This window comes from Cellulomonas sp. ICMP 17802 (assembly GCF_041295535.1).
GTDB lineage: Bacteria > Actinomycetota > Actinomycetes > Actinomycetales > Cellulomonadaceae > Cellulomonas.
On record NZ_JBGFQZ010000006.1, the window covers coordinates 1 to 57217 of the forward strand.

General features: G+C 73.8%; 55 protein-coding genes and 1 pseudogene (1 of these 56 cut by a window edge). 28 read left to right on the top strand and 28 right to left on the bottom strand.

All coding sequences use genetic code 11. The features are described 5' to 3' along the window. Window positions 1-108: 108 nt before the first annotated feature. A pseudogene (gene treZ / locus AB5970_RS07690) lies at window positions 109-1812 on the top strand (malto-oligosyltrehalose trehalohydrolase); the annotation flags it as partial. Between the two features lie 84 nt (window positions 1813-1896). On the opposite strand, the gene zapE reads toward treZ, so the two are convergent. After that, window positions 1897-2940 carry a cell division protein ZapE gene (gene zapE, locus AB5970_RS07695; protein WP_370503340.1) on the bottom strand — a complete coding sequence of 348 codons (1044 nt, stop codon included), beginning with the start codon at window positions 2938-2940 and terminating at the stop codon, window positions 1897-1899. Window positions 2941-3279: 339 nt separating this feature from the next. Between zapE and AB5970_RS07700 the strand changes: the two genes are divergently transcribed. From AB5970_RS07700 to AB5970_RS07735, 8 genes are read left to right on the top strand one after another with little or no spacing between them, the layout of a single operon-like run. Then, window positions 3280-4938: a nitrite/sulfite reductase gene (locus AB5970_RS07700; protein ID WP_370503341.1), complete on the top strand. Its 1659-nt coding sequence runs from the start codon at window positions 3280-3282 to the stop codon at window positions 4936-4938. After that, on the top strand, window positions 4935-5093 hold the full coding sequence (locus AB5970_RS07705; protein WP_370503342.1) for a hypothetical protein: 159 nt from the start codon (window positions 4935-4937) through the stop codon (window positions 5091-5093). Before AB5970_RS07700 ends, AB5970_RS07705 begins: the two co-directional genes overlap by 4 nt. Beyond that, a complete protein-coding gene (locus tag AB5970_RS07710) occupies window positions 5090-5782 on the top strand; it encodes a phosphoadenylyl-sulfate reductase (protein ID WP_370503343.1) in 693 nt (230 codons plus the stop codon). The genes AB5970_RS07705 and AB5970_RS07710 overlap by 4 nt, the downstream gene beginning before the upstream one ends. After that, the gene (gene cysD, locus AB5970_RS07715; RefSeq protein ID WP_370503344.1) at window positions 5779-6681 is read left to right on the top strand and encodes a sulfate adenylyltransferase subunit CysD; all 903 of its coding nucleotides are present in this window, start codon (window positions 5779-5781) and stop codon (window positions 6679-6681) included. The genes AB5970_RS07710 and cysD overlap by 4 nt, the downstream gene beginning before the upstream one ends. After that, window positions 6681-8111, top strand: coding sequence for a sulfate adenylyltransferase subunit 1 (locus tag AB5970_RS07720; protein WP_370503345.1), 1431 nt, complete (start codon window positions 6681-6683; stop codon window positions 8109-8111). Before cysD ends, AB5970_RS07720 begins: the two co-directional genes overlap by 1 nt. After that, window positions 8108-9304 (top strand): uroporphyrinogen-III C-methyltransferase, encoded by a 1197-nt coding sequence (gene cobA, locus AB5970_RS07725; RefSeq protein WP_370503346.1) that lies wholly within the window; start codon window positions 8108-8110, stop codon window positions 9302-9304. Before AB5970_RS07720 ends, cobA begins: the two co-directional genes overlap by 4 nt. A 10-nt stretch (window positions 9305-9314) precedes the next feature. Continuing rightward, on the top strand, window positions 9315-10106 hold the full coding sequence (locus AB5970_RS07730; RefSeq protein ID WP_370503347.1) for a dihydrofolate reductase family protein: 792 nt from the start codon (window positions 9315-9317) through the stop codon (window positions 10104-10106). Continuing rightward, the gene (locus AB5970_RS07735; RefSeq protein WP_370503348.1) at window positions 10103-10588 is read left to right on the top strand and encodes a hypothetical protein; all 486 of its coding nucleotides are present in this window, start codon (window positions 10103-10105) and stop codon (window positions 10586-10588) included. Before AB5970_RS07730 ends, AB5970_RS07735 begins: the two co-directional genes overlap by 4 nt. A gap of 48 nt (window positions 10589-10636) precedes the next feature. Here the strand turns inward: AB5970_RS07735 and AB5970_RS07740 are convergent, their stop codons facing one another. Then, window positions 10637-11872: a hypothetical protein gene (locus tag AB5970_RS07740; protein ID WP_370503349.1), complete on the bottom strand. Its 1236-nt coding sequence runs from the start codon at window positions 11870-11872 to the stop codon at window positions 10637-10639. Further along, a complete protein-coding gene (gene gndA, locus AB5970_RS07745; RefSeq protein WP_370503350.1) occupies window positions 11869-13323 on the bottom strand; it encodes an NADP-dependent phosphogluconate dehydrogenase in 1455 nt (484 codons plus the stop codon). Before gndA ends, AB5970_RS07740 begins: the two co-directional genes overlap by 4 nt. Before the next feature lie 228 nt (window positions 13324-13551). Between gndA and AB5970_RS07750 the strand changes: the two genes are divergently transcribed. The 5 genes from AB5970_RS07750 to AB5970_RS07770 all read left to right on the top strand — a co-directional run bounded on the left by AB5970_RS07750 (window position 13552) and on the right by AB5970_RS07770 (window position 19585). Further along, a complete protein-coding gene (locus tag AB5970_RS07750) occupies window positions 13552-14136 on the top strand; it encodes a DUF3000 domain-containing protein (RefSeq protein ID WP_370503351.1) in 585 nt (194 codons plus the stop codon). A 71-nt stretch (window positions 14137-14207) separates the two neighbouring features. Continuing rightward, the gene (locus AB5970_RS07755; RefSeq protein WP_370503352.1) at window positions 14208-14726 is read left to right on the top strand and encodes a helix-turn-helix transcriptional regulator; all 519 of its coding nucleotides are present in this window, start codon (window positions 14208-14210) and stop codon (window positions 14724-14726) included. A 92-nt stretch (window positions 14727-14818) separates the two neighbouring features. Next, a complete protein-coding gene (locus tag AB5970_RS07760) occupies window positions 14819-16108 on the top strand; it encodes an HRDC domain-containing protein (RefSeq protein ID WP_370503353.1) in 1290 nt (429 codons plus the stop codon). A gap of 127 nt (window positions 16109-16235) precedes the next feature. After that, a complete protein-coding gene (locus AB5970_RS07765; protein ID WP_370503354.1) occupies window positions 16236-17480 on the top strand; it encodes a thiolase family protein in 1245 nt (414 codons plus the stop codon). Further along, window positions 17477-19585 carry a 3-hydroxyacyl-CoA dehydrogenase NAD-binding domain-containing protein gene (locus AB5970_RS07770; protein ID WP_370503355.1) on the top strand — a complete coding sequence of 703 codons (2109 nt, stop codon included), beginning with the start codon at window positions 17477-17479 and terminating at the stop codon, window positions 19583-19585. Before AB5970_RS07765 ends, AB5970_RS07770 begins: the two co-directional genes overlap by 4 nt. Before the next feature lie 4 nt (window positions 19586-19589). Here AB5970_RS07770 and pflA read toward each other — a convergent pair whose 3' ends face one another. The 4 genes from pflA to AB5970_RS07790 all read right to left on the bottom strand — a co-directional run bounded on the left by pflA (window position 19590) and on the right by AB5970_RS07790 (window position 26923). Further along, window positions 19590-20459: a pyruvate formate-lyase-activating protein gene (pflA, locus tag AB5970_RS07775; RefSeq protein ID WP_370503356.1), complete on the bottom strand. Its 870-nt coding sequence runs from the start codon at window positions 20457-20459 to the stop codon at window positions 19590-19592. Window positions 20460-20469: 10 nt separating this feature from the next. Beyond that, window positions 20470-22743 carry a formate C-acetyltransferase gene (gene pflB / locus AB5970_RS07780; protein ID WP_370503357.1) on the bottom strand — a complete coding sequence of 758 codons (2274 nt, stop codon included), beginning with the start codon at window positions 22741-22743 and terminating at the stop codon, window positions 20470-20472. 81 nt (window positions 22744-22824) lie between these two features. After that, window positions 22825-24708 carry a 1-deoxy-D-xylulose-5-phosphate synthase gene (gene dxs / locus AB5970_RS07785; protein WP_370503358.1) on the bottom strand — a complete coding sequence of 628 codons (1884 nt, stop codon included), beginning with the start codon at window positions 24706-24708 and terminating at the stop codon, window positions 22825-22827. 130 nt (window positions 24709-24838) lie between these two features. After that, window positions 24839-26923 (bottom strand): glycogen debranching N-terminal domain-containing protein, encoded by a 2085-nt coding sequence (locus AB5970_RS07790; protein WP_370503359.1) that lies wholly within the window; start codon window positions 26921-26923, stop codon window positions 24839-24841. A gap of 204 nt (window positions 26924-27127) precedes the next feature. Here AB5970_RS07790 and AB5970_RS07795 point away from each other — a divergent pair, with 204 nt between their 5' ends. From AB5970_RS07795 to AB5970_RS07840, 10 genes are read left to right on the top strand one after another with little or no spacing between them, the layout of a single operon-like run. Further along, window positions 27128-28168 carry a LacI family DNA-binding transcriptional regulator gene (locus AB5970_RS07795; RefSeq protein ID WP_370503360.1) on the top strand — a complete coding sequence of 347 codons (1041 nt, stop codon included), beginning with the start codon at window positions 27128-27130 and terminating at the stop codon, window positions 28166-28168. Window positions 28169-28219: 51 nt separating this feature from the next. After that, window positions 28220-29491: a sugar ABC transporter substrate-binding protein gene (locus tag AB5970_RS07800; protein ID WP_370503361.1), complete on the top strand. Its 1272-nt coding sequence runs from the start codon at window positions 28220-28222 to the stop codon at window positions 29489-29491. 36 nt (window positions 29492-29527) lie between these two features. After that, entirely contained in the window at window positions 29528-30655 is a 1128-nt protein-coding gene (locus tag AB5970_RS07805; protein WP_370503362.1) for a carbohydrate ABC transporter permease, read from the top strand. Continuing rightward, window positions 30652-31521: a carbohydrate ABC transporter permease gene (locus tag AB5970_RS07810; RefSeq protein ID WP_370503363.1), complete on the top strand. Its 870-nt coding sequence runs from the start codon at window positions 30652-30654 to the stop codon at window positions 31519-31521. Before AB5970_RS07805 ends, AB5970_RS07810 begins: the two co-directional genes overlap by 4 nt. Before the next feature lie 57 nt (window positions 31522-31578). Further along, window positions 31579-33033, top strand: a complete 1455-nt coding sequence (locus AB5970_RS07815) for a GuaB1 family IMP dehydrogenase-related protein (protein WP_370503364.1) — start codon at window positions 31579-31581, stop codon at window positions 33031-33033. A 5-nt stretch (window positions 33034-33038) separates the two neighbouring features. Then, entirely contained in the window at window positions 33039-33731 is a 693-nt protein-coding gene (locus AB5970_RS07820) for a type 1 glutamine amidotransferase (protein WP_370503365.1), read from the top strand. Continuing rightward, the gene (locus AB5970_RS07825; protein ID WP_370503366.1) at window positions 33728-34414 is read left to right on the top strand and encodes an NUDIX hydrolase; all 687 of its coding nucleotides are present in this window, start codon (window positions 33728-33730) and stop codon (window positions 34412-34414) included. Before AB5970_RS07820 ends, AB5970_RS07825 begins: the two co-directional genes overlap by 4 nt. A gap of 1 nt (window position 34415) precedes the next feature. Then, window positions 34416-35288, top strand: a complete 873-nt coding sequence (locus AB5970_RS07830; protein WP_370503367.1) for an aminoglycoside phosphotransferase family protein — start codon at window positions 34416-34418, stop codon at window positions 35286-35288. A gap of 38 nt (window positions 35289-35326) precedes the next feature. After that, window positions 35327-35935, top strand: a complete 609-nt coding sequence (locus tag AB5970_RS07835; protein WP_370503368.1) for an isochorismatase family protein — start codon at window positions 35327-35329, stop codon at window positions 35933-35935. Between the two features lie 4 nt (window positions 35936-35939). Next, window positions 35940-36413 carry a DUF1801 domain-containing protein gene (locus tag AB5970_RS07840; RefSeq protein ID WP_370503369.1) on the top strand — a complete coding sequence of 158 codons (474 nt, stop codon included), beginning with the start codon at window positions 35940-35942 and terminating at the stop codon, window positions 36411-36413. On the opposite strand, the gene AB5970_RS07845 is transcribed toward AB5970_RS07840, so the two are convergent. The 14 genes from AB5970_RS07845 to AB5970_RS07910 all read right to left on the bottom strand — a co-directional run bounded on the left by AB5970_RS07845 (window position 36372) and on the right by AB5970_RS07910 (window position 49844). Continuing rightward, window positions 36372-37196, bottom strand: coding sequence for a class I SAM-dependent methyltransferase (locus AB5970_RS07845; protein WP_370503370.1), 825 nt, complete (start codon window positions 37194-37196; stop codon window positions 36372-36374). The two genes, AB5970_RS07840 and AB5970_RS07845, sit on opposite strands and share 42 nt — an antisense overlap. Then, the gene (locus tag AB5970_RS07850; protein ID WP_370503371.1) at window positions 37193-37729 is read right to left on the bottom strand and encodes a hypothetical protein; all 537 of its coding nucleotides are present in this window, start codon (window positions 37727-37729) and stop codon (window positions 37193-37195) included. The genes AB5970_RS07845 and AB5970_RS07850 overlap by 4 nt, the downstream gene beginning before the upstream one ends. Further along, entirely contained in the window at window positions 37722-38384 is a 663-nt protein-coding gene (locus AB5970_RS07855; RefSeq protein ID WP_370503372.1) for a hypothetical protein, read from the bottom strand. Before AB5970_RS07855 ends, AB5970_RS07850 begins: the two co-directional genes overlap by 8 nt. Further along, a complete protein-coding gene (locus AB5970_RS07860) occupies window positions 38381-39145 on the bottom strand; it encodes a hypothetical protein (RefSeq protein WP_370503373.1) in 765 nt (254 codons plus the stop codon). The genes AB5970_RS07855 and AB5970_RS07860 overlap by 4 nt, the downstream gene beginning before the upstream one ends. A 4-nt stretch (window positions 39146-39149) precedes the next feature. Then, window positions 39150-39596 carry a hypothetical protein gene (locus tag AB5970_RS07865; protein WP_370503374.1) on the bottom strand — a complete coding sequence of 149 codons (447 nt, stop codon included), beginning with the start codon at window positions 39594-39596 and terminating at the stop codon, window positions 39150-39152. 64 nt (window positions 39597-39660) lie between these two features. Continuing rightward, window positions 39661-40191: a hypothetical protein gene (locus AB5970_RS07870; protein ID WP_370503375.1), complete on the bottom strand. Its 531-nt coding sequence runs from the start codon at window positions 40189-40191 to the stop codon at window positions 39661-39663. Continuing rightward, on the bottom strand, window positions 40181-41170 hold the full coding sequence (locus AB5970_RS07875) for a hypothetical protein (RefSeq protein ID WP_370503376.1): 990 nt from the start codon (window positions 41168-41170) through the stop codon (window positions 40181-40183). The genes AB5970_RS07870 and AB5970_RS07875 overlap by 11 nt, the downstream gene beginning before the upstream one ends. Window positions 41171-41172: 2 nt before the next feature. Beyond that, a complete protein-coding gene (locus tag AB5970_RS07880) occupies window positions 41173-41748 on the bottom strand; it encodes a hypothetical protein (RefSeq protein WP_370503377.1) in 576 nt (191 codons plus the stop codon). Next, the gene (locus AB5970_RS07885; protein WP_370503378.1) at window positions 41745-42227 is read right to left on the bottom strand and encodes a hypothetical protein; all 483 of its coding nucleotides are present in this window, start codon (window positions 42225-42227) and stop codon (window positions 41745-41747) included. The genes AB5970_RS07880 and AB5970_RS07885 overlap by 4 nt, the downstream gene beginning before the upstream one ends. 12 nt (window positions 42228-42239) lie before the next feature. After that, a complete protein-coding gene (locus AB5970_RS07890; RefSeq protein WP_370503379.1) occupies window positions 42240-43307 on the bottom strand; it encodes a polyprenyl synthetase family protein in 1068 nt (355 codons plus the stop codon). A 72-nt stretch (window positions 43308-43379) separates the two neighbouring features. Continuing rightward, a complete protein-coding gene (acnA, locus tag AB5970_RS07895; protein ID WP_370503380.1) occupies window positions 43380-46124 on the bottom strand; it encodes an aconitate hydratase AcnA in 2745 nt (914 codons plus the stop codon). A gap of 207 nt (window positions 46125-46331) precedes the next feature. After that, a complete protein-coding gene (locus AB5970_RS07900; RefSeq protein ID WP_370503381.1) occupies window positions 46332-46502 on the bottom strand; it encodes a translation initiation factor 2 in 171 nt (56 codons plus the stop codon). Between the two features lie 80 nt (window positions 46503-46582). Continuing rightward, entirely contained in the window at window positions 46583-47851 is a 1269-nt protein-coding gene (locus AB5970_RS07905; protein ID WP_370503382.1) for a class I SAM-dependent RNA methyltransferase, read from the bottom strand. Further along, on the bottom strand, window positions 47841-49844 hold the full coding sequence (locus AB5970_RS07910; protein ID WP_370503383.1) for an APC family permease: 2004 nt from the start codon (window positions 49842-49844) through the stop codon (window positions 47841-47843). Before AB5970_RS07910 ends, AB5970_RS07905 begins: the two co-directional genes overlap by 11 nt. A gap of 107 nt (window positions 49845-49951) precedes the next feature. Between AB5970_RS07910 and AB5970_RS07915 the strand changes: the two genes are divergently transcribed. Next, on the top strand, window positions 49952-50602 hold the full coding sequence (locus AB5970_RS07915; protein WP_370503458.1) for a potassium channel family protein: 651 nt from the start codon (window positions 49952-49954) through the stop codon (window positions 50600-50602). Further along, window positions 50599-51273, top strand: a complete 675-nt coding sequence (locus AB5970_RS07920; protein ID WP_370503384.1) for a potassium channel family protein — start codon at window positions 50599-50601, stop codon at window positions 51271-51273. Before AB5970_RS07915 ends, AB5970_RS07920 begins: the two co-directional genes overlap by 4 nt. Here the strand turns inward: AB5970_RS07920 and AB5970_RS07925 are convergent. The 4 genes from AB5970_RS07925 to dut form a co-directional block, all read right to left on the bottom strand. After that, on the bottom strand, window positions 51206-51973 hold the full coding sequence (locus AB5970_RS07925; RefSeq protein WP_370503385.1) for a DUF3159 domain-containing protein: 768 nt from the start codon (window positions 51971-51973) through the stop codon (window positions 51206-51208). The two genes, AB5970_RS07920 and AB5970_RS07925, sit on opposite strands and share 68 nt — an antisense overlap. Window positions 51974-51977: 4 nt before the next feature. Beyond that, complete coding sequence (locus AB5970_RS07930; RefSeq protein WP_370503386.1) at window positions 51978-52346, bottom strand: OB-fold nucleic acid binding domain-containing protein; 369 nt, start codon at window positions 52344-52346, stop codon at window positions 51978-51980. After that, window positions 52343-53104, bottom strand: a complete 762-nt coding sequence (locus AB5970_RS07935; RefSeq protein WP_370503387.1) for a DUF3710 domain-containing protein — start codon at window positions 53102-53104, stop codon at window positions 52343-52345. Before AB5970_RS07935 ends, AB5970_RS07930 begins: the two co-directional genes overlap by 4 nt. A 65-nt stretch (window positions 53105-53169) precedes the next feature. Continuing rightward, window positions 53170-53640 (bottom strand): dUTP diphosphatase, encoded by a 471-nt coding sequence (gene dut / locus AB5970_RS07940; RefSeq protein WP_370503388.1) that lies wholly within the window; start codon window positions 53638-53640, stop codon window positions 53170-53172. A gap of 38 nt (window positions 53641-53678) precedes the next feature. Between dut and AB5970_RS07945 the strand changes: the two genes are divergently transcribed. Then, entirely contained in the window at window positions 53679-54131 is a 453-nt protein-coding gene (locus tag AB5970_RS07945; RefSeq protein ID WP_370503389.1) for a DUF3093 domain-containing protein, read from the top strand. 64 nt (window positions 54132-54195) lie between these two features. Here AB5970_RS07945 and AB5970_RS07950 read toward each other — a convergent pair whose 3' ends face one another. The 3 genes from AB5970_RS07950 to AB5970_RS07960 form a co-directional block, all read right to left on the bottom strand. Next, window positions 54196-54495 carry a DUF4193 domain-containing protein gene (locus AB5970_RS07950; RefSeq protein ID WP_056090713.1) on the bottom strand — a complete coding sequence of 100 codons (300 nt, stop codon included), beginning with the start codon at window positions 54493-54495 and terminating at the stop codon, window positions 54196-54198. A gap of 161 nt (window positions 54496-54656) precedes the next feature. Further along, entirely contained in the window at window positions 54657-55502 is an 846-nt protein-coding gene (locus tag AB5970_RS07955) for an inositol monophosphatase family protein (RefSeq protein WP_370503390.1), read from the bottom strand. Between the two features lie 4 nt (window positions 55503-55506). Continuing rightward, entirely contained in the window at window positions 55507-56139 is a 633-nt protein-coding gene (locus tag AB5970_RS07960) for a trimeric intracellular cation channel family protein (protein ID WP_404990616.1), read from the bottom strand. 133 nt (window positions 56140-56272) lie between these two features. Here AB5970_RS07960 and sepH point away from each other — a divergent pair, with 133 nt between their 5' ends. Next, on the top strand, window positions 56273-57217 hold the 5' portion of the coding sequence (gene sepH, locus AB5970_RS07965) for a septation protein SepH (protein WP_370503392.1). The gene runs 99 nt beyond the window's last position; 945 of the gene's 1044 nt are visible here — the first part of the coding sequence; it begins with the start codon at window positions 56273-56275; its stop codon lies off the right edge, out of view.

The window sequence follows — 57217 nt, forward strand, 5'->3', positions numbered from 1 at the left end:
CCCCCCCCCCCCCCCCCCCCCCCCCCCCCCCCCCCCCCCCCCCCCCCCCCCCCCCCCCCCCCCCCCCCCCCCCCCCCCCCCCCCCCCACGCCGCTGTCCGTCGAGGACGGGTGGTGGTCCACCGACCGCGACCTGCCCCACGGCACCGACTACGCGTTCGCGGTCGACGGCGGCGAGCCGCGGCCGGACCCGCGCAGCGCCTGGCAGCCGTCCGGCGTGCACGGCCCGAGCCGCGTGTTCGACGCGTCCGCCTTCCGCTGGACCGACGACGGCTGGGCCGGGGTCGACGCCCGCGGGCACGTGACGTACGAGCTGCACGTCGGGACGTACTCGCACGAGGGCACGCTGCTCTCCGCGATCGACCACCTCGACGAGCTGGTCTCGCTCGGCGTCGACCTGGTCGAGCTGCTGCCGATCGCCCCGTTCAGCGGCGAGCACGGGTGGGGCTACGACGGCGTCGGCACGTTCGCGGTGCACGAGCCGTACGGCGGCCCGGCGGCGCTGCAGGCGTTCGTCGACGCCGCGCACGCCCGCGGCCTCGGCGTCTGCCTCGACGTGGTGCACAACCACATGGGCCCGTCGGGCAACTACCTCGGGGAGTTCGGGCCGTACTTCACCGACGCCCACCAGACCCCGTGGGGCTCCGCGATCAACCTGGACGGCCCCGGCTCGGCCGAGGTCCGCCGCTGGGTCTGCGACAGCGCCCTGCGCTGGTTCCGCGACTTCCACGTGGACGCCCTGCGCCTCGACGCCGTGCACGCGCTCCTCGACTTCTCCGACCGCCACCTGCTCGCGCAGCTCTCCGACGAGGTCGCCGCGCTCTCGGCCGACCTGGGTCGACCGCTGTCGCTCGTGGCCGAGTCCGACCTCAACGACGCCGTCTCGGTCACCCCGACGAGCGAGGGGGGCTGGGGCATGACCGCGCAGTGGGACGACGACGTGCACCACGCGATCCACGCCCTGGTCACCGGCGAGCGCCACGGCTACTACGGGGACTTCGGGTCGCCCGAGGTCCTGCGCAAGGCGTTGACCAGCGTGTTCGTGCACGACGGCGGCTTCTCGACGTTCCGCGGGCTCGACTGGGGCCGGCCCGTGCCGCCCGGCACTGACGGCCACCGATTCGTCGTCGCCGCGTCGACCCACGACCAGGTGGGCAACCGTGCCCTCGGCGACCGGCCGTCCGCCCGCCTCGACCCGGGCCGGCTCGCGGTCGAGGCGGCCCTGGTGCTGCTGTCCCCCTTCAGCCCGATGCTGTTCATGGGCGAGGAGTGGGGCACCCGCACCCCGTGGCAGTTCTTCACCGACCACCCCGAGCCCGACCTGGGCGCCGCCGTGCGCGACGGCCGGCGCCGCGAGTTCGGGGGCCACGGCTGGGACGTGCTCTACGGCGGCGACATCGAGGTGCCGGACCCCCAGGCGCCGTACCCGTTCCGCGACAGCATCCTCACGCGCGAGGAGCTGGACGACCCCGCGCACCCCGAGCACCGTCGCCTGCTCGACTGGTACCGCGAGCTGATCGCGGTCCGGCGCACCGTCCCCGACCTCGCGTCCGGGGACCGGGCCGCCACCGACCTCGTCTGGGGCGGCGCCTCCGAGGGCGGGCCGGAGGACGTCCCGTGGGACGGGTGGATGGTGCTGCACCGCGGGGCGGCGCGCGTGGTGCTCAACCTGTCGGGCGAGGAGGTCGCCGTGCCCGTGCACACCGACGGTCCGGTCGACGTCGTCGCCGCATGGGACCCCGCCTCGGTCGAGCCGACCCCCGGCGGCGCGCTCGTCCGGACGGCGCCGCGGTCGGTCGTGGTGCTCGCCTGACTGCAGCCGGCACGAGCTCGGTGATCGGGGTCGACCTCGGTGGTCGGAACCACCGAGGTCGACGCGGAGCACCGAGCTCGACGGTCAGCCGACGAGCGCGGCGCCGTCCGCAGCGAGCGAGCCCAGGCGGGACAGGGCCCGGTAGTACTTCTTGCGGTAGCCGCCGGCCAGCATCTCGGGCGAGAACAGGTCCTTCTCCCCCGCGCCGCCGAGCAGCACAGGCACGTCGCGGTCGTAGAGCCGGTCCACCAGCACGACGAGCCGCAGCGCGACGTCCTGGGTGGGCACCGGCCGGACGCCGGTCAGGGCCACGAGCCCCACGCCGTCCAGCAGCGCGCCGTACCGGCTGGGGTGCACGGTCGCCAGGTGGGTCAGCAGGTCGCCGAAGTCGTCGAGCGTGGCGTCGGTCCGCGCGCCGGCGGCCGCCCGGACGGCGTCCTCCGACAGGCCCTCGGCGTCGGTGACGATCGACCGGTGGCGGTAGTCGTCGCCATCCACCCGCAGGACCTCGAACCGGGCCGCGAGCGCCTGGATCTCGCGCAGGAAGTCCTCGGCGGCGAACCGGCCCTCGCCCAGCGAGCCCGGCAGGGTGTTCGACGTGGCGGCCAGGGCCACGCCGCGGTCCGCCAGCTCGCGCAGCAGGCGGGACATGAGGACGGTGTCGCCGGGGTCGTCCAGCTCGAACTCGTCGATGCAGACCAGCCGGCGCGTGGCCAGCGCCTCGACGGTAGGCAGGAAGCCCAGGGCGCCCACCAGGTTCGTGTACTCGACGAACGTGCCGTAGGCGGCGTCGCCGACCCCGACGGCGTGCGCGAGCGACGTGAGCAGGTGCGTCTTGCCGACGCCGAAGCCGCCGTCGAGGTAGACCGCGACGGGGGTCGACCTGCCCCGCTTGAGCCACGACCGGGTGGGACCCTGCCGGATCTGGTCGGCCGCGGCCCGCAGCCGCGTCACGGCGGCAGCCTGCGACGGGTGGGACGGGTCCGGGCGGTAGGTGTCGAAGGACTCGCCGACGAAGTGGCGCGGCGGGACGAGCTCGGCCAGCAGGCGGTCCGGCGGCACGACCGGGCGCCGCTCCGTGAGGCTGGGGGTGCCCGTGGAGGCCAGCACGGGGTCCGGGGAGGTCACGATCGAGCAGCCTACGTCGGGCGCGCGGGCCGCCCGAATCCGGGCGCTTATCGCGTTCTGGACGCCTGTCCCACATGTCGGCCGAGGAATCTCACGATCCGGACGCCCTCTCCCGCGTTCTCTCCTGCCGTGACAACCTCGTCCGGTGATCGCCCCCGGGTTCCGCCTCTCGTGTCGGTGCATGTGCACCGTCGCCGCGGACCTGTGCGTGTGCTGCTGTCCGCGGAGCAACTGACCCCGCCCCTCGTCCCCCTCGGGCGCGCGGTCTGCGTCCCGAGAACCGCTCCCTGAGCGGTGGGTGCAGGCGCACGTCCATGTTCTCCCGGAGATATCGCCCCTATGGCGCACACCAGGATCGCCCCGCCCGCTGCTCGTGCCGAGGGCCAGTGGGCCTTCGGCCAGCGTGAACCCCTCAACGGGAACGAGCAGTTCAAGCAGGACGACGACGGCCTGAACGTCCGCGCGCGCATCGAGAACGTCTACTCGCGCGAGGGCTTCGCCAGCATCGCCCCCGAGGACCTGCGGGGACGGATGCGCTGGTGGGGGCTCTACACGCAGCGCAAGCCCGGCATCGACGGCGGCAAGACGGCCACGCTCGAGCCGCACGAGCTGGACGACGAGTACTTCATGCTGCGCGTGCGCTGCGACGGCGGCGCGCTGACCCTGCAGCAGCTGCGCGTGATCTCGGAGATCTCGGTCGAGTTCGGCCGGGGCACCGCGGACATCACCGACCGGCAGAACATCCAGCTGCACTGGATCCGCATCGAGGACGTCCCGGAGATCTGGCGCCGGCTCGAGGCCACGGGCCTGAGCACCCAGGAGGCGTGCGGCGACACGCCCCGCGTCATCCTCGGCTCCCCCGTGGCGGGCGTCGCGGCCGACGAGATCATCGACGGCACCCCGGCCGTCCGCGTGATCGCCGACCGCTACATCGGCGACCCGGCGTTCTCCAACCTGCCGCGCAAGTTCAAGACCGCGATCAGCGGCTCGCCCCACCAGGACGTCGCGCACGAGATCAACGACGTCGCGTTCGTCGGCGTGGTGCACCCCGAGCTGGGCCCCGGCTTCGACGTCTGGGTGGGCGGCGCGCTGTCGACCAACCCGAAGCTGGGCGTGCGGCTCGGCGCGTTCGTCACGCTCGAGCAGGTCCCCGAGGTGTGGACCGGCGTCGTCGGCATCTTCCGCGACTACGGCTACCGCCGCCTGCGCACCCGCGCCCGCCTGAAGTTCCTCGTCGCCGACTGGGGCGCCGAGCTGTTCCGGCAGGTGCTGGAGGCCGAGTACCTGGGCTGGACGATGACCGACGGCCCGGCCCCACCGCCGCCGCCCACGGGGCGCCGCGACCACGTCGGCGTGCACCCGCAGAAGGACGGCCGGTTCTACGTCGGGGTCGCGCCGACCGTCGGGCGCATCTCGGGCGAGCTGCTGGGCACCGTGGCCGACCTGGTCGAGGCCGCCGGCTCCGGCCGGCTGCGCCTCACGGTCGAGCAGAAGCTCGTGATCCTCGACGTCGAGGCCGACCAGGTCGAGGCCCTCGTCGACGGCCTGGAGGCCGCCGGGCTGTACGTGCGGACCGCGAGCACGTTCCGCCGCGGCACGATGGCCTGCACCGGGATCGAGTTCTGCAAGCTCGCGATCGTCGAGACCAAGGCGCGCGCGACGCACCTGATCGGCGAGCTGGAGAACCGGCTGCCCACCTTCGACCAGCCGATCACCATCAACCTCAACGGCTGCCCCAACTCGTGCGCCCGCATCCAGACGGCCGACATCGGGCTCAAGGGCGCGCTGGCGAACGGCGAGGACGGCTACCAGGTGCACCTCGGCGGCGGGCTCGGGCTGACCAGCGGGCTCGGCAAGACCCTGCGCGGCCTGCGGGTCCCGGCCGAGGAGCTCCCCGACTACATCGAGCGCGTGACGCGCAAGTTCGACGAGCAGCGCACCGAGGGCGAGCTGTTCTCGCAGTGGGCGCACCGGGCGGACGAGGAGGACCTGCGATGAGCACGACGTCGGGCGAGCGGGCTGTCCCCTACTACTGCCCCTTCTGCGCCAGCGAGGACCTCTGGCCGGCCGGCGAGACCCACGGCCAGTGGGAGTGCCGCTCGTGCACGCGGGCGTTCGGGCTGAGGTTCGTCGGGCTGGTGGCGCGCTCATGACCACCACCACCGACCTGCAGGAGCTCGCGGAGCAGGCCGGTCGCGACCTCGAGGGCAAGCACCCCGCCGAGATCCTGCGCTGGGCTGCCGAGACGTTCGGCTCCGACCTGGTGCTCGCGTCCTCGATGGGCGACGAGGTGCTCGTGCACCTCGCCGCGGAGGCCGTGCCGGGGATCGACGTGATCTTCCTCGACACCGGCTACCACTTCGCCGAGACGCTCGGGACCCGCGACTACTACGCCGACTTCACGAACATCTCGCTGCGCACGATCCTGCCGCTGCGCACGGTCGCGGAGCAGGACGCGGAGCACGGCGAGAAGCTGCACGACCGCGACCCCAACCTCTGCTGCGCCCTGCGCAAGGTCGAGCCGCTCGAGCGCGGCCTGGCGCCGTACACCGCGTGGGTCACCGGCATGCGCCGCGAGGACGCCCCCACCCGCACCGACATCACGGTGGTCGGCTGGGACGCCAAGCGCGGCAAGGTCAAGCTCAACCCGCTCGCCGCGTGGACGCAGGCCGACGTGGACGCCTACGTCGAGGAGCACCACGTGGTGCTCAACCCGCTGCGCCAGGTGGGCTACGCCTCGATCGGCTGCGCGCCGTGCACCCGGGCGGTCGCGCCCGGCGAGGACCCGCGCGCGGGTCGCTGGTCCGGTACCTCCAAGATCGAATGCGGGTTGCACACATGAGCACGGTGACGCTGACGCAGCTGGACGCCTTGGAGTCCGAGGCCGTCCACGTCATGCGCGAGGTCGCCGGCGAGTTCGAGCGCCCGGTGCTGCTGTTCAGCGGCGGCAAGGACTCGATCGTCATGCTGCACCTGGCCCGCAAGGCGTTCTGGCCGGCGCCGGTGCCGTTCGCGCTCATGCACGTGGACACCGGGCACAACTTCCCCGAGGTCATCGAGTACCGGGACCGCGTCGTCGCCGAGCACGGCCTGCGGCTGGTCGTCGCGAGCGTGCAGGACGCCATCGACGACGGCCGTGTGGCCGAGCGCGCCGACGGCTCGCGCAACCCGCTGCAGACCGTCCCCCTGCTGGACGGCATCACGGCGCACCGGTTCGACGCGGTGTTCGGCGGTGGGCGTCGCGACGAGGAGAAGGCCCGGGCCAAGGAGCGGGTGTTCTCGCTGCGCGACGAGTTCGGCCAGTGGGACCCGCGCCGCCAGCGCCCCGAGCTCTGGGACCTCTACAACGGTCGCCACAAGCCCGGCGAGCACGTGCGCGTCTTCCCCCTGTCCAACTGGACCGAGCTCGACGTCTGGCGCTACATCGAGCGCGAGCAGATCGAGCTCCCGTCCATCTACTACTCGCACGAGCGCCAGGTGTTCCTGCGCGACGGCATGTGGCTGGCGCCCGGCGAGTGGGGCGGCCCGCGCCCCACCGAGACGCTCCAGGTCCGCACGGTCCGGTACCGGACGGTCGGCGACATGAGCTGCACGGGCGCGGTCGAGTCGACCGCGGCCACGGTCCCGCAGGTCATCGCCGAGGTCGGCGCCAGCCGGCTCACCGAGCGCGGCGCCACCCGCGCCGACGACCGCGCGTCGGAGGCAGCCATGGAGGACCGCAAGCGCGAGGGGTACTTCTGATGGGCACGGCTTCAGCGACGATCGAGGAGACCTCCACGGTGACCGAGCACGCGACGCGGGACCTGCTGCGCCTGGCCACGGCCGGCTCCGTCGACGACGGCAAGAGCACCCTGATCGGCCGCCTGCTCTACGACACCAAGTCGGTGCTGGCCGACCAGCTCAGCGCCGTCGAGGCCGCGACGCTGGCCCGCGGCGGCGGCGACGTCGACCTGGCGCTGCTCACGGACGGCCTGCGCGCCGAGCGCGAGCAGGGCATCACGATCGACGTGGCGTACCGCTACTTCTCGACGGCGACCCGGGCGTTCGTGCTGGCCGACACCCCCGGGCACGTCCAGTACACGCGCAACATGGTCACCGGCGCCTCCACGGCCGAGCTGGCGATCGTGCTGGTCGATGCCCGCAAGGGCGTGCTCGAGCAGACGCGCCGGCACGCCACGATCACGGCCCTGCTGCGCGTGCCGCACGTCGTGCTCGCGGTGAACAAGATGGACCTGGTCGACTTCGACGAGGCCACGTTCCGCGCGATCGCCGACGAGTTCACGGCGTACGCGCTCAGCCTCGGCATCGAGGACGTCACGGCCGTGCCGCTGTCGGCGCTCGCGGGCGACAACGTGGTGGACCGCTCGGCCCGGACGCCCTGGTACTCCGGGCCGACGCTGCTGGAGCACCTCGAGTCGGTGCCGGTGGGCCGCGACGCGCTCTCCGAGCCGTTCCGGTTCCCCGTGCAGGTGGTCATCCGCCCGCGCACCGCGGAGCACCCCGACTACCGCGGCTACGCGGGCCGGGTCGCCTCCGGGGTGGTCTCGGTCGGCGACGAGGTCACGGTCCTGCCCTCGGGCAAGCGCAGCACGGTCGTCGGGATCGACACCTTCGACGGGTCGCTGACCGAGGCGCACGCGCCCCAGTCGGTGACGCTGCGGCTGGCCGACGACGTCGACGTGGCCCGCGGCGACGTCCTCGTGCCGACCGCGGCCACCGTCGAGGTCGGCACGGACCTCGTCGGCACCGTCTGCTGGCTCGCCGAGAAGCGCAGCGTACTGGGCGCCCGGCTGCTGGTCCGGGTGGGCACCCGCACGGTCCGCGCGCTCCTGCGCGAGGTGAACGCGCGGCTCGACGTGGACACCCTGACGGTCGAGGCCTGGGACGGGGTCGACACCCTGCACCTGGTCGACGCCACCGATACGTCCTCCGACATCCCCCCGCGCGCGCTGACCCTCAACGCGATCGGGCGGGTCAAGATCCGGCTGGCGGAGCCGATCGTGCTCGACGAGTACGCCACGCACCGGCGCACCGGCGGGTTCCTGCTGGTCGACCCGGCCGACGGCACCACGCTCGCGGCAGGCATGATCGGCGCGACCCTGCTCGACCGCCTCACCCCGGCGCCGTCCGCGCAGGACGACGACGACTGGTTCGCGGGAGCGGGCATATGACCGGCCCGCAGCACGCCCTGCTGCTCGACCTCACCGGCCGGCGCGTCGTGGTCGTCGGCGGCGGCCCGGTCGCGGCCCGGCGCGCGGCACGGCTGGTCGAGGACGGCGCCGACGTGCTGGTCGTCGCCCCGGCGCTGTGCGAGGACCTGGCCGAGCACGCCGCGGCGGGCCGCGTGACGTGGCGCGCCCGCGAGTACCTGGCCACCGACCTCGACGACGCCTGGCTGGTCCACACCGCCACGGGCGAGCGCGCGGTCGACGACGCCGTCGCGGCCGACGCGCAGGCCGTGCGGCTCTGGTGCGTCCGGGCCGACGACGCGAGCGCGTCGAGCGCCTGGACGCCCGCGGTGGCGCGGTCGGGAGACGTCACGGTCGCCGTGGGCGCCGGCGGCGACCCGCGCCGGGCCGTGGCGCTGCGCAACGCGGTCGCCCTCCTGCTCGACACGGGTGGCCTCCCGCTGCGCCACCACCGTCCGGCCACCGGCCGCGTCACGCTGGTCGGCGGCGGGCCGGGCGACCCGGGACTCATCACGACGCGCGGCCGCCGGGCGCTCGCCGAGGCCGACGTCGTCGTGGTCGACCGGCTCGCGCCGCGCGCGCTGCTGGCCGAGCTGGACCCCGCGGTCGAGATCATCGAGGCCGGCAAGTCGCCGCACGCGCACACCCTGACCCAGACCGAGATCAACGCCGTGCTGGTCGAGCGCGCGCGGGCCGGCCACCGGGTGGTGCGGCTCAAGGGCGGCGACCCGTTCGTGCTCGGCCGCGGCGGTGAGGAGGTGCTCGCGTGCCTCGAGGCAGGCGTGCAGGTCGACGTCGTCCCGGGCGTGACCAGCGCGCTGGCGGTGCCCGCAGCCGCCGGCATCCCGGTTACCCATCGCGGCCTGGCCCGGCAGCTGACCATCCTCTCGGCGCACGACACGGCGCCGGACTGGCCGACGCTCGCGCGGCTCGAGGGCACCCTCGTCCTGCTCATGGGCGTCGCGCAGCTCCCGTCGCACACGCGCGCCCTGCTGGCGCACGGCAAGGACCCCGGCACGCCCGTGGCGATCGTCGAGAACGGCACCCTGCCGGCGCAGCGGACCACGGTCGGCACCCTGGCCGACATCGCCGACCGGGCGCGCGAGCGCGGCGTCGGCAACCCGGCCGTCGTGGTGATCGGGGACGTCGCGGCGCTGGCGGACGTCCTGGCCTAGGTTGGCGGGCGTGGCCGACCTCCCCGCGCTCGACGTCCTTCTCCCCCTCGACTCCCCCGTCCGCCACCTCGCGCCGCGCGCCGACGAGGCCGAGCTGGTCGCGCTGTTCGCCGAGCACGCGAGCGGCCCGCTGGTCCGCGCCAACATGGTCACCACGCTCGACGGCGCCGCCACCGGCGCCGACCACGTCAGCGGCTCGATCAACGGCCCCGCCGACTTCCGGGTCTTCCGCGTGCTCCGCGCCCTGGCGGACGTCGTCCTCATCGGCGCGGGCACGGCCCGCGGTGAGCGGTACACCGCGCTGGACGTCCCTGCCGAGCTCCGTGCCGCCCGCGCGGCGGCGGGCCGAGCCGACGAGCTCGAGCTCGCGATCGTCACGGCCACGGGCGAGCTCCCCGACCGGCTGCTCGACTCCGACCGCCCGCCGCTGGTGCTCACCACCGGGTCGAACCCCGCGCTCGGGGCGCTGCGGGAGCGCGTCGGCGCGGACCGCGTGCTGGTGGCCGACGGCGGCACGCCGGGGGCGGTCGACCCGCGCGCGGCGGTCGCGGCCCTGACCGGGCGCGGGCTCGTGCACGTGCTCACCGAGGGCGGCCCCACGCTCCTGGCCCAGCTGACCGACGCCGACCTGCTGGACGAGCTGTGCCTGACGTGGAGCCCGCAGCTGGTCGGCGGGCCGGCCGGCCGCATCACGCGCCTGCCCACGTGGTTCGAGCCGTCCCGCGCGCTGACGCCCCTGCACCTCCTGCACGCGGACGGCGTGCTGCTGGGACGGTGGCGGGTGGCTAGGCTCGGCGCGTGACCGACACGATCATCGTCCTCACGGAGGACACCCTCGCCAGCGCCGACGTCGAGAAGCTGCTCGCCCTGCACGAGGGCGAGACGTACGCGTACCGCGTCCTCGTCCCGGCGGACACGGACCGGCCGCTCGTCTCGAGCATCATCGACAACCTCAGCCTCGGCGAGCTCAAGGAGGCGTGGCACCGCGCGCTCGGCAAGGAGCCGTCCCAGCACGAGGCCAAGGCCACGGCCGACGAGCAGCTGGCGGGCAGCGTGGCTGCGTTCGTCGCCGCGGGCCGGGTGGCCACCGGGACGGTCGTCGACGACGACCCCCTGCCCGCGCTGAAGGCCGCGGTCGCCGACGGCGACGTGGTCGAGGTCGCCGTGGTCACCTACCCGCACGCGGTCGAGGACACGTTCCACCGCGACTGGGCCTCCCGGGCCCGCGAGGAGCTCCAGGTCCCCGTGCTGCACCTGTACTCGGGCACCAGCGAGATCGGCTGACGGATCACGAAGGGCGGCACCCCGCGCGGGTGCCGCCCTTCGTCGTGCTCAGAACCCGGTGCCCGTGACCTCCGGGTACCACCGGCGGAACTTGCGGACCTGGTTGACCAGCGCCATCGCGACGTAGAGCCGGCGACGCGGCGAGCTGTCCTTCGCGTACCTCAACGGGTGCGCGACGGCCTTCGCCTTGACCAGCCGACGCACGCGAGCGTTCAGCCCCGGCTCGAGGACGTAGCGCAGCAGCAGCCGGTGCGGCACCACCGAGTACAGGATCTCCTTGTCGACGACCACCGGCGGGACCGACCGACCCTCGACCGCGTCCTCCACCACGAACCGCATGGGGTTGGCCCCCGCCGCGGTGACGTAGTAGTTGTTCCGGCCGATGCGCGGGTTGACCTCGAAGAACCGGAACTGCCCGGTGCGCGGGTCCACCTTGACGTCGAAGTTGGCGAAGCCGCGGTACCCGGTCGACGCGAGGAACGTCCGCGCCTGCTCGAGCATGGCGTCGTCGCGGCTGGTGATCATGGCCGCGGGGTTGCCCAGCCCCGACGGCGTGTGCTCCTCGAGCAGCACGTGCGCCGAGCAGAGCAGGGTGATCTCCCCGTGGGTGTCCACGTAGGCCGTGATGGACCGCATCTGGGTGTCGTCGCCGGGCACCAGCTCCTGCACCACGAACCGCCCGTGGAACCCGGCCGCGCGCAGGGCGCTCCACAGCCAGTCGAGCTCCTGCGGGGTGGCGATCTCGAAGACCTTCTTCTTGCCCTCGAACTCGACGTCCTGGTAGTCCGCGCTGCTCGCCGCCTTCGCGATCAGCGGGTACTCGAGGTCCACGGGCGCCGCCGCCCAGTCCGCGCCGCCCGAGAACTCCTGCACGATCGTCCGGGGCACCGAGATGCCCAGGTCGGTGCAGATCTCGGCGAACGTGGCCTTGTCGGAGATCCGGTCGAGCAGGTGCTCGGACAGGAACGGCACCACGTAGTACTGCTCGAGCAGCGCGCGGTGCTGCACCACGACCCGGACCAGCCAGTCCGAGTTCGCCATGAGCAGCAGGCGCCGGTCGGGCATCGACTGCGCGACCGTGACCAGCCGGTCGACCAGCTGGCGCGCGTCGTGGCCGTCGGCGACGATCTCGTGCCGCACGATCCGCGAGTGCGCCACGGGACCCAGCGCCGCGCCGGCGACGACCACCGACGTCACGCCGTAGGCCTCGTGGAACGAGCGGGCCAGGGCGTACACGCCGATGTCGGCGCCGAGGATGACGGGCTGCAGCGGCGTCCCGCTCACGCGGTCTGCTCGGTGCGGTCGCCCGACCACTGCGTGTGGAACGTGCCGTCCTTGTCGGTCCGCTTATAGGTGTGCGCCCCGAAGAAGTCGCGCTGCGCCTGGATCAGGGCCGCGGGCAGCCGCTCGGCGCGGACGCCGTCGTAGTAGGCCAGCGACGACGAGAACGCCGGCGTGGGCACGCCGTGCAGCGCGGCACCCGAGACGATCCGCCGCCACGCCTCGACGCCGTTGCCGACCGCCCCGGTGAAGTACTCGTCGGCCAGCAGCAGCGGCAGGTGGGCGTCGCGCTCGTACGCCTCGGTGATGCGGTTGAGGAAGCGCGCGCGGATGATGCAGCCGCCGCGCCAGATGCGGGCCATGGCGCCGCGGTCGATGTCCCAGCCGAGCTCGGCGCTCGCGGCGGCGATCTGGTCGAAGCCCTGCGAGTACGCGACGACCTTGGAGGCGTACAGGGCAAGCCGCACGTCCTCGATGAACGCGTCGCGGTCGGTGACGTCCCACGCCGTCGTGTGCGCCTGCAGGACCCCGGCGGCGGCGGACCGCTGCGGCACGGAGCCGGACAGGGCGCGGGCGAACGTCGCCTCTGCGATGCCCGTGATCGGCACGCCCAGGTCGAGCGCGTTCTGGACGGTCCAGCGGCCGGTGCCCTTCTGCTCCGCCTGGTCCAGCACGATGTCGACGAACGCCGACCCGGTCTCGGCGTCGACGTGCTGCAGGACGTCCGCGGTGATCTCGATGAGGAACGACTCGAGGTCGCCCGTGTTCCAGTCGGCGAAGATCTGCCCGATCTCCGCGGCCGAGGCACCCAGCCCCTGGCGCAGGAGGTCGTATGCCTCGGCGATGAGCTGCATGTCGGCGTACTCGATGCCGTTGTGCACCATCTTGACGAAGTGGCCGGCGCCGTCGGGCCCGACGTAGGTGCAGCAGGGCACGCCGTCGACCTTGGCCGAGATCTTCTCGAGGATCGGGCCGAGCGACTCGTAGGACTCCTTGGTGCCGCCGGGCATGATCGACGGTCCGAGCAGCGCGCCCTCCTCGCCGCCCGAGACGCCGGAGCCGACGAAGTGCAGGCCCTTCTCGCGCAGCGCGGCCTCGCGCCGGATGGTGTCGGGGAAGTGCGCGTTGCCGGCGTCGACGACGATGTCGCCCTCCTCCAGGAACGGCACGAGCTCGTCGATGACCGCGTCCGTCGGGCCGCCAGCCTTCACCATGACGACGATCTTGCGGGGCTTGGCCAGCGACGCGACGAAGTCCTCGACCGACTCGGACGGCACGAACGCGCCCTCGTCGCCGTGGTCCGCCACGAGCGACTCGGTCTTGGCGTAGGAGCGGTTGTGGATGGCCACCGTGTAGCCGTTGCGCGCGAAGTTGCGGGCGAGGTTGCGGCCCATGACCGCCAGCCCTGTGACGCCGATCTGCGCGGTTCCGGTGGCGGTTCCTGAGGCGACCATGCGGGGAGTGCTCCTTCGATCGACGGCCGGCACGGGCCGCGTCCGCGACGGCGGCGAGCAGGTGCGGGGCACGTGCAGGCGCAGGTCGGGTCAGGCGACGTCCGGGGGTGCTGGGTGCGCGGGCCAGCCTAGTCCGGTGCGGCAGGCGCGGCCTCGGCGGGCCGGACCGTAAGACGGGGGCGGCGTGCCGGACGCCGAGAAGGACACCCCGTGCGTACGCTCCACTGCGTGACACCCGCCGGTCCTGAGGACGTCCCCGTGGAGTTCGTCAGCGCGCTGCGCTCGCTGCGCCGGGTGACCGTCCGCCCCGAGGTGATCCTCGACGAGGTGCCCGGGCCCGCGCGCATCGCCCCCTTCTCCGCGGCCCTCACGGCCGAGGTGCGCACGGCTCGTCGCTCGGTCGCCGCCGAGGAGCTGGCCTCGGGCCGGTTCGTCGTGCTGTTCGACCCGGCCGGCCAGGAGGCCTGGGACGGGCACTTCCGCCTGGTCACGCTCGTCCGGGCGACGCTCGAGGCCGAGGTGGGCGCTGACCCGATGCTCGCCGAGGTGGCCTGGACGTGGTTCACCGACGCCCTCGAGGAGTCCGGACTGGACGCGCACGCGGCGGGCGGTACGGTGACGCGCGTGCTGTCCCAGAGCTTCGGCGCCCTCGAGCGCCGCTCCGAGCAGACCGAGCTCGAGATCCGCGCGTCCTGGACCGCGGCCGACGAGGATCTCGGTCCCCACCTGCAGGCCTGGGGCACGCTCCTGTGCACCGCGGCGGGCCTCGAACCACTGCCCGACGGCGTCATCGCCCTCGGGCCGAGGCGCTGATCCGGGGCCCGGGGGGGCCGCATCACAAGAACCGCCTCAAGTCAACGGGTCGCGTTGCCGATGACAGCCACGTGACCATCGAGCCCCTGCGACGAGACCTGGCCCCGGCCCGACGGCCCGAGCTCAGGCCCGGCGTGTCCAGCTCACGCAGCGCTGCGCCCCCGGCCACCCAGCAGATGTGCGTCGTCGTCACCGAGGTGGCCGACGGCGACGGCGCTCCCCTGGTCCGCAACCTGCGGCGTCGCGGCGCGCCGCGCGTGGTCGTGCTCACCCGTCGGGCCAGCCGGCCCGAGCTCGGCGTGCTCCTGCAGGGCGGCCTGCGCGGTGCCGTCGCCGGCGCGACCGCGCAGAGCCTGCCCCGCACGGCCGTCGCCTCCGCCCCGCCGCCCCCGCTGCCCGACCTCACGGCGCGGGAGATCAGCGTCCTGCGCCTCGTGGCCGACGGCCGGACCAACCGCCTCATCGGCGACGAGCTCGGCCTGTCCGCGCTCACCGTCAAGAGCCACCTGGCCCGCATCTCGCGCAAGCTCGGCACGGGCGACCGCGCCGAGCTGGTCGCCATCTCGATCCGCGGTGGCGTCCTGTCCTGAGCCGGTCACGTACGGACGCCCCCGGGGCTGAAGTACGCGCCGCCCGCGCGGCCTGCGCAGATGCGTCCGCGTCGTCGCTTACCGTGGTCCTCATGCGACCCGAGGCGACCGCCGGCGCCCCCGCAGGGGGAACCGTGCCGCCACCGACCCCCGATCTCGAGCCCGCGGTCGAGGTCGCGCCCGAGGTCGTCATGCTCACCGAGCCGGCCGAGGGCATCCCGCCGGTCGTCGAGACGCCCGAGGCACTCGCGGCCGTCGTCGCGGCGTTCGGGGCGGGCACCGGCCCGGTCGCGGTCGACGCCGAGCGGGCGTCCGGCTACCGCTACGGCCAGCGCACCTACCTGGTCCAGCTGCGCCGCGAGGGCGCCGGCACGGCCCTGATCGACCCCATCGCCGTCCCCGACCTGTCGTCGCTGTCGGACGCGCTGGTCGGCGTCGAGTGGGTGCTGCACGCCGCGTCCCAGGACCTGCCCGGGCTCGCCGAGCAGGGCATGCGGCCCAGCCGGGTGTTCGACACCGAGCTCGGTGCCCGGCTGCTCGGCCTCGAGCGCGTCGGGCTGGCCGCGGTCGTGGCGGACGCCCTCGGGCTCGGGCTGGCCAAGGAGCACTCGGCGGTCGACTGGTCCACGCGCCCCCTGCCGACGGAGTGGCTGCGGTACGCCGCGCTCGACGTCGAGGTGCTGGTCGAGCTCCGGGAGGTGCTGGCCGAGCGGCTGGCCGTCGCGGGCAAGGCCGAGTGGGCCGCCCAGGAGTTCGAGGCCGTCCGGACGGCTCCCCTGCCGGCGCCCCGCGTCGAGCCCTGGCGCCGGGTCTCCGGCCTGCACGCGATCCGCGACGCCCGGCGCCTCGCGGTGGTCCGCGAGCTGTGGCTCGCCCGCGACCAGAACGCCCGCACCCGCGACATCTCGCCCGGCCGCGTGCTGCCCGACCACGCGATCGTCGCGGCAGCCCAGGCGCTGCCGCGGTCCGTCGCCGCCCTGACCGCCCTGCCGGCGTTCGCCGGCAAGGGCACGCGGCGCCGCGCGGCTCTCTGGCAGCAGGCGGTCGACCGCGGCCTGGCGACGCCCGACGACGAGCTCCCCTCGGTACGCGGACCCAAGAGCGACGCGCCGCCGCCCCCGCGCGCGTGGGCCGAGAAGGACCCGGTCGCCGCCGCGCGGCTCGCCGCCGCCCGCGAGGTGGTCGCCGCGCTGTCGAGCGCCCACGACGTGCCCGCCGAGAACCTGCTGCAGCCCGACCTCCTGCGGCGGCTGTGCTGGACGCCCCCCGAGACGCTCGACGCCGCCGGGCTCGCCGCGTTCCTGCAGGCCGGGGGCGCGCGGCCGTGGCAGATCGGGCTCGTCGCGGACCGGCTGGCCGAGGCGTTCGCGGCCCTCCCGTAGGACTGAGGTCCCTGTTACTCTTGAGTAACTTATGGCTGGCCATGCCCGGGACACCCGGGTAGCGTCGGCCGTCACGGGCCCGCCCTCGCGGGCTCGTCGGACACCGCCGTCCCGCCCTGGAGGCCCGATGCCCACCGCATCTTCCCGCCCCGCAGCACTCGTCCGCCGCGTCGTGTTCGTCGACGGGGTCCGCACCCCGTTCGGCCGCGCGCGCAAGGACGGGCTGTACGCCCACACCCGCGCCGACGACCTCTCGGTCAAGACCGTCCGCGAGCTGCTGCGCCGCCACCCCGAGCTGCCGCCCGAGCGCATCGACGAGGTCGCCATCGCCGCGACCACGCAGCAGGGCGACCAGGGCCTGACCCTCGGCCGCACGGTCGGCGTGCTGGCCGGGCTCCCCCGGTCCGTCCCGGGCTACGCGATCGACCGCATGTGCGCCGGCGCGATGACGGCCGTGACCAACACGGCCGCCGCGATCGGCGTCGGCGCGCAGGACGTGGCGCTGGCCGGCGGCGTCGAGCACATGGGCCACCACCCGATGGGCTTCGACGCCGACCCGAACCCGCGGTTCCTGTCCGAGCGCCTGGTGGCCAACGACGCCCTCAACATGGGCGTCACGGCCGAGAACCTGCACGACACGTTCCCGGCGCTCACGCGCGAGCGGGCCGACGCGTACGGCGTCGCCAGCCAGGACAAGTACGCCGCGGCGCTGGCCGCGGGCAAGATCGAGCCGGACCTCGTGCCGGTCGCGCTGCGCGACCCCGAGAACGGCTGGGGCCTGGCCACGGCCGACGAGCCCCCGCGCCCGGGCACCACGGTCGACGCGATTCGCAAGCTGCCGACGCCGTTCCGCGCCGGCGGCCGCGTCACCGCCGGCACCGCCGCGCCCCTGACCGACGGCGCCGCATCCTGCCTGCTCGCCGCGGAGGAGACCGCCGCCGAGCTGGGCCTGCCCACGCGCATGCGGATGGTCTCGTTCGCGTACGCCGGCGTGGAGCCCGAGATCATGGGCATCGGCCCGGTCCCGGCCACGGTCAAGGCGCTCGACCGCGCCGGGCTGACCATCGAGGACATCGGGCTGTTCGAGATCAACGAGGCGTTCGCCGTCCAGGTGCTCTCGTTCCTCGACGCGTTCGGCATCGCCGACGACGACCCCCGCGTCAACCAGTACGGCGGCGCGATCGCCGTCGGGCACCCGCTCGCCTCGTCGGGCGTCCGCCTGATGACGCAGCTGGCCCGCCAGTTCGAGGAGAACCCGGACGTCCGCTACGGCCTGACCACCATGTGCGTCGGTCTCGGCCAGGGCGGGACCGTCATCTGGGAGAACCCGCACCACGCCGACTACGAGCCTCTCGAGGGGACCGACAAGTGAGCAACTCCACGGACACGCGCCCCGAGCGGGTCTCCCACGCGATCGCCCGCGACGTCACGCTGCCCGGCGGCGCCGGCACGCTGGCCCTCGTGACGATCGACAACGGCCTGGACCACACCAAGCCGACGACGATCGGCCCGCTGGGCATCGCCGAGCTCACCGCGACCCTCACGGCCGTCAAGGCCCGCGTCGCGGCGGGCGAGATCGTCGCGGTCGCCGTCACGGGCAAGCCGTACTACCTCGCGGCGGGCGCCGACCTCACGCAGATCGGCACCGTGCCCGGGCGCGAGGGCGCGCTCAGCCTCGGCCGGGGCGGGCACCAGGCCTACGAGCTGCTGCACACGATGGGCGTCCCGACGTTCGCGTTCGTCAACGGGGTCGCCCTCGGCGGCGGCCTCGAGCTGGCGCTCAACTGCGACTACCGCACCGTCGCGTCCGACGTCCGCGCGCTCGCGCTGCCCGAGACCGGCCTCGGCCTGGTCCCCGGCTGGGGCGGCGCGTACATCGTGCCGCGGCTGATCGGCGTCGAGAAGGCGCTCGACGTCATCCTCACGCGCCCCGCGGCCAACAAGCCGTTCGCGGCGAAGGAGGCCGCGCAGCTCGGCCTCATGGACGTGGTGCTCGACCCGTCCGACTTCCTCGAGGAGTCCATCCGCTGGGCCGCGCGCGTGGTCACGGGCGACGTCGTGGTCGAGCGCCGGGAGCTCGACTCCCCCGAGGTCTGGGACGGCGTCGTCGCCGCCGCGCGCCAGCGCCTCGACGCCGTGATCAACCGCTCGCGTCCGGCCCCGTACCGGGCGCTCGACCTGGTCGCCGCGGCGCGCACCGCCACGCGCACCGAGGCGTTCGAGGCCGAGGACGAGGCGCTCGCCGACCTCATCATGAGCGACGAGATGCGCGCCTCGGTGTACGCGTTCGGGCTCGTCTCCGGCGGCAAGAAGCCCGTCGGCGCACCGGACCGCTCGCTCGCCCAGCCGGTCACCCGCGTGGGCATCGTCGGCGCGGGCCTCATGGCCGCGCAGATCGCGATGCTGTTCGCCCAGCGGCTCGGCGTGCCCGTCGTCATGCGGGACCTGGACCAGGAGCGCGTCGACAAGGGGCTCGCCGCGGTGCGGGCCTCGGTGGACCGCCTCACGTCGACCGGGCGCCTGAGCGAGTCGGCGGCGTCCCGCCTGCTCGGGTCGATCCACGGCACCACCGACCTGGCGGAGTTCGCGTCCTGCGACCTCGTCATCGAGGCCGTCACCGAGATCCTCGACCTCAAGAAGAAGGTCTTCGCCGAGCTCGAGACGGTGATCGCCCCGACCGCGATCCTGGCGACGAACACCTCCGCGCTCTCGGTCACCGCCATGGCGGCCGACCTGCAGCACCCCGAGCGCGTGGTCGGGCTGCACTTCTTCAACCCCGTGGCCGCGATGCCGCTGGTCGAGGTCGTGCAGGCCGAGCGCACCTCGCTCGAGGCGCTGGCCACGGGGTTCGCCGTGGCGGCCAAGCTGCGCAAGACGGCCGTGCTCGTCGCGGACCGGCCGGGCTTTGTGGTCAACCGCCTGCTGGTCCTGCTGCTCGGCGTCATCGTCGACGCCGTGGAGAAGGGCACGCCGGTCGAGGTGGCGGACCGCGCGCTGCGGCCGCTCGGCCTGCCGATGCCCCCGTTCGAGCTGTTCGACCTGGTGGGGCCGGCCGTGGGCCTGCACGTGCTCACCTCGCTGCGCGAGGAGCTGGGCGACCGGTTCCCCCGCTCCCCCGGGCTCGAGAAGCTCGTGGCCGACGGCACGACCGTCGTGCTCCCCGCGAAGGCCAAGGGGCTCCCCAAGCCCGTGGACCCGGCCATCCAGTCGGTGTTCACCGAGGCGAGCGGCACCGGCCTCGACGAGGCCGGCGTGCTCGACAGCGTGCTCACGGCCCTCACGGTCGAGGTCGGGCACATGCTGGAGGAGGGCGTCGTCGCCACGCCGCAGCAGATCGACCTCTGCATGATCCTGGGCGCCGGATGGGGCTTCCACCTGGGCGGGCTCACGCCCTACCTGGACCGCACCGGCTACTCCGAGCGCGTGCTGGGCCGCCGGATCCTGCCCGACGGCGTCGCGAACGTGCCGGCCGTCTAGCCGGTCAGTAGACGCTGAGCCCCCGGGCCCGGAACGTCGCGCGCACGCGCTCGACGAGCTCCGGGGTCGGGGGCTTGGTGTCCTCCAGCTGGTAGCGCATCCCGAGCTCGTCCCACTTGTCGCGGCCCATCTGGTGGAAGGGCAGCACCTCGACCCGCTCGACCACGGGGCCCAGCCCCACGATGTGGTCGGCCACCGCCTCGACGTTCTCCGGGGCGTCGGTCAGCCCGGGCACCAGCACGAACCGCACCCAGGTGCGCTTCCCGGCGTCCCGGAGCCGGGCGCCGAAGTCCAGCGTGGGCTGCAGCGCGCGCCCCGTGACCTTGCGGTAGGTGTCCGGCAGGCCGGACTTGATGTCGAGGAGCACCAGGTCGATGTCCTCGAGCATCGCGTCCGTGCACTGGGTGCCGAGGAAGCCGGACGTGTCGACGGTGGTGTGCACGCCCATCGCCTTGGCGCCCCGCAGCAGCCGGGCCAGGAAGGCGGGCTGCATCAGGGGCTCGCCGCCCGAGATCGTCAGGCCGCCGCCGGTGGCCGTGAAGACCGGGCGGTACCGGGCGACGCGCGCGAGGATCTCGTCCGCCGTCACGTCCGTGCCGCGACGCATCTGCATCGTGTCGGGGTTGTGGCAGTACAGGCACTGCAGCGGGCAGCCGGCCAGGAAGACGGTCAGGCGCGTGCCCGGCCCGTCGACCGCGGTGACCAGCTCCCAGGAGTGCACGGAGCCGAGCGACCCCGAGCGGACCGCCGCCATGCGGGCGGAGTGGTCCAGCTCGACGGTCGACAGGCCCGACGTGCCGGACCGCGTCCTGGGCAGACCCAGGTGCACGGCCGGCCACGGCGCCGCCTCGTGCACCTGGGTGGTCTGTGTCATCGAGGGACCCTCAGACCGAGCCGTGGAACGTCCGCGACAGCACGTCGAGCTGCTGCTCGCGGGTGAGCCGCACGAAGTTGACCGCGTACCCGGACACCCGGATGGTCAGCTGCGGGTACTCCTCGGGGTGCTCCATGGCGTCCTCGAGCGTCTCGCGGTTGAGCACGTTGATGTTCAGGTGGTAGCCCGACGACATCATGTAGGCGTCCAGCAGGCCGACCAGGTTGGACACCTGCTCGTCGCGCGTGCGCCCCAGGCCCGTCGGGATGACGGACGAGGTCAGCGAGATCCCGTCCTGCGCCTCGGCGTACGGCAGCTTGGCCACCGACAGCGCGGAGGCAAGCATCCCGTGCGCGTCCCGCCCGTTCATGGGGTTGGCGCCCGGCGCGAACGGCTGGCCGGCGCGGCGGCCGTCCGGCGTGGAGCCGGTCGACTTCCCGTAGACGACGTTCGACGTGATGGTCAGCACGGACTGCGTGTGCACGGCGTCGCGGTAGGTGGGCGTCCGGCGGAGCTTGGCCATGAAGGACTCGACCAGCCACACCGCGATGTCGTCGGCGCGGTCGTCGTCGTTCCCGTACGCCGGGTAGTCGCCGTCGATCTCGTACTCGGTGACCAGGCCGTCGACCGTCCGCACGGGGCGGACCGAGGCGTACTTGATGGCCGACAGCGAGTCGGCGACGACGGAGAGGCCGGCGATGCCGCACGCCATGGTCCGCAGGACCTCGCGGTCGTGCAGGGCCATCTCGAGGCGCTCGTACGCGTACTTGTCGTGCATGAAGTGCACGCAGTTCAGCGCGTCGACGTAGGTCTCGGCCAGCCAGTCGAGCATCCCGTCCAGCTTGGCGACGACGTCGTCGTAGTCGAGCACGTCGCCGACCACGGGCGCCGCCGGAGGGGCGACCTGCTTGCCGGTCATCTCGTCGCGGCCGCCGTTGATCGCGTAGAGCAGCGCCTTGGCCAGGTTGACCCGCGCGCCGAAGAACTGCATCTGGTGGCCCACCCGCATCGGAGACACGCAGCAGGCGATCGCGGCGTCGTCACCCCAGGACTCGCGGATGAGGTCGTCCGACTCGTACTGCAGCGCGGAGGTGTCGATGGAGACCTGCGTGCAGAACCGCTTGAAGCCCTCGGGCAGGCGGTCGGTCCAGAAGATCGTCAGGTTCGGCTCGGGCGCCGGGCCCAGGTTGTACAGCGTCTGCAGGTACCGGAAGGAGGTCCGGGTCACCAGCGTGCGCCCGTCCTCGCCCATGCCGCCGATCGACTCGGTGACCCACGTGGGGTCGCCGGAGAACAGCTCGTCGTACTCGGGCGTGCGCAGGAACCGGACGATGCGCAGCTTGATGACGAGGTCGTCGATCAGCTCCTGCGCCTGCTGCTCGGTGAGGCACCCGGCGGCCATGTCCCGCTGCAGGTAGACGTCGAGGAAGGTCGAGGTGCGGCCCAGCGACATCGCCGCGCCGTTCTGCTCCTTCACCGCGCCCAGGTAGGCGAAGTAGAGCCACTGCACGGCCTCGCGGGCGGTGGTCGCCGGCCCGGAGATGTCGTAGCCGTACGACGCCGCCATGACCTTGAGCTCCTGCAGCGCGCGGATCTGCTCCGCGTTCTCCTCGCGGTCGCGGATGACGCCCTCGGACGAGCGCTGCTTGTCGAGGTCGATGCGGTCCTCACGCTTGGCCGCGATCAGCGCGTCCACGCCGTAGAGCGCCACGCGGCGGTAGTCGCCGATGATCCGACCGCGCCCGTAGGCGTCCGGCAGGCCGGTGATGAGGTGCGCCGAGCGGGCCGCGCGGACGGAGGGGGGGTACACGTCGAAGACGCCGTCGTTGTGGGTCTTGCGGTACTTGGTGAAGATCTCGCCGACGATCGGGTCGGGCGCGAACCCGTAGGTCTCGAGCGACTTCTCGACCATCCGGTAGCCACCGTTGGGCATGATCGCGCGCTTCAGCGGCGCGTCGGTCTGCAGGCCGACGATCAGCTCGTGGTGCCGGTCGATGTAGCCGGGCTCGTGCGAGGTGATGGTCGACGGCGTGTGCGGGTCGATGTCGTAGACGCCGCGGGCGCGCTCCGCCGGGAACATGGCGGTCAACCGGGCCCACAGGGCGGTCGTGCGGGGGGTGGCCTCGCTCAGGAACGAGGCGTCGCCGGTGAACGGCGTGTAGTTGCGCTGGATGAAGTCCCGGACGTCGATCCGGTCCACCCACGGCCCGGTGGCGAAGCCCGTCCAGGCCGGGTGCACGGCCGAGTCGTGACGCTGGTTCGCGGACAGTGTGCTGGTGGACATCTCTGCTCCTCCGACGTAGTCGATACCTCGACGTTACGGAGGTGGGATGACTTCGTCGTGGGACCTAAGGCCTCAGGTGGGTCAGGATGTACGGCCCAGGGCGGCGAGTGTGTCGCGCGCCACGTCCGCCGGCCGCAGGCGCAGCTCGGTGACCAGCTGCTCGCGCGTGGCGTGGTCGAGGAAGGCGCGCGGGATGCCGAACGCCTGCACGGGGGTGGCGATGCCTGCCTCGCCGGCCCGCTGGGCCACGTGGGACCCCAGGCCGCCGTCCACGATCCCGTCCTCGATGGTGACCACGTGGTCGTGGTCCCCCACCAGCTTGGTGAGCGCCGCCGAGACCGGGATCGCCCAGCGCGGGTCCACCACCGTGGCCCGCACGCCGTGCGCCGCGAGCACCTCGGCCGTCTCGAGCGCCGTCGGCGCCATCGCGCCGTACCCGATGACGAGCACGTGGGGGGCGTCGGCGGGGCCCTCGTGGCGGGCGAGCACGTCGATGCCGTCCAGGTGGTCGACCGCCGGCACGGGGTCGACCAGCGCACCCTTGGGGTAGCGCACGACCGTCGGGGCGTCGTCGACGTCCACGGCCGTGCGCAGCGCGTCGCGCAGCGTCTCCTCGTCGCGCGGCGCGGCCAGCCGCAGGCCCGGCACCACGCCGAGCATCGCCATGTCCCACATGCCGTTGTGGCTCGCGCCGTCGGACCCCGTCAGGCCCGCCCGGTCCAGCACGAACGTCACGCCGGCCTTGTGCAGCGCGACGTCCATGAGCACCTGGTCGAACGCCCGGTTGAGGAACGTCGCGTAGACGGCCACGACCGGGTGCAGCCCGCCGAAGGCCATGCCCGCCGCCGAGGTCGCCGCGTGCTGCTCGGCGATCCCCACGTCGAAGACGCGCTCGGGGAACTCGGCCGCGAACGGGGCGAGCCCGACCGGCTGCAGCATGGCCGCCGTGACGGCGACGACGTCCGGGCGCCGACGCCCGATGCGCAGCAGCTCGTCCGCGAAGACGCTGGTCCACTCGAACCGCGACGGCGCCACGGGCAGACCGGTCTCGGGGTGGATCTTGCCGACGGCGTGGAACCGGTCCGCGACGTCCTGCTCCGCGGGGGTGTACCCGCGGCCCTTCTCGGTGATCACGTGCACGATCACGGGGCCGCCGAACGCCCGGGCGTTGCGCAGCGCCTTCTCGACCGCGCGCACGTCGTGCCCGTCGACGGGGCCGACGTACTTGATGCCGAGGTCCTCGAACATGCCCTGCGGCACGAGGACGTCCTTGAGGCCCTTCTTCATGCCGTGCAGGGCCTCGTAGGTGGCGCGTCCGGGCGGACCCGAGCGCCGCAGCGTCCGCTTGCCCCAGGACAGCACGTTCTCGTACCCGCGCGTCGTGCGCAGCGTGTCGAGGTGGTGGGCCAGGCCGCCGATGGTCGGGGCGTACGAGCGGCCATTGTCGTTCACGACCACCACGAGCCGCCGGTCCTGGCCGGCCGCGATGTTGTTCAGCGCCTCCCAGGCCATGCCGCCGGTGAGCGCGCCGTCGCCGATCACGGCCACGACGTGCCGGTCGCCGCGCCCGCGCAGCTCGTTGGCCTTGGCGATGCCGTCGGCCCAGCTCAGGGCCGTCGAGGCGTGCGAGTTCTCGACGACGTCGTGCTCGGACTCGGCGCGGCTGGGGTACCCGGACAGGCCGCCCTTGCTGCGCAGCTGCGAGAAGTCGCGGCGGCCGGTGAGCAGCTTGTGCACGTAGGCCTGGTGCCCGGTGTCGAACACCATGGTGTCCAGCGGCGACTCGAAGACCCGGTGCAGTGCGATCGTCAGCTCGACGACGCCGAGGTTCGGGCCGAGGTGACCCCCGGTGCGGGAGACCTGGTCGACCAGGAACGCGCGGATCTCGGAGGCGAGGTCGTCGGCCTGGCCCGGGGTGAGCCGACGGACGTCGTCCGGGGAGCTGATGCGGTCGAGCTGACCCATGCCGGGACCCCTCCTCCGGTACGCGGCGACGATGCCGCACCGTGCGGACGCCGAAAGCAGTGACCACACTCTAGGACGCCCCGCCGCCGTCGGCACGACGCCGCAGGTCAGGCCCGGTGTCCCGGACGCCTCACGACGCCGTGCGGGCCGCTCCGAGCACCGTCACGGGCGCGTCGGTGCGCACCAGTGCCACCCCGTCGGCCCCCAGCCGCACGTCGAGCGGCACGCCGGCCAGGCGCAGCCCCCGGACGTCCAGGGCACCGACCGGGCTGGGCGCGGTCGGCCGGACGCCGAGCGTGCCGCCGGGCACGTCCGGGTCGAGCCCGAGCGCCGCGACGAGGACCGTGACCGCCGACGCCGCGGACCAGGCCTGCGGTCGGCACGCCGCCGGGTACGGCACGGTGCGGGGGACGTCGCCACGGGCGTCGCCCGACCAGAGCTCCGGCAGGCGGAAGTCGAAGTCGTCGCCCGCCGCGAGCAGCCCGTCGACCAGGGAGGCTGCCTCGCGCGCGTGACCGCCCCGGGCCAGCCCCGCGACCACCACGGCGGTGTCGTGCGGCCACACCGCACCCCCGTGGTACCGCAGCGGCCAGTAGCCGGCCGACTCCGACGACATGGTGCGCAGCCCGCGCCCCGCGTCCATGTCGGGCCGACCCAGCCGGGCGGCCACCAGCCGCTCCTCGGCGGGGGTGAGCAGGCCGGTGCCCAGCACGTGCCCGATGTTGCTGGTCACGGTGTCCACCACGGCCTTGTCCGCGTCCAGCGCGATGCCGGGATAGGCCCCGTCCGGGGAGTCCACCCAGAAGGAGGCCCGGAACCTGTCGGCCAGGCGCGCCGCCCACGCGCGCCAGCGGTCGGTCCCGGGCCGCCCGAAGGCCTCGAGGACGGCGGCGCCGGACATCGCCGCCTCGTACGCGTACCCCTGCACCTCGACGAGCGCGATCGGACCCGTCGCCAGCCGCCCGTCCCGCCACTGCACCGAGTCGCCGGAGTCCTTCCAGCCCTGGTTGGCCAGCCCGCGCCCGGTCCCGTCGACGTACTCGAGGAACCCGTCGTCGTCCGCGTCGCCGTGCTCGACCATCCACGCCAGGGCGCGCTCGACCGCGGGCAGCAGCGCCTCCACCTCGTCGACCGGCATGCCCCACCGCCAGGCGTCGTGCAGGAGGCACACCCACAGCGGCGTCGCGTCGACCGTGCCGTAGTACAGCGGCGGCAGGGCGAGACCGTGCTCGGGCATGAGCAGCTCGGTGCGGCGGACCTCGTGCAGGATCTTGCCCGGCTCCTGTGCGCTGGCAGGGTCCGAGGTCCGGCCCTGCCGCGCCGCGAGCGTGCGCAGGGTGCCCGCGGCGAGCTCGGTGCCCAGCGGCAGCAGCATGCGCGCGGCCCAGAGCGAGTCGCGGCCGAACAGCGTGAAGAACCACGGCGCCCCGGCGGCCAGGAAGACGTCGTCGGGCGCGAACGCGGCGGACATCCGGAGGGTCGCGAGGTCGTCCAGCGCCTGCCCCAGCAGCGCGGGCAGGCGGCGGTCGTCGGCCACGACCTGCGGGACCGACCACTCCGGACCCGGGCGGGACGGCGCCTGCACCACGGCGGCCGCGTCGGCGACCTCGAGCCGCCACTCCAGGACGACCGGGGCTCCGGCCGCGATCTCGACGTCCCACCACAGCACCGCCTGGCCCTGGTCGCCGTCGAGCGCCACGGCGGCACCCGGCGCGGTCAGCGAGGCGGTGAGGTCCGCCCCGGACCGCCACCCGAGCCGTCCGACGGACGCGGTCGAGTCGTCGTGCACGTCCACCGCGACGGCCGGGCGGCCACCCTTCACCTGCTCCATCGGCGTGGCGTCCGCACGGACCAGCAGCTCGACGCGCGCGCGCAGGGGTTCCGGCGTCGAGCAGGACAGGACCAGCCGCTCGTCGACGGCGCCCGGGCGCACGGTGCGCACGCGGTCCAGGCGGGCCGTGGGGTCGGCCCCGGGCCCGTCCACGGCCCGGGTGAGCGCGACGACCCGCACCCGGCCCGGCCCGTCCGGCGCGGCGGCCACGGTCTCCGGCTCCACCCCGCCGACGCGCACGCAGGCCGCGGACAGCACCCGGACGTCGCCGTGGTGGACGCCCTGGGCCCCCGAGGCACGGATCTGGCCGTCGGGGCCGGACCACGCCTGCGTCGGGGCGAGGACGGCCGCGAGCAGGTCGTGGAGCAGCGGCTGGAGGTCCATCGTCGGTCTCCCTCGTCGTCGGGGGCGCGTGGGCCGGTCGGCGCCGACCGCGACGCCGCGGGCGTGACCGAACCGTGACCTCGTGCCGACCGCGAGCAGTTGACAGCCCGCGCCGTGCTGGCAACTCTAGGACCAAACATTTGAGCGTTCCAATCCCGACGTCCTCGAGTTTTGATCGTTCATATCGGCCGCGAAGGAGCAGCCATGGAGGCGAGCAGCCGCGCCACGCTGGAGCACGTCGCCCGACGCGCCCAGGTGTCCCGCCAGACCGTCTCGAACGTGCTCAACGCGCCCCACCTCGTCCGCCCCGACACCACCGAGCGCGTGCGCGCCGCGATCGAGGAGCTCGGCTACCGGCCCAGCACCGCCGCGCGCCAGCTGCGCACCGGCCGCTCCCACGTGCTCGGGCTGCGCATCGAGCCCGTGCGCGACGGCATCAACGGCGCGGTGCTCGACCGGTTCCTGCACGCGCTCACCGAGCGGGCCCAGTCGCACGGCTACCGCGTCATGCTCTTCACGGCGCCGGACGACGAGCGCGAGATCCAGCAGTACGACGAGCTCCTCGAGACGGCGGACCTCGACGCGTTCGTGCTCACCAGCACGCACCACGGCGACCGCCGGACCCAGTGGCTCGGCGAGCGCGACGTGCCGTTCGTGACGTTCGGGCGGCCGTGGGACGCGGTGCAGGGTCCGGCCGTCGACGACCACCCGTGGGTCGACGTCGACGGGGCCGCCGGCACGCGCGCCGCCGTCGAGCACCTCCAGCAGCTGGGCCACCACCGGATCGCCCTGATCGGCTGGCCCGACGGGTCGGACGTGGGCGCCGACCGTCGCCGCGGATGGCACGACGCCCTGCGGCGCGCCGGCTGGGCCGAGGACGGGTTGGCGCCGCTGGAGGCCGCGGTCCCCGACGGCGTCGCCTCCGGCGAGCACGCCGCCCGTCTGCTGCTGGAGCAGGCGGAGCCGACGGCCTTCGTGTGCGCGAGCGACTCGCTCGCCCTCGGTGCCCTCGCCGCGGTCCGCGGCCTGGCCGCCCCGCCCGCCGTCGTCGGCTTCGACGACACGCCCGTGGCCACGGCGCTCGGCCTCACCAGCGTCGCCCAGCCGCTCGCCGAGGCGGCCGACCGCGCCCTCGGCCTGCTCCTGCGCCGCCTCGACGGCGGTGCGGGCCCCGTCCCCGACCCGCACGTCCTGCTCACGCCCCACCTCGTCGTCCGCGCCTCCAGCACTCCTCCACCTGCCTGACCCCCACCGTGCGTCGCAACGATGCGCGCACCCGATCGAAGGGCCACCACCATGCGCTCAGCACCCCTGCGCCGCCGCACCCTCGCGGCGCTCACCGCCGGCACCGCCGGACTCCTCGCCCTCACCGCCTGCAGCGGCGGCGGCGGCTTCGACGAGGGCGGTGACGCGGGCGCGTCCGCCACGAGCAGCGGCGGCGGCGACCTCCGCGTGCTGATCGGGTCGAGCGGCGACGCCGAGACCGAGGCGGTGAATGCCGCGGTCGACGCCTGGGCGAGCGACTCGGGCACCAAGGCCACGGTCACGGTCGCGTCCGACCTCGCGCAGGAGCTCAGCCAGGGCTTCGCCTCGGGCGACCCGGCGGACGTCTTCTACGTCAGCGCCGACGCGTTCCAGGGCTACGCCGCGAACGGGTCCCTGCTGGCGTACGGCGACCAGCTCGCGGCCAAGGACGACTTCTACCCCTCGCTCGTCGACCAGTTCTCCTACGACGGCAAGCTCTACTGCGCCCCGAAGGACTTCTCGACGCTCGCGCTGGTCATCAACACCGACGACTGGGCGGCCGCCGGCCTCACCGACGCGGACATCCCGACCACGTGGGACCAGCTGACCAGCGCGGCCGGCAAGCTCACCGCCGACGGCCGGACGGGGCTCGGCTTCAGCGGCGAGTACGCGCGCATCGGCGTCTTCCTCGCGCAGGCCGGCGGGGCGATGGTCAGCGAGGACGGCACGACCGCCACCGTGAACAGCGACGAGAACGTCGCCGGCCTCACCTACGTCAAGGACCTGCTCACCTCGGGCAGCGGGGCGTACGCGTCGACGCTGGGCACCGGGTGGGGCGGCGAGGCGTTCGGCACCAACAAGGCCGCCATGACCATCGAGGGCAACTGGATCACGGGTGCCATGAAGAACGACTACCCGGACGTGAAGTACAAGGTCGTCCCGCTGCCCGCCGGTCCGGGCGGCCAGGGCACGCTCCAGTTCACCAACTGCTGGGGCATCGCGGCGGACTCCCCCAACCAGGAGGCGGCCATCGACCTCGTCCAGTCCCTCGTCGCCACCGACCAGCAGCTCGCGTTCTCCAAGGCCTTCGGCGTCATGCCGTCCGTGAAGTCCGCGGCCGACGGCTGGCGCGCGCTCTACCCGGACATGTCCGCCTTCATCGACAGCGCCGACTTCGCGCAGAACGTGGTCAACGCGCAGGGCGCGGGAGACGTGATCACGGACTTCAACGCACAGCTCGAGGGACTGGCGACCGGTGACCCGAAGGCCATCCTCGACTCCGTGCAGACGAGCCTGCAGGCCGCCCTCGACGACGCGTCCTGACCTCCCGCGGCACCCGCTCCCGGACGAGGAGGACACGTGACCACCGCGACCGCGGCAGCGGCACTGCGTACCGGCCGACGACCCGGCGACCCCTCGGGTCGTCGGCCGGGCGGGTCGCTGCGGCAAGGGCCGGCCGGCTGGCTGTTCGTCACCCCGATGCTGGTGATCCTCGGGCTGTTCCTCGTGGTGCCCGTGCTCATGGCGGCCTGGGTCAGCGTGTCCGACTGGAACGGGCACGGCAGCCCGTTCGGCGCGGACGTCGGGTTCGTGGGCGCCCAGAACTACACCGACCTCCTGCTGGGCACCGGGCTGGCCACCAAGGACTTCGGCACGTCGCTGCGCAACAACGCGTACTACGTGCTGCTCGTGGTCCCCCTGCAGACCGGCCTCGCGCTCTTCCTCGCCGTCATGGTCAACCGCAAGCTCTTGCGCGGCCGGGGCTTCTTCCGCACCGCGTTCTACTTCCCCTCGGTGACCAGCACCGTGGCCATCACGGTCCTGTGGCTGTTCCTGTTCTCCGCGACGGGCGCGGTCAACAGCGCCCTGGCGTGGCTCGGGATCAACGGGCCGAACTGGTTCGCCGACCCCCGGGGCGTCCTGCACCTGCTGCTCGGGGCCGTGGGGGTCGACACCGCGCCGACGGCCCTCGCCTCCCACGGCATGCTCGGGATCACCTGGTGGGAGTGGCTCGCCGGTCCGAGCGTCGCCATGAGCGCGTACATCCTCATGGGGATCTTCACCACGTCCGGCACCTTCATGCTGCTCTTCCTGGCGGCGCTCCAGGCGATCTCCGGCGACGTCGAGGAGGCGGCGGTCATGGACGGCACCAGCGGGTGGCAGCGGTTCTGGTACGTGACGCTGCCGATGCTCCGGCCGACGGTGTTCACGGTGGTCACCCTCGGGCTGATCGGGTGCTGGCAGGTCTTCGACCAGATCTACACGGGCACCCAGGGCGGCCCGGCGAAGACCACGCTGACCCCGGCATACCTGTCGTACACCGCGGCGTTCAACAACCAGGACTGGGGCCGGGGCGCCGCGATCGCCTTCATCCTGTTCGCGATCATCGTCGTCCTCACCGCCCTGCAACGGGTGGTCCTGCGGGAGCGCGACGGCGTGCCCCGCCGCCGACGAGCGCGCGCCGCCCGGGAGGTGGTGGACGCATGACCGCCGACGCCGTCCCGACCCCCGCACGTGCCCGACGCCGTCCGCGCCGGCCCGGCAGCATCGCCTTCTACGTGCTGCTCGGCCTGCTGGCCGTGCTGTACGTGTACCCGTTCCTCGTGCAGGTCTCCACGTCCTTCAAGACCGACGCCGAGGCCGCGACCAACGCCCTCTCGCTCGTCCCGCAGACCTGGACCACGGCCGCCTACGAGCGGCTGTTCCGGCACTCCGACTACCCGCTGTGGTTCCGCAACTCGGTCATCGTGACGCTCGCCGTCACGCTCGGGCGGGTGTTCATCGACGCGCTCGCCGGCTACGCGCTGGCCCGGCTCCGGTTCCGGGGTCGCGGGCTGGTGTTCGCCGGCGTCATCGGCGTCATGGCGGTGCCGGGCGTCGTGCTGCTCATCCCGAAGTTCCTGGTGATCAAGCAGCTGGGCATCTACAACACGTTCGGCGGCCTCATCATCCCGCTCCTGGCGGACGCGGCCGGCGTCTTCATCATGAAGAACTTCTTCGAGTCGATCCCGCCGAGCGTCGAGGAGGCCGCGCGGATCGACGGCGCGGGCACGTTCCGCATCTGGTGGTCGGTGGTCCTGCCGATGGCGGCTCCCGCGCTGGTGACCATCGTCATCCTGTCGTTCCAGGGCTCGTGGAACGAGCTCTCGCACTTCATCGTCGCCTCGCAGGACCCCGGCCTGGTCACCCTGACCAAGGGCGTCGCCCAGCTGGCGTCCGGGGCGCTCAGCGCGGGCACCCAGTACCCCCTGAAGCTCGCGGCGGCGGCCATCATGACCGTCCCGGTCGCCGTGCTGTTCTTCGTCTTCCAGCGGCGCCTGATGAACGTGAGCAGCGGTGCCGTGAAGGAGTAGGACGCCTGCCCGGTTCCCCACGGCACCGACTATCATGGATCGGAAAGGGGAACTCCCATGCGCTTCCTGCCCGGCCACGCGGCCACCTCCGACCTCACCTACGGCGACGTCTTCCTCGTCCCGTCGCGTTCCGAGGTCGCCTCCCGCTTCGACGTCGACCTCACGGCCGTCGACGGCACCGGCACCACCGTCCCGATCGTCGTCGCCAACATGACGGCCGTCGCCGGCCGCCGGATGGCCGAGACCGTCGCCCGTCGCGGCGGCATCACGGTCCTCCCGCAGGACGTGCCGACGGACGTGGTCGCCGAGGTCATCGCCTCGGTCAAGGCGCGGCACACCGTGATCGAGAGCGCCGTCGTCGTCAGCCCGCACGACACCGTGCACACCGCCCTGACCCTCATCGGCAAGCGCGCGCACGGCGCGGCGGTCGTGGTGCAGGACGGCCGCCCGGTCGGCGTCGTGACCGAGGCCGACTGCGGCGGCGTCGACCGCTTCACGCAGGTGTCCGAGGTGATGAGCGCGCAGCCCACCACCGTGGACCTCGCCGTGGTCGAGCAGGGCGGCCTGCGCGGCCTGGAGGCCGCGTTCGAGCAGCTGCACGCCTCGCGCCGCAAGTTCTCCCCCGTGGTCCGCGACGGCGAGCTGGTCGGCGTGCTCACGCAGGTGGGGGCGCTGCGCTCGTCCGTCTACCAGCCGGCCGTCGACGCGGGCGGGCGCCTGCGGGTGGCCGCCGCGGTCGGCATCAACGGGGACGTCAAGCAGAAGGCCCTCGAGCTGCTCGAGGCCGGCGTCGACGTGCTCGTGGTCGACACCGCGCACGGGCACCAGCGCAAGATGCTCGACGCGCTCGGCGCGGTCCGCTCGCTCGACCCGCAGGTCCCCGTGGTCGCGGGCAACGTGGTCACCGCCGAGGGCACGCGGGACCTCATCGCCGCCGGCGCGGACATCGTCAAGGTCGGCGTCGGACCCGGCGCCATGTGCACCACGCGCATGATGACCGCGGTCGGCCGTCCGCAGTTCTCGGCGGTGCTGGAGTGCGCCGCCGCGGCCCGCGCGCTCGGCAAGCACGTCTGGGCCGATGGCGGCGTCCGCCACCCGCGCGACGTCGCGCTCGCCCTGGCCGCCGGCGCCTCGCAGGTGATGGTCGGCTCGTGGTTCGCCGGCACGCACGAGTCGCCGGGCGACCTGCACGAGGACGGCAACGGCCGGCTGTACAAGGAGAGCTTCGGCATGGCGTCGGCCCGGGCCGTGGCCGCCCGGACCCGCGGCGGGTCGGCGTTCGACCGCGCGCGCAAGGGGCTGTACGAGGAGGGCATCTCGTCCTCGCGGATGTTCCTGGACCCGCGCCGCCCCGGCGTCGAGGACCTCATCGACACCATCACCGCGGGCGTCCGCTCGGCCGCGACCTACGTCGGCGCCACGACCATCGACGAGCTGCACGAGCGCGCGGTCGTCGGCATCCAGTCGGCCGCGGGCTACGAGGAGGGGCGTCCGCTGCCCGACGGGTGGTGACGGGCATGCGCCCCGTCCTGGTGATCACGCACGCCCCGCACGAGGGTCCCGGCCTGATCGCGCGCGGGCTCGACGCCCCGATCCGCGTGCGCACCGTGCTCGACCTCGAGGACGCCCGGCTGCCCGGGCTCGACGAGGTGTCCGGCGTCGTCGTCATGGGCGGGCCGATGGACGCCGACGACGTGCCCGGCCACCCGGGGCTCGCGGCCGAGCGGGCCCTGCTCGCGGCCGCGGTCGACGCCGACGTGCCCGTGCTCGGCGTGTGTCTCGGCATGCAGCTGCTGGCGCTCGCGCTCGGGGCCGGGCTGCACCTGCGCGCGGCCACCGAGATCGGGTTCGCGCCGGTCGACATCGACGCGGAGGACCCCCTGCTCGGGGCGCTCGGCACCCGCCCGACGGTGCTGCACTGGCACTCCGACGCCGTCGACCTGCCGCCGGGTGCGACGCTGCTGGCCTCCACGGACGCCACGCCGGTCCAGGCGTTCCGCGCGGGCTGCGCGCTGGGCCTGCAGTTCCACCCCGAGCTCGACGCGGGGATGCTCGACCTCTGGCTCGCGACGCCGGACATGGTCGGCGAGCTCTCGCCGGACGAGGTCGAGGAGATCCGGGCCGCCGGCGCCCGGCACCTGCCCGGCCTCGTGCCGGCGGCGGAGAAGCTGTTCGCCGGCTTCGGCGAGCTCGTGCGGGCGCGCGGATGACCGACCGGACGTCGGAGGTCGGTGGGGCGCGCGCCGAGCTGCTCGACCTCTGCGCGCGCGGCCTCGACTGGCGCGTGGACCCGGCGCGCGTGCTGGACGACCCGTCGGCGGCCCGGCCCGCGGCGGTGCTCGTGCTCTTCGGCGTGCTGGACGCGCAGCCCGCCCGCACGGGCGAGCCCGCGGTCGCGCGTGACCTCGACGTGCTGCTCCAGCGCCGCTCGGGCACCCTCGGGCACCACGCCGGGCAGATCGCGTTCCCCGGCGGACGGCTCGAGCCGGTCGACGCCGGCCCGCGCGAGGCGGCCCTGCGGGAGGCGGTCGAGGAGGTCGGGCTGGACGCGTCCGGGGTCGAGGTGCTCGGTACCCTGCCGGCCCTGCCCGTGCCGGTGAGCAACCACCTGGTCACGCCCGTGCCGGCCTGGTGGACGCACCCGTCGGAGGTCGCCGCGGTCGACCACGCCGAGACGGTCGACGTGTTCCGGGTCCCCGTCGCGGACCTGCTCGACCCTGCCCACCGGGCCAGCGTCGAGCACTCGCGCTGGGGCCGCACGGTGCGGACGCCCGCCTTCACCGTCGACGGCACCGTGATCTGGGGCTTCACGGGGATCGTGCTCGCCCGGATGTTCGACGCGCTGGGCTGGGCCGTGCCGTACGACGTCCGCCGCACCGTCTCGGTCCGCTGACGTGGTCCATCCCGTCCCCGAGGTCGAGGTCACCGAGCTCCTCGCCCGCACCCTCCTGGCCGAGCAGCACCCCGACCTGGCCGACCTGCCGCTGACCTGGGCCGGTACCGGCTGGGACAACGCGCTGTGGCGGGTGGGCGAGCACCTGGCCGCCCGCTTCCCCGTGCGGGCCGTCGCCGCGCCGCTGGTCAGCCACGAGCAGCGGTGGCTGCCGGTCCTGGCGCCGCGGCTGCCGGTCGACGTACCGGTCCCCGTGCGGGTCGGCCGGCCGTCGGCCACCTACCCGTGGACGTGGAGCGTCGTCCCGTGGTTCGACGCCGTCGCCGCCCACCACACCTCGGTGCCCGGCCGCACCGCGTGGGCCGCGGACCTGGCCGACGTGTTCGTCGCCCTGCACCGCCCGGCCCCCGACGACGCCCCGGCCAACCCGGTCCGCGGCGTCCCCCTGGCGCCGCGCGAGCCCGCGCTCCGCGAGCGCCTCGACGCCCTCGCCCTCCCGGACGGCGACCGCGTCCTCGCCCGCTGGCGCGAGCTGGCCGCCGCGCCCGGGTGGGTCGGGCCCGACCTCTGGCTGCACGGCGACCCGCACCCGGCCAACCTGCTGGTGCACGACGGACGGCTGCGGGCGGTCATCGACTTCGGCGACGTGACCTCGGGCGACCCCGCGTCCGACCTGTCGACGGCGTGGCTGACGTTCGACGCCGAGGGCCGCGCGGCCTTCCGGGACCGGCTGGCGTACGACGACGCCACGTGGCGCCGCGCGCAGGCGTGGGCGCTGCACATGGCCGTCGTGCTGCAGATGCACCCCGTCGAGCACCCGACCCTCGCGGAGATCGGCCGGCACGGGCTCGCGCAGGCCCTGGCCGACGACTGAGCCCGACTAGGCTCGGGACCGAGGGATCGGAGCCATCCATGAGCACCGCGCTGATCGTCGTGGACGTGCAGAACGACTTCTGCGAGGGCGGCTCGCTCGCCGTCGACGGCGGGGCTGCGGTCGCCGCGGAGATCACCGCGTACGTCGCCGCGCACCTCGACGCCTACCCCGTGGTCGTCGCCACGCGGGACTGGCACGCGCCCCTGCCGGACACCAACGACGGGCACTTCGCGGCGCCCGGGGAGCAGCCCGACTACGTCCGCACGTGGCCGGTGCACTGCGTCGCGCACACCCCCGGCGCCGAGTACCACCCCGACCTCCGGCTGCCGGGCGACCGGCTGGTCGAGGTGGTCAAGGGCGAGTCCCGGCAGGACTACTCGGGCTTCCAGGGCCGCATCCTCGGGGGCGCGGCGCCCGACGCCGACGACCTGGCCGCGACGCTGCGGCACGCCGGGGTCGACCGCGTCGACGTCGTCGGCCTGGCCACCGACTACTGCGTCCGTGCCACGGCGCTCGACGCCCTGCACGCCGGGTTCGGGGTGCGCGTGCTGACCGACCTCGTCGCGGGCGTCGCGCCGCAGTCGTCCGCCGGCGCGCTGGACGAGCTCGCCGCGGCCGGGATCGCCCTCTCCCCTGCGGGACGGTGAACCGATGGACCGGCCCACCACGACCAGCGCGACCGACGCCGACGTCGCCGCCTTCGTCGCGGCCGTCGAGCACCCGGTCCGGCGGCGGGACGCGGAGCGCCTGATCGCGCTGATGAGCCGGGTGACGGACCAGCCGCCGCGGATGTGGGGACCGACCATCGTCGGCTTCGGCAGCTACCACTACCGCTACCCGTCCGGGCGCGAGGGTGACATGGCGGCCGCCGCGTTCTCCCCCCGCAAGGCCGCATCGACGGTGTACCTGCCGGACGGCGTCGACGCGCACGCGGACCTGCTCGCGTCGCTGGGGCCGCACACGCTGGGCAAGGGCTGCCTGTACCTCAAGGCCCTCGACGACGTGGATCTCGGGGTGCTGGAGGAGATCGTCCGCCGCTCGTACGCCACCGTGACCGCCGGCGCGTTCGGCACCCGCCTGTCGTCACCCAGGGGCTCGGGCGAGCGCGAGCCCGAAGCCGGGTAGCAGGTCGTACCAGCGCACGTCGACGAAGCCGGCACCCTCCAGCAGCGCCCGGAACTGGTCCGGGGTGTGGAACCCGATCCACCCGGGGTCGCCCGCGAGCGAGAGGGTCGACGCCAGCCGCACGAACCACTCCGGGCCGGGGTCGATGATCGCGTAGTGCCCGCCCGGCCGCAGGCATCGCCGCACGCCCGCCGCGGCCGCTGCCGGGTCCGGGTAGTGGTGGTGCGCGAGGCAGTTGTAGACCAGGTCGAACGCTCCGTCGAGGTCCCGCGGCAGGTCGCCGACGTCGGACTGCACGAAGGCCGTGTTGTCGAGACCGGCGGCCCAGGCGGCACGGTGCGCCCCGACGACCATCCCGGCCGCGAGGTCGACGCCGACGACCTCACCGTCCGGCACGCGCCGTGCGACCGCCCGCAGCTCGCGGCCAGGTCCGCAGCCGGCGTCGAGCACGCGCGCGTCCGGCGTGAGCAAGGGCGCGAGCATGTCGAGGGCCTCGGAGAACAGCGGGACGGAGAAGGGTCGGACGTAGAAGTCGTACGCCTCGGCCAGCCGGTCGAACTCCTCGACCAGCCCGTCGTTCTTGGTCGGCGCGTCGAGCAGCCGCGGACCCCGCTGCGTCCGGCTGAGCAACGGTCCCCCACCCGGCGTCGGCGGCGCGGCGTCGACCACCAGCGCCTGCCCGCGCGCCCGGGCCGCCTGCCGGGTCGCGCGCACCGGCTCCGAGACGAGGGCTGCCCACGACCACATGGAGGCGGCGAGCAGCCCGCTCGCGGCCTCGCTCATCCGTCGGTGCGCCGCAGCACGACGGCGATCGTCCCCGCCGGGATGCCCTCGACCCGCACGGTGCTGCGATGGTCGACCCCCGCCACGACCGACTCGGGCACGGTCGCGCGCAGCGAGACGACGACGGACTCCCCCGCCCCGAGCTCGAGGTCCGACGGGGTGACGGCGACCGTCACGTCCACGGGCTGCCCGGACGGGTCGCGGAACGGGTCCACCACCACGACCCCCGTCGCGGGGCTGTCGAGCACGTTCTCGACCTCGAAGGCGCCGGCGGCCACCGCACCCGCGGAGCCCTCGAGCACGAGCATGGCGGCGGCGGGCGCGGGAACGTTCTCGTGGTGATGCTCCGGCGCGCGGGCCGGGGTCCCGAAGGTCGGCGTCTGCAGGTTGACCACGCGCGGCGCTGCCTTGGCGATCGCGCTCACCTCGGTCAGCCAGTCGGTGACCAGCGCGCCCCAGGCTTTGTAGTACGTGATGTTCGCGTCGACGATGCGCCGGACGAGGTCGTCGGCGCCGGGACCCGGCTCAGCCACGGGTGCCGACCGGGACCTGCACCTTGCCGCGCTGCGGGTGGCAGCACGGCGTCGTGTAGAAGTGGTCGTACCAGTGGTGCAGGGTGTCGGGCTTGTCCAGGACGTCGACCTCGTGCACGCAGGCGCAGCCGCCGTCCGACGACGACACCTCCCACCGCACCACGTGGTCCCGGCACCCGCGCACCCAGAGCAGGACCGACACGGCCTCCGCGCCCTCGTCCGGGAGCTTCACCGTCGCCGTGAACGTCGCCGTCTCGTACGGGCCGATCTGCTGCTGCACGGGCACGATCGTCACGGCGGCCGCCCCGCCGCCCGTGGCCCGGATCGCGACGTACCGGCTGGCCGGCCAGTCGTTGGTCACCACGAGCCGCAGCGTCATCGTCGCGCCCGGGCAGCCGTGCGCCGTGACCGTGGGCAGCTTCTCGGGCAGGAAGCAGGCGTCGGGGATCGTGCAGCCGCACGGCTGGGTGCCCAGCGAGACCTGCGGGAGCCGCAGGGCGCCCGTGTCGATCTTCCCGGCCGCCGCGACGACGTCCGACACCGGCGTGGACGACCGCAGCGCGTCCAGCACCGACCGGCCGAACGACATGCCGGCCCCGACCATCGCGTCGAGCGCCGCCGTCGTCTGGTCGGTCATGCTCTGCTGAGTGCTCACGACGACTCCTTCGCTCGCGTGCTCCGCGTCCGCGGCGCCGGCGGTGGCGCCGTGACCTGGACCTCGATCCGAACCCGCACCCCGGCCACCACCCAGGTGCCCGCGTGCTCCGCCACGCTCAGCCCCGCCGGGACGTGGACCTCGCCCACCACCCACGCGTCGGCGCCCGGGGCGAGCGACCCGGCGCCCTGCGTCACCACGACGCGGGCCGCCTCCGACTGGCGTGCCGCGACCGTGTCCGCGACCACCGCCCAGCGGTCCAGGCCGGTGGCCTTGCCCGACAGGCCCGCGACGATCGCGTGCTCCAGCGTCTCGCGCTCCTCGAAGGCCAGGACCGCGACCTTGCCGATCTCGACCGGGACATTGCCGCGGTTCACGGCGTGCACCGAGACGGGGGTGATCGATCCCGCGGGGGCGACGACCGGCACCACGAGCGGTCGCACCTCGACCGCCTGGGAGCCCAGCACCTCGATGCGGACGTCGATCGCCCCGCCGTCCCACAACAGCTGCGCGGTCCGTTCGCCCGGAGGCGCGTCGTCGGGGAGCAGGAGCCGGACCTCGGTGCGTGCCGGGCCTGCCGGCGCCGTGAGCACGCGGACCGCGGACAGGACCGCGTCCGGCTTCCGCGTCGCCGGTGGCACCAGCACGATCGACGTGCGCTGGTCCGGCGGGACGTCGACCACGCCGACCACGGCTCCGGGCGGGCCCACCAGCCGGGTGACCTGGACGTCCTTGGCGGTCGACCCGCCGGCACGCGCCACGGGCTCAGCCGTCCTGCGGGTCGAGGTCGGCGTCGCGCTCGGTGTACCCGCAGCGCTCGCACGGCCCGGGCTTGTACGCCTCGGAGATCATCTGCGCCTCGCCGCACAGCCGGATGCTCAGCAGGTCCATGCCCAGCAGGCTCAGGCCCACCGTGAAGTCGGCCGGCAGGTGCGCACGGGTCTCGGGCAGCTCGGTCACGGCCAGGTTGAGGTTGACCGGGTTGAGCGTGACGGGGTTGAGCGTCAGGGTGGCGTTCAGCGGGTTCAGCGTGACCGGGTCGATGCCCATCTGGATCTTGGGGATCGGGTCGTGGATGGTGATGCCGAACTCGTTGGGGATCCCCGCCACGGTCACGGGCCCGATGGCCCCGATGTGGTCGACCACCACCGGGTTCATGGTGACCGGCCCGATCGGGCCGAGATGACCGTCGAGATGGACGTCCGAGCCCATGGCTACCCCCAGGTTGCCGTGCGGGATGTCGTCACCTGAAGGATCGACCCGGACAAGTCGGGCGTCAACCGGCGGCGCCGCGCGGCTCGTCGGCGAGCAGGTCCAGCCGGCCGAGCAGCGCGATCTCCTCGGCACCGATCTCGGCCGGGTACCAGGCCACGCGCGGCCCTGACGAGCCGCCGGCGGGAGCCCCGGCGAGCAGCTCGTCGGCGAGCCGCTGCAGCGCGGGGAGCCGGACCGACGCGGCGAGCAGCACCTCGACCACCGCGAAGATCGCCGCGACGTCGTCCACGGTGCCGACCACCTCGATCCGCCCGGTGAGCACCGCGTCGCGCACCTCGAGCCGTGCCCCCAGCAGGTCGACCACGGTCTCGCGGTCGGTGCGACCCCAGCACGCCGGGTCGGCGCCCTCGGCGGACGTCACGCGGAGGCGACCCGCGTGGTCGAACCGGACGTCGACCGCGTCGTCGTCCAGGCCGATCCGCGCGCCGCGCGCTCCGGCCAGGCGCCGCACCCGGGAACCGGCGGCCGGGTCACCCGCGTCCAGGCCGGCCACGAGAGCCGCCACGAAGGCGGCGAGTCCCCTATCCGGCACGCTCGACCACCCCCAGCCCGACCGAGTCGACCCGCGTCCCGGCGATCGTGCCGACGCACCGGAACGCCCCGACCAGCTCGTGCAGGAAGCCGAAGCCGGGCCGGGCGGGCTCGGCCATGACCAGCTGGGCCACGTCCCGCACGTCGAACTCGAGGTCCAGACCGTCGAACCCGTTGCTCGCGTGCACGACGACGCGGGACGGCAGGCGCTCGGCCGCGCGGTCGGTGTGCAGGGCGGCCAGCGCGCCGGGCAGCCGCCGAGACGGCCCTCGCCGGCCGGACGCCTCGACCAGGACCTGGTCGCCGACGAACCGGACCACGCGCCCGCCCACCTCCACCGTGAGCAGCACCAGCCCCGTCGAGGTGTGGGCGCTGTTCGTCATCCGGGAGAACACCACCAGCAGGGCGTCAGGGGCGTGCCAGCACGCCCAGTCCCACCCGGCGTCGTCGCCCCACCACCAGCGACCCCAGTTGTGGTCCGCGTACCCGCCGACCCCCGAGAACGCCAGGCTGCCCCCGGGCAGCGCCGCCGTCCCGTCGAGCGCCAGCCGCGGGTAGACGTACCAGCCGAGGTGACCGGTGCCGAACGGCATCACCGACGCGGCACCCAGCTGTGCACCGACCGGCACGCCCTCGAGCGACAAGTCGACGCCGTCACCCGCCAGGCGCGCCCGGGCGGCCACGCGACCGCCCGACGGGTCCACGGCGATCGCGACACCCTCGGTCGCGAGGCTGAGCACCGACGCCTCGACCGACCGGGCGGACGACACCTCGGCGTTGCCGAGCCACCCGACGTCCGGCACGTGCACGAGCGCGGCACCGACCGCTCGGGACGCGGGCGCGACCGGGTCGCCGTGCACCGAGACGTTCACCAGGGCGATCACGCCGGTGCCGTGGTCGAACGCGTTGACGTGCAGCCACTCCTTGTACGCCCCGCGGGTCGGGTCGTCCGGCGCGGGCCGACGCAGGTGGTCGCGCACGGTCAGCGCAGCACGCCGCCGTCGACCCGCGCGGGTGCCGGCCGCCCGGGAACCACGGTGGGCGCCGGGACCCCCGAGCTCTCGGCCAGCGCCTGCACGAGGTCGACCGTGTCCTTGGCCAGCACCCACATGCCGACCACCAGGTCGAGCGGGTCGATGCGCTCCGGGGCCGCCGGGCGGTCGGCACCGGTGGGCTCCGCCACCAGGGGCGGCAGCTCGAACGTCTCGGCCAGGTCGTCCACCAGCAGCAGCGCGGCGTCGTTGCGCAGCTGGTCGAGCACGCGGCTGGCCGGCATGGTGGACAGCCAGCGATCGATGCCGAGCTGCTGCCAGATCAGCGCGGCGTTGGTGGCGGGACGGCCGTGGGCCAGCCCCTCGCGCAGCGTGCGCCCCTCGGCCGTCCCGGCGGCCTGCCGCCCGAGCGCGGCCACGCCGGCGGCGAGCGCCCCCACCACGTCGGCGCCCGACACGAGGGACAGCGCCGCGAGCCGACCGGACAGCGAGGCGACGAGCGCGGCGGTCGTGCGGCCGGCCCGGTCGGGCTCGTCGACCAGACGCACCTCGGCGCGCGGAGTCACGCGACGACCTCCGTCACGGTGACCTCCAGCGGCACACCGGCCGGGTGGAGGCCGCGCAGGGTGACCAGGCCGCGGTAGACCCCCGCGGGCACGTCCAGCGGCACCCGGAGGCGCACGGTCACGCGGGCCTGCTCCGCGGGCGCCAGGAGGCGGAACGCGGGCCGCGCGTCGGCGTCCACGAACCAGGTGGTCCCGTCCTCCCCGACCAGGGGCGTGAGCACCGCCGCCAGCGCCGTGTGCACCCGCTGCCGGTTCTCGACGTCGAGCTGGACAGAGGTGCGCCCACCCACCGGCGCCGACACCGCGAGCCCGTCGGGCGCGTCCGGCCGCAGCACCGTGCCCGGGGAGTGCGGCTCGAACATGCCCTGCACCCGCCGCAGGTAGCGCAGGGTCTCGTCGACCATCCGGCCCTGGAACTCCGTCTGGAGCCGCAGGATCTCGGTCAGCGCCTCGCCCGCGCCCTGTGGTGGCTCCGTCATCGACTCCCCCAGCTACAGCGTCCGGTCGATCACGTAGTGCAGCATCTCGCGCAGAAAGTGACGATAGTCCGCCGAGTCGTCGTCGCGGGAGGGCCCGAGCACCCGCGACTCCAGCTCCAGAGCCTTGCGCGAGTACCGCTGCGCCAGCTCGCGCCCGTGGTCGATCGACCCGTCGCGCTCCATCGCGCCGGCCAGCCAGGCCACCTCGGCGCCGTCCTTGGCGGGCCGCGGCACCCCGAGCAGCCGCAGGGCCCGCTCCCGGTCGGGGGCCGACGACGTGCGCAGGAAGTGCAGGAGCATCACCGTGCGCTTGCCCTCCCAGAGGTCGCCGGCCGACTCCTTGCCGTAGGCGCCCTCGTCGGCCACGAGGTTGAGCACGTCGTCGGTGATCTGGAACGCGACGCCCGCGTGGAAGCCGAGCGCGACCAGCGCCAGCAGCTCGTCCTCGGTCGGCCGCCCCTCGCCCGGCGGGCTGCCGCAGATCACGCCGATCCGCAGCGGGGCGATCACCGTGTACCAGCAGGTCTTCTTGTAGACCATGCGCACGTAGTCGCGGTCCTCCAGGTCGAACGTGCCGGCGGCGATCCAGTCGAGCTCGATCGCCTGCCCCTCGACCGACTCGCGCGCCATCCGCTCGAACTCGCGCAGCACCAGCAGCGCCTTGCGCACCCCGATGGTCGACACGTTCTCCAGCAGCACGCCGACCGACAGGATGTTCGTCGCGTCGCCCACGTTGATGGCCACGGGCACGCCGCGGTCGGCGAACAGGGTCGCCCGCCCCCGCCGGAACGTGGAGGCGTCCTCGATGTCGTCGTGCACCAGGAAGCCGTTGTGCAGCAGCTCGAGGGCCGTCGCCGAGCCCAGCGCCTGCTCGGTGCGACCGCCCGCGGCGATGGCCGCGCTCAGGCAGATCGCCGGCCGCAGCCCCTTGCCCTCGCGCAGCGGGTAGTCGGCGACCAGGTCGTACAGCGGGCCGTAGCCCGTGGCCCGGCGCCGCGTGACCAGCTCCGCGATCTCGCCGCGCACGAGGTCGCGCGCGTCGGCGAGGACGCGCGCGACCAACCGCTCGTCGTGCGCCATGGGCCCTGCCTACCGCACGACGACGGCCCCCGACCACCGCGGGGTGGTCGGGGGCCGTCGGGGTCGTGCCGGTCAGGCCTTGACGAGCGACCGGAGCACGTACTGCAGGATGCCGCCGTTGCGGTAGTAGTCCGCCTCGCCGGGGGTGTCGATGCGCAGCACCGCGTCGAACGCCACGACCGTGCCGTCGGCCTTCGTGGCCGTGACCGCCAGCGTCCGGGGCGTCGTGCCCTCGTTCAGCGCCGTGACGCCGGTGATGTCGAACGTCTCGGTGCCGTCCAGGCCGAGCGAGTCGGCCGACTCCCCCTCCGGGAACTGCAGCGGCAGCACGCCCATCCCGATGAGGTTGGAGCGGTGGATCCGCTCGAAGCTCTCGGTGATGACGGCCTTGACGCCCAGCAGGCTGGTGCCCTTGGCGGCCCAGTCGCGCGACGAGCCGGAGCCGTACTCCTTGCCGCCCAGCACGACGAGCGGGATCCCGGCCGCCTGGTAGGCCTGCGCGGCGTCGTAGATCGACGACTGCTCGCCGGTCAGCAGGTTCTGCGTGAACCCGCCCTCGACGCCGGGGACCAGCTGGTTGCGCAGCCGGATGTTGGCGAACGTGCCGCGGATCATGACCTCGTGGTTCCCGCGGCGGGAGCCGTAGGAGTTGAAGTCACGACGACCCACGCCGTGCTCGGCCAGGTAGAGGCCGGCGGGGCTGTCGGCCTTGATCGAGCCGGCCGGGCTGATGTGGTCGGTGGTCACCGAGTCGCCCAGCTTGGCCAGCACGCGGGCGCCGTGGAAGTCGACCACCGGGGCCGGCTCCGCCTGCATGCCCTCGAAGTACGGAGGCTTGCGCACGTAGGTCGACTCGGTGTCCCACTCGAACGTGTCGCCCTCGGGCGTCGGCAGCGCGCGCCACCGGTCGTCGCCGGTGAACACGTCGGCGTAGTCCTTGGTGAACATCGCGCGGTCGATCGACGCGTCGATGGTGGACTGCACCTCGTCCGGCGTGGGCCAGATGTCCGCCAGGAAGATCGGCTGACCGGCCTCGTCGCGCCCCAGCGGGTCCGACGCGAAGTCGAAGTCCATGGTGCCGGCCAGCGCGTACGCGATGACCAGCGGCGGGGACGCCAGGTAGTTCATCTTGATGTCGGGGTTGATGCGCCCCTCGAAGTTGCGGTTGCCGGACAGCACGGCGGCCACGGCGAGGTCGTGCTCCTGCACGGTCTCCGAGACCTTCTCGTCCAGCGGGCCCGAGTTGCCGATGCAGGTGGCGCAGCCGTAGCCCACCAGGTGGAAGCCCAGCTTCTCGAGGTACGGCCACAGGCCGGCCTTCTCGTAGTAGTTGGTCACCACCTGCGAGCCGGGCGCCATCGACGTCTTGACCCACGGCTTGGCGGTGAGGCCCTTCTCGACAGCCTTCTTGGCGACGAGGGCCGCGGCGATCATCACCGACGGGTTCGACGTGTTGGTGCACGACGTGATCGACGCGATGGCGACCGCCCCGTGGAACAGGTCGAACGAGCGACCCTGGCTGTCGACCGTCGGGTAGACGCGCGTCGCCGACGAGGTGATCGCGGGCGAGTCGGACGCGGGGAACGACTCGCGCTCGGCCTCGTCGACCCCGTTGGTGACCTCGGGGGCGTACGTCGGCAGGTCGCGCTGGAACTGCTCCTTGGCGCGCGACAGCTCGATGCGGTCCTGCGGGCGCTTCGGGCCGGCGATCGAGGGGACGACCGTGGACAGGTCGAGCTCGAGGTACTCGGAGAACAGCGGCTGGACGTAGCCGTCCGACGTCGGGTCGAGCCACATGCCCTGCTCCTTGGCGTACGCCTCGACGAGCGCGAGCTGCTCCTCGGAGCGCCCGGTCAGGCGCAGGTAGTCGATCGTCACGGAGTCGATGGGGAAGATCGCGGCGGTCGAGCCGAACTCGGGGCTCATGTTGCCGATCGTGGCGCGGTTGGCCAGCGGCACGGCCGCGACGCCCTCGCCGTAGAACTCGACGAACTTGCCGACGACGCCGTGCTGACGCAGCTTCTGCGTGATCGTGAGCACGATGTCGGTCGCCGTGACGCCCAGCGGGATGGTGCCCGTGAGCTTGAAGCCGACCACGCGCGGGATGAGCATCGACACGGGCTGGCCCAGCATCGCCGCCTCGGCCTCGATGCCGCCGACGCCCCAGCCCAGCACGCCCAGGCCGTTGACCATCGTGGTGTGCGAGTCGGTGCCCACACAGGTGTCGGGGTACGCCTTGCCGTCCCGGACCATCACGACGCGCGCGAGGTACTCGATGTTGACCTGGTGCACGATGCCGGTGCCCGGCGGGACCACCTTGAAGTCGTCGAACGCCGTCTGGCCCCAGCGCAGGAACTGGTAGCGCTCGCGGTTGCGCTCGTACTCGAGGGCGACGTTGCGCTCGAACGCGTCGGCGCGGCCGGCCACGTCGATCTGCACCGAGTGGTCGATGACCAGCTCGGCCGGGGCGAGCGGGTTGATGCGGCTGGCGTCGCCCCCCAGGTCGACCACGGCCTCGCGCATGGTGGCGAGGTCGACCACGCAGGGCACGCCGGTGAAGTCCTGCATGATCACGCGGGCCGGCGTGAACTGGATCTCGGTGTCCGGCTGGGCGTCCGGGTCCCACTCGGCCAGCGCGCGCACGTGGTCGGCCGTGATGTTCGCGCCGTCCTCGGTGCGCAGCAGGTTCTCCGCGAGCACCTTGAGGCTGAACGGGAGCTTCTCCACCCCCGGCACGGCCGAGAGGCGGTAGATCTCGTACGAGGCGTCACCGACCTCGAGTGTTCCCTTCGAACCGAAGCTGTCGACGCTGCTCACGGGGGCTCCTTCGCTGGCGAGTCTGCCGGTGGTGCTGCCGGGGATGGGGGTCACCCGGACCGCTGGGCGGTGCGACCTCCCAGCCTAGAGCGGCCGGGGTCGCGATTTATCTCGACATCAAGATACATGCTCGCGGGCCCCCGCGCACGCGCGTCCACGTCGGCGTGGCGCGCGCGCACGGGGGCCCGGCGGCCTGTGCCCGCGTCCTCAGCCCCGCGCGGCTCGCTCCGCGTCCACCGCGTCCTGGGCCTTGCGCTCCGCCTCGATCGCCCGCTCGTGCGAGCGCGGGTCGTACTCCGGCGTGCCCTGCTTGTGCAGCTCCTGGGTGACCAGCCGCTTCGCCTCCGCCAGCCGGCTCACCGCGTCCTTCTCGCTCACCGCGCCGCTCCCCTCTGCCGGACCGCTCCGGTCCGGCGACGCCTTCCACGCTAGTCCGGAGCCCGGCGCGGTGCACCCAGTCAGCGCGTGAGGACGGCGACGGCCTCGAGGTGGTGCGTCATGGGGAACAGGTCGTAGGCCTGCAGGTCAGCCAGGGCGTACCCGGCGTCGGCGAACAGGGCGATGTCGCGGGCGAGCGCGGCCGGGTCGCACGCGACGTAGACCACGCGCTCGGGGCGCAGCTCGGTGATCCCGGCGACGACCTTGCGCCCCGCACCGGTGCGGGGCGGGTCGAGCACGACCGCGTCGGCGTGCACCACGTCGGAGTCGGCGTCGACCCGGCCGGACAGGACCTGGGCGACGTCCCCGGCGTGCAGCTCGACGTTCGACCGGTCGTGCAGGTTGCGCCGGGCGTCCTTGACCGCCCGCGCGTCCCCCTCGACCGAGACCACCTCGCCGGTCTCGCCCACGGCGTCGGACAGCGGCGCCGTGAACAGCCCGGCGCCCGAGTACAGGTCGAGCACGGCGGCGCCGTCGACGTCGCCGAGGCCGGCGAGCACCGCGCGCACCAGCAGGTCGGGTGCCTCGCGGTGCACCTGCCAGAAGCCCGTGCCGGCCACGCGGAAGTCGTAGCCGACCTCGCCGTGCTGCACGTGCTCGCGGACCGACGTGCGGGCGTTCGGGCGCCCGTCCATGCGGCGCCGGCCCAGGTCGAACACGGCGTCGTCGACGAGCACGAGCGGGGCGTCCCCGCTGGCCGGCGCGATCGCCTCGACGCGCGAGCCCGCGGGCCAGCGCCGGCCGAACAGGTCCAGCGCGGCGATCGCCTCGCTGGCCAGCGGCATGGACTCCAGCGCGTGCACGTCGTGAGACCGGAACCCGCGCATGCCGGCGCGACCCTCGGCGTCGGCGACCAGGTCGATGCGCGTGCGCCAGCCGAGTCCGCCGCGCTCGTCGTCGCCCGGGGCCGCCTGCACGGGCACCTCGAGGTCGAGCTTGGCCAGCCGGCGCAGCTGCTCGGCCAGGACCGCGGCCTTCCACGCGCGCTGCGCCGGGAGGGCGACGTGCGCGAGCTCACCGCCGCCGACTCCCCCGGGACCCGCGGCCGGCCACGCCGACTCGACGCGGTCCGCGGAGGGCTCGAGGATCTCGACGGCGTCCGCGCGCCAGAACTTCGCGGTCCCGCCGGCGTCGGTCAGGCGGGCGCGGACGCGCTCGCCGGGCAGGGTGTGCCGGACGAAGATCACGCGCCCGTCGTACCGGGCCACGCAATGCCCGCCGTGCGCCACCGGCCCGATCTCGAGCTCGATCAGCTCGACGGGTTGGTCCGGTGAAGTCTCAGTAGCCACGCGGAACGGTACCCCGGACCGGCTCCTCGAGCCCCGTCTGCCCCTCGGACGACGCCAGCTGCCAGGGCACGGAGGCCACGACGACGCCCGGCGTGAACAGCAGGCGGCCCTTGAGCCGCAGGGCGCTCTGGTTGTGCAGCAGCTGCTCCCACCAGTGGCCCACGACGTACTCCGGGATGTACACGACCACGAGGTCGCGCGGGCTGTCCCGGCGGATCGACCGGACGTAGGTGAGCACCGGCCGGGTGATCTCCCGGAAGGGCGAGTCGAGCACGCGCAGCGGCACGGGGATGTTCAGCGCCTCCCACTGCTCGCGCAGCGCGACGACGTCCTCGGGGTCGACCCCGACGGTCACCGCCTCGAGCACCTGGGGCCGGGCCGCCCGGGCGTACGCGAGCGCCCGCATGGTGGGCCGGTGCAGGTGGGAGACCAGCACGATCGCGTGGACCCGGCTGGGCAGCGCGCGGGCCGACTCCGCGTCCGCGCCGAGCGCGAGCTCCTGGCGGACCCGGGCGTAGTGGCGGTGGATCGACTGCATGAGCGCGAACACCAGCGCCATCGCCAGGATCGCGATCCACGCGCCGTGCGTGAACTTGGTGATGAGCACGACGACGAGCACCGTCGCGGTCATCACGAGGCCGACCGAGTTGATCACCCGCGAGCGCTTCATCTGCGCGCGGGTGGCCGGGTCGGGCTCGGTGCGCAGGTGCCGGGTCCAGTGCCGCACCATGCCCAGCTGGCTCACCGTGAAGGAGACGAACACCCCGACGATGTACAGCTGGATGAGCCGGGTCACCTCGGCGTCGAACGCCACGATGAGCACGATCGCGACCAGCGCCAGGGTGACGATGCCGTTGGAGTACGCCAGCCGGTCGCCGCGCGTGTGCAGCTGCCGGGGCAGGTACCCGTCCCGGGCGAGGATCGAGCCCAGCACCGGGAAGCCGTTGAACGCCGTGTTGGCCGCCAGCACGAGGATGAGGCCCGTGACGATCGCCACGAACACGGCCATCCACGGCGCGCTCTGGAACACCGCCGAGGACAGCTGGCTGATGACGGGGTGCTGGATGTAGGACGTGCCCACCGGCACGCCGTTCTCCAGCAGCTGGGTCTGCGGGTCGTCGGCGAACGTCACGCCCGTCGCCCGCGAGAGCAGCAGGATCGACATGATCATCGTGATCGAGAGCCCGCCGAGCAGCGCGAGGGTGGTCGCGGCGTTCTTGGACTTGGGCTTCTTGAACGCGGGGACGCCGTTGCTGATGGCCTCGACGCCGGTCAGGGCGGCGCAGCCCGAGGCGAACGCCCGCAGGATGAGGAAGAAGCCGGCCAGCCCCGTGAGCCCCTGGTCGAACGCGGCGGACGGCGCCAGCTCGAACTTCGCGCTCTCGGCCATGGCCAGGTTGCCCGTGAGCAGCTGGATCGCGCCGACCAGCGCGACCGCGCCGATCGCGAACATGAACAGGTACACGGGGATCGCGAACAGGCTGCCCGACTCCTTGACCCCGCGCAGGTTGGCGATGGTCAGCAGCACCACCAGCCCGACCGCGAACGCGGCCTCGTGCCCGCGCAGCGGCGGGAACGCGGTCGCCGCGTACTGGGCGCCCGACGAGATCGACACGGCCACGGTGAGCACGTAGTCGACCAGCAGCGCGCTGGCCACCGTGACACCCGCGTTGGGCCCGAGGTTGGTGGTCGCGACCTCGTAGTCACCGCCGCCGGACGGGTAGGCGTGCACGTTCTGCCGGTACGACGCGACGACGACCACCATGACGAAGACGACCGCGAGGCCGACCCATGGCGAGATGACGAGGGCCGCGGCGCCCGCGAGCGAGAGCGTCAGCAGGATCTCGTCGGGGGCGTAGGCCACCGACGAGAGCGCGTCCGACGCGAAGACCGGCAGCGCGATGCGCTTCGGCAGGAGCGTGTGGCCGAGCAGGTCGCTGCGGACGGGTCGTCCGAGCAACAGGCGTTTGGCGGCATCCGAGAGGTCCGACACGATGCGCAATGCTAGGCCCGCTCGGGGTCCCTCACACCACCGACACCAGCGCGGGCGCCGGACAGGCGCGGCACGGTATAGCGTGCCGCACTGTGCACTTCGTGATCATGGGCTGCGGGCGGGTCGGGGCGACGCTCGCCAAGAGCCTCGAGGACAACGGGCACTCGGTGTCCGTGATCGACCAGAACCCCGAGGCGTTCCGGCGGCTCGACGCCGACTTCGGCGGCAACAAGGTCACCGGGCTCGGGTTCGACCGCGACACCCTCAAGCAGGCCGGCATCGAGGACGCGTTCGCGTTCGCCGCGGTCTCCGACGGCGACAACTCGAACATCCTCGCGGCCCGCGTGGTGCGCGAGACGTTCGGCATCGAGAACGTGGTCGCGCGCATCTACGACCCGCACCGCGCCGAGATCTACCAGCGCCTCGGCATCCCCACGGTGGCGACGGTCCGCTGGACCGCCCACCAGGTGCTGCGGCGCCTGCTGCCCATGGGCGCCACCGACGAGTACCGCGACGCGTCCGGCCAGATCCAGCTCTCGCAGATCGACATCCACGAGGGCTGGGTGGGCAAGCCGCTCCGGGTGCTCGAGGAGGCCAGCGGCGCCCGCGTCGCCTACGTGACCCGCTACGGCGACGGCATCCTGCCGACGTCGACCACCGTCCTGCAGGAGAACGACACCGTGCACGTGCTCATGCGGGCGGACGCGTCCGCCCAGGTCGAACGAGTCCTCACCACGCCGCCGGCGGTGCAGGCATGAGGGTCGTGATCGCCGGGGCCGGCTCGGTCGGCCGGTCCATCGCGCGCGAGCTGCTGGGCCACGGGCACGAGGTCACGCTCATCGACCGGCAGCCGTCGGCCATGCGGGTCTCGCAGGTGGCGGACGCGGACTGGCTGCTGGCCGACGCCTGCGAGCTGCCCACGCTGCGCCAGGTCAAGACCGACGAGTGCGACGTCGTCGTCGCCGCGACCGGCGACGACAAGGCCAACCTCGTCATCTCGCTGCTGGCCAAGACCGAGTTCGGCGTGCCCCGCACGGTGGCGCGCGTGAACAACCCGAAGAACGAGTGGATGTTCGACGAGGCCTGGGGCGTCGACGTGGCCGTGTCGACCCCGCGGATCATGACGGCGATGGTCGAGGAGGCCGTGACGGTCGGCGACCTCGTGCGGATCTTCACGTTCCACCAGTCCCGCGCGGACATCCTCGAGCTCACGCTGCCCGTGGACTCGCCGCTGGCGGGCGTCCGCGTGGGTCAGATCGAGTGGCCGGCCGACACCGTGCTCGCGTGCATCGTGCGCGACGCGCGACCGATCGCGCCCAGCCCGGACGACACGCTCGAGGGCCGGGACGAGCTGCTGTTCGTCACGGCTCGGGAAGCGGACGAGGCTGAGCTGGAGGCGTTGCTGACCCGCGGACCAGCAGCCAGCTGACCCAGAGGGCCAGGGCAGTGCCCGGCACCCCCATCACCAGCTTGGCGGTGCCCAGCCAGGTGACCTCGGAGCTGAAGTACAGCGGCAGCTGGACCAGCAGTCGCAGACCGAACAGCGCGACGAACGGCAGCGTGGCGATCGCGTAGCACCGACGCAGCGGACGGTCGCGCCGCCACGCCACGGCCCCGGCCCACGAGCCGCCCTCGTTGAGCGGACCCGCCTTGGAGAACAGCCCCACGACGAGGCCGACCAGGGGCCACCCGACCAGCACGGTCAGGAGCGTCCCGAGGAACCACGAGACGTTGATCCACAGCCCGTAGGCGAAGAAGTCCTTCGCGTCGCCGGTGCGCCACGCCCAGAACACGCCGATCGCGACCCCGAGGAAGCCGCCGAACGCCATGGTCGGCGCCTGGCGCTGCACCAGCCGGACCACCACGGTGACCACGGCGGCCGCGAGCGCCACGACGAGGGCCGGGACCAGCCGCTGCCCGGTGGCGACGAAGACGACGACGAACAGCAGCCCGGGCGCGACCGACTCGATGATCCCCCGCGTCCCACCGACGGCGTCCGAGGCCGAGAAGGTGTCCGACGCCAGCACCCGCATGCCGCGCACGGGGCCGTCCTGCGGGTCGACCACGTCGTCGACGGCCTCGAGGAGGTGCTCGGCGTCGTCGGCGCGGTCGTGCGGGTCCACGCTCACCGGGTCACTCACCGGGGCGCGGCCGCAGCTCGTACCGCGGGTTGAACACGGTCCGGCGGCCGTCGATCAGGCACACCAGACCCTCGATCTTCAGGCGGCGGCCCGGCGTCACGCCGGCGATCTCGCGCCGGCCCAGCCAGACGAGGTCGAGCGCACCGCTGCCGTCGTAGAGCTCCGCCTCGAGCGCGGGGACGCCCTCGCGCGGGCGCAGCGTGACGGACCGGATGACGCCGGAGACGCTGGCGCGCGACCGGTCGGTCAGCTGGTCGACCGGCGTGCAGCCGACCGAGCGGTGGGCGTCGGCCCGCTCCTCGTCGGCCTCGATCTCGGCCTGCGACGCGACGGCCTTCTTCAGGCGTTCCTTGAGGCTCATCGGATCTCCGTGATCTCCGGGCCGCGGGTCAGGGGGTCGAAGTCCGGTGCGACCGGCTCCTCCACCTGGGTGCCCGCGGACTCGAGGTTGGGCGTCCCCGGACCGGGGAGCCGCAGGGTGAGCAGGTCGCGGGGCGGGCGGGCGTCGGTGCCGCGCACCACGACGATGCCGGCGAAGAGCTGCTCGAGGGCGACCGCGGCCGCCGGGTCCACCGCGGCGCGGCCGGTCATCACGCCGCGCACGAACCAGCGGGGCCCGTCGGCGCCGAGGAAGCGGGCGGGTCGGTGACCCGTGCGGCCCTCGGGCGTCCGGACGGGCAGGCGGGCCAGGAGCTCGCGCCCGAACGGTCCGGGCAGGTCGTCGGCCGAGCCGCCCTGCTGCGTGACCGACTCGGCGATCTCCGCGCGGATCTCGTCCCAGATGCCCTCGGTGCGGGGCGCGGCGAACGCCTGCACCTGCAGCGACGAGCCGTCCAGCAGGATCGACGCCGCGGACACCACGTCCGTCGCCTTGTCGATCTCCATCCGCAGCTCCATGCCGGGGACGCCGGGGATCAGGATCGCGCCCAGGTCGACGCGCGGCAGGTCGTCGTCGACCTCCGAGGCGTCCCAGGGTCCGCTGGTCCGCTCGAAGGGGACCTCCGCGGGAGCGGAGGGGGCGACCTCGTCGTCGACCGTGCTGGTCTCGTCGACGGTCTCCTCGGTCTCCACCGCGTCATCGGTGGCGGGATCCTTCCCACCACGCCGGAACAGCGCCACGTGCTCACTCCTCTTCGACGCGCTCGCGCGCATCAGTTGCCTACCCACTCGACAGTAGTCCCGACCTACGCGCTCGGTGCAGCCTTCCACCCGCCGCTGGAGCCGAAGCCACCCTCGCCGCGGTGCGACCCGGGCAACACCTCGGCCTCGACGAACCGCACGCGCTCGACCCGCTGCACCACCAGCTGCGCGATGCGGTCGCCGCGGTGCAGCTCGAGCGCGTGCTCGACGTCGGTGTTGAGCAGCGTCACGGCGATCTCGCCGCGGTAGCCGGCGTCGACCGTGCCGGGGGCGTTCACGATGGTGAGCCCGTGCCGCATGGCCAGGCCCGAGCGCGGGTGCACGAACGCCGCGAACCCGTCGGGCAGCGCGATGGCCACGCCGGTGGGCACCGTCACGCGGCCCTGCGGCGGGATGACGACGTCGATCCTGGAGACCAGGTCGGCGCCGGCGTCGCCGGGGTGCGCGTAGGCGGGCGCGGGCAGGTCGGGGTCGAGACGCAGCAGGAGCACCTCGGTGCTGGGGTCGGCCGTCACGGGGCCAGACCCTACCCGCCGGATGGGATGCTGGGTGCATGCCCGACGCACCCCCCACCACGGTCCCCTACGTCGAGCGGCTCTGGCTCGGTCCCGTCGGCTGGGTGCTGCTCGTCGTCTTCGCGCTGATGATGTCCGTCGCGTTCGTCCCGGTCGACCTGCGCCTCGCCGCGGTGGTCGGGCTCGCGGTCGTCGCGGTCGGCGCCGGCGCGCTCGTCCTGGCCGCGCCGCGGGTCGAGGTGCGGGACGGGACGTTCCGCGCGGGCGGCGCCCACATCCCCGTCGCCCTGCTGGGCGACGCGCTCCCGCTCGACGCCGACGCGACCCGGGCCGAGCTGGGCCCGCGCCTCGACGCCCGGGCGCACCTCGTGCTGCGCGGCTGGATCCACACCGCGGTCCGCGTCGAGCTGCACGACCCGCAGGACCCGACGCCCTACTGGGTCGTCTCCACGCGCCACCCGGACCGGCTCGCCGCCGCGCTGCACGCCTGAGGGCCGGTCACCCCGTGGTGCGGGATGACCGGCCCTCAGGTCGGTCGTGCTGTGGTGGAGGTGCTCAGGCCGCGCACTCGGAGCAGACGGGTCGACCGTCGCGCTCGTAGGCGAGCTGGCTGCGGTGGTGCACCAGGAAGCAGCTCGAGCAGGTGAACTCGTCCGCCTGCCGGGGCAGCACCCGCACGGAGAGCTCTTCTCCGGACAGGTCCGCGCCGGGGAGCTCGAAACCTTCGGCCGCCTCGGTCTCGTCCTCGTCCACCACGCCCGAGTTCTTGTCGGAGCGCCGAGCCTGGAGCTCCTGGAGCGAGTCCTCGCTCAGGTCCTCCTCCGTCTTGCGCGGGGCGTCGTAGTCGGTAGCCATGTGTGGCGTCACACTCCGTGGTCTGGATGGAATCTCGTACGCGGGATCAATGCACGCGACGTGCTTTTTGTTCCCGCGCGCGGTGGGATTCTGCACCACTTTCGAGCGTGGAGCGAACCGGACGCGCGACCATATTCGCCACCCTGCCGATGGGAGCGTTATCACTCGTCGGAATCGGCCTCGAGCGCCTCGAGCAACCCGATCAGCTCACCCACGCGACCGGGCGGCCCGGCCACGGTCATCGCCTCCTGGGCGGGGTGTCCGCGCAGGCCTGTGACCTGCGCGCCCGCCTCCTGGGCCACGAGCGCGCCGGCCGCCATGTCCCACGGCTGCAGGCCCCGCTCGTAGTAGAGGTCGAGGCCGCCGGCGGCCAGCGTGCACAGATCCAGCGCCGCCGATCCGACGCGACGAATATCACGTACCCGCGGCAACAGTTCCGCGACGATCCGTGCCTGTGAGCGCCGCCGGGTCGCTGTGTATCCGAACCCCGTGCCCAGCAGCGAGTCGATCAACGGACGCGCCGGGTTCACCCGCAGCGTCCGCCCCTCGAGCCGGGCGCCCAGCCCGCGCCCGGCGGTGAAGACCCGGCCGTCCTCGGGCGCATGCACGCAGCCGGCCAGGGCCGTCCACGTCGCGGGCTCGGGCGGCCCGACCACCGCCGCGACCGACACCGCGTAGGCGGGGAGCCCGTACAGGTAGTTGACCGTCCCGTCGATGGGGTCGACCACCCAGGTGACGCCCGACGAGCCGGCCTGGAACCCCTCCTCCTCGCCCAGGATCCCGTCGTCCGGGCGCAGCTCCGCCAGCCGCCGCCGCAGCAGCGCCTCGGACGCGAGGTCCATGGCGGTCACGACGTCCTGCGCGCTGGACTTGGTCGCCGCCACCGACACGTGCCGGCGCCGGCCGTCCAGGATCAGCGCGCCGGCCTCGCGGGCGAGCAGCTCGGCCACCTCGACGAGCCGGCGGACCTGGTCGGGGGTGTGCGTGTCGGTGCTCACCCCGCCCATCCTGTCAGCGCACGGTCCCCCGCCACGGGCCCGGGGCCTTGAGCTGGAAGCGCAGGGCGCCCACCCGCAGGGCGAACACCCCGAGCACCACGGCGACGCTGGCCTCGGTCGACAGCACGCCGAGCCACCAGAGCAGGGCCGTCGCGCTCGAGCCCAGCAGCGCGGGGATGGCGTACAGCTGGCGGTGGTGCAGCACCACGGGCACCTCGCCGGACAGCAGGTCGCGCAGCACGCCGCCGCCCACCCCGGTCATGACCCCGACCAGCACGGCGGCCGTGAGGGTCGTGCCGTACTCGAGACCCTTGGTGGTGCCCACCACGCTGAACAGCGCGAGGGCGCCCGCGTCGAGCACGACGATGAAGCGGCGCGCGCGCTCCAGCCGCGGGTGGAAGAAGTAGATGAGCGTGGCCCCGGCGGCGGCGGTCGCGATGAACCGCCAGTTGGAGATGCCGACGGGCGGGACGGCCCCGATGAGCACGTCGCGCAGCATGCCGCCGCCCAGCCCGGCCGCCCAGGCGAGCACGAGGATGCCGAAGACGTCGAACTGCTTGCGCACCGCGGCCAGCGCACCGGACATCGCGCCGACGAAGACCCCGATCAGCTCGAGGACCGGCTCGAGAGGGATGTCGGTGTCCACGCGGCCGATCATGGCAGCGACCCGCGACCCCGTGGCGCACCCGCGCCGCGCGCCGTTCCGCGGCGCACCGACCCGGGTGCGCGCCCTGGCGGCCGATCGGTGGCAGGCTCGTGCCGAGTTACCGGGAGGTCGCATGGGTGAGCTGGAGCTGGTGGGTCTGCACGAGGACGGGGAGCATCTCGTCCTGGTGGCCCCGGACGGCGCGCGCTTCCGCGTGCGCATCGACGAGCCGCTGCGGGCCGCCGTGCGTCGCGACCGCCCGCAGCTCGAGCAGCTGCGCGCGGAGAGCGCCGGCACGCTGAGCCCGCGGGAGATCCAGGCGCGGATCCGCGCGGGCGCGACGACGCAGGAGGTCGCGGACGACGCCGGCCTGCCCGTCGAGCGCGTGCGCCGCTACGAGGGGCCGGTGCTGGCCGAGCGCGAGCACATCGCCGAGCAGGCGCGGGGTACCCGCGTCGGCCGCGACGTCGGCGCCCCCACGCTCGGCGACCTGGTGACCGACCGGCTGGCGGCGCGCGGCGTCGACCTCGCGTCGCTCGCCTGGGACGCCGCCCGCGACGCCTCGGGGCCGTGGGTGGTCCTCGCGCGGTTCGCCGTCGGCGACACCGAGCACGAGGCACGCTGGACGTTCGACCCCGCCAAGCGCACCGTGGTCGCCGTCGAGGACGAGGCCCGGTGGCTGTCGGAGACCGAGATCCCCGACGAGCCGGTGTCGCGTCGCCACCTCGCGGCCGTCCGGGACGTCGTCTTCGACTTCCAGGGCGACGGCCCGACACTGCGCCCCCAGGACGACGAGGTCGCGGTCGAGCAGGCCCCGCCGCCGGACCCGCAGGAGCAGACGGCGTCGCTGCTGGACGACCTGCGCAGCCGTCGCGGCGTGCGGCAGGCCGTCGAGCTGGGCGACGAGGACGACGACGACGCCGAGGCGTTCGAGGGCTTCGGCCCGCAGCACGCCTTCGACTTCGGCCGCCTGGACGCGTCCGTGCCCGGTGCCCACCCGGCGGAGGCGGCCGACGAGGCCGTCGTCTATCCCCCGCCGACCGCCGTGCCCGAGCCCGTCACCACGCCCGCGGCCGCG

Bases quoted from the DNA above. Each gene is read 5' to 3' on its own strand.
- AB5970_RS07810 (WP_370503363.1), top strand. From the start codon at position 30,652: ATGACCGCCGACGCCGTCCCGACCCCCGCACGTGCCCGACGCCGTCCG.
- pflA (WP_370503356.1), bottom strand. From the start codon at position 20,459: ATGACACAGACCACCCAGGTGCACGAGGCGGCGCCGTGGCCGGCCGTG.
- AB5970_RS07815 (WP_370503364.1), top strand. From the start codon at position 31,579: ATGCGCTTCCTGCCCGGCCACGCGGCCACCTCCGACCTCACCTACGGC.
- AB5970_RS07865 (WP_370503374.1), bottom strand. From the start codon at position 39,596: ATGGGCTCGGACGTCCATCTCGACGGTCATCTCGGCCCGATCGGGCCG.
- AB5970_RS07795 (WP_370503360.1), top strand. From the start codon at position 27,128: ATGGAGGCGAGCAGCCGCGCCACGCTGGAGCACGTCGCCCGACGCGCC.
- AB5970_RS07825 (WP_370503366.1), top strand. From the start codon at position 33,728: ATGACCGACCGGACGTCGGAGGTCGGTGGGGCGCGCGCCGAGCTGCTC.
- AB5970_RS07705 (WP_370503342.1), top strand. From the start codon at position 4,935: ATGAGCACGACGTCGGGCGAGCGGGCTGTCCCCTACTACTGCCCCTTC.
- AB5970_RS07820 (WP_370503365.1), top strand. From the start codon at position 33,039: ATGCGCCCCGTCCTGGTGATCACGCACGCCCCGCACGAGGGTCCCGGC.
- AB5970_RS07765 (WP_370503354.1), top strand. From the start codon at position 16,236: ATGCCCACCGCATCTTCCCGCCCCGCAGCACTCGTCCGCCGCGTCGTG.
- AB5970_RS07920 (WP_370503384.1), top strand. From the start codon at position 50,599: ATGAGGGTCGTGATCGCCGGGGCCGGCTCGGTCGGCCGGTCCATCGCG.
- AB5970_RS07915 (WP_370503458.1), top strand. From the start codon at position 49,952: ATGGGCTGCGGGCGGGTCGGGGCGACGCTCGCCAAGAGCCTCGAGGAC.
- AB5970_RS07800 (WP_370503361.1), top strand. From the start codon at position 28,220: ATGCGCTCAGCACCCCTGCGCCGCCGCACCCTCGCGGCGCTCACCGCC.
- AB5970_RS07700 (WP_370503341.1), top strand. From the start codon at position 3,280: ATGGCGCACACCAGGATCGCCCCGCCCGCTGCTCGTGCCGAGGGCCAG.
- AB5970_RS07945 (WP_370503389.1), top strand. From the start codon at position 53,679: ATGCCCGACGCACCCCCCACCACGGTCCCCTACGTCGAGCGGCTCTGG.
- AB5970_RS07885 (WP_370503378.1), bottom strand. From the start codon at position 42,227: ATGACGGAGCCACCACAGGGCGCGGGCGAGGCGCTGACCGAGATCCTG.
- AB5970_RS07890 (WP_370503379.1), bottom strand. From the start codon at position 43,307: ATGGCGCACGACGAGCGGTTGGTCGCGCGCGTCCTCGCCGACGCGCGC.
- AB5970_RS07790 (WP_370503359.1), bottom strand. From the start codon at position 26,923: ATGGACCTCCAGCCGCTGCTCCACGACCTGCTCGCGGCCGTCCTCGCC.
- AB5970_RS07710 (WP_370503343.1), top strand. From the start codon at position 5,090: ATGACCACCACCACCGACCTGCAGGAGCTCGCGGAGCAGGCCGGTCGC.
- AB5970_RS07845 (WP_370503370.1), bottom strand. From the start codon at position 37,196: ATGAGCGAGGCCGCGAGCGGGCTGCTCGCCGCCTCCATGTGGTCGTGG.
- gndA (WP_370503350.1), bottom strand. From the start codon at position 13,323: ATGGTCGCCTCAGGAACCGCCACCGGAACCGCGCAGATCGGCGTCACA.
- AB5970_RS07840 (WP_370503369.1), top strand. From the start codon at position 35,940: ATGGACCGGCCCACCACGACCAGCGCGACCGACGCCGACGTCGCCGCC.
- AB5970_RS07955 (WP_370503390.1), bottom strand. From the start codon at position 55,502: ATGGGCGGGGTGAGCACCGACACGCACACCCCCGACCAGGTCCGCCGG.
- AB5970_RS07760 (WP_370503353.1), top strand. From the start codon at position 14,819: ATGCGACCCGAGGCGACCGCCGGCGCCCCCGCAGGGGGAACCGTGCCG.
- dxs (WP_370503358.1), bottom strand. From the start codon at position 24,708: ATGGGTCAGCTCGACCGCATCAGCTCCCCGGACGACGTCCGTCGGCTC.
- AB5970_RS07950 (WP_056090713.1), bottom strand. From the start codon at position 54,495: ATGGCTACCGACTACGACGCCCCGCGCAAGACGGAGGAGGACCTGAGC.
- AB5970_RS07930 (WP_370503386.1), bottom strand. From the start codon at position 52,346: ATGAGCCTCAAGGAACGCCTGAAGAAGGCCGTCGCGTCGCAGGCCGAG.
- AB5970_RS07720 (WP_370503345.1), top strand. From the start codon at position 6,681: ATGGGCACGGCTTCAGCGACGATCGAGGAGACCTCCACGGTGACCGAG.
- cysD (WP_370503344.1), top strand. From the start codon at position 5,779: ATGAGCACGGTGACGCTGACGCAGCTGGACGCCTTGGAGTCCGAGGCC.
- AB5970_RS07835 (WP_370503368.1), top strand. From the start codon at position 35,327: ATGAGCACCGCGCTGATCGTCGTGGACGTGCAGAACGACTTCTGCGAG.
- cobA (WP_370503346.1), top strand. From the start codon at position 8,108: ATGACCGGCCCGCAGCACGCCCTGCTGCTCGACCTCACCGGCCGGCGC.
- pflB (WP_370503357.1), bottom strand. From the start codon at position 22,743: ATGTCCACCAGCACACTGTCCGCGAACCAGCGTCACGACTCGGCCGTG.